Source organism: Phocaeicola faecicola, from assembly GCF_013618865.1.
In the GTDB taxonomy this organism is placed as follows: Bacteria; Bacteroidota; Bacteroidia; order Bacteroidales; family Bacteroidaceae; genus Phocaeicola; species Phocaeicola faecicola.
Genome location: NZ_JABSOE010000024.1, coordinates 1 through 57,671, shown reverse-complemented (window position 1 = coordinate 57,671; position 57,671 = coordinate 1). Strand labels below are relative to the sequence as shown.

At 48.7% G+C, this 57,671-nt stretch carries 42 protein-coding genes; 22 read left to right on the top strand and 20 right to left on the bottom strand.

Annotated elements, in window-relative coordinates:
* Positions 1 to 37: 37 nt before the first annotated feature.
* Positions 38 to 3,589 (bottom strand): pyruvate:ferredoxin (flavodoxin) oxidoreductase, encoded by a 3,552-nt coding sequence (gene nifJ, locus H3001_RS08435; RefSeq protein ID WP_181214685.1) that lies wholly within the window; start codon positions 3,587 to 3,589, stop codon positions 38 to 40.
* Between the two features lie 64 nt (positions 3,590 to 3,653).
* Entirely contained in the window at positions 3,654 to 4,832 is a 1,179-nt protein-coding gene (locus H3001_RS08430; protein WP_178244634.1) for an ATP-binding protein, read from the bottom strand.
* Between the two features lie 190 nt (positions 4,833 to 5,022).
* On the opposite strand from H3001_RS08430, the gene H3001_RS08425 reads away from it, so the two are divergent.
* Positions 5,023 to 6,222 carry a hypothetical protein gene (locus H3001_RS08425; RefSeq protein WP_181214684.1) on the top strand — a complete coding sequence of 400 codons (1,200 nt, stop codon included), beginning with the start codon at positions 5,023 to 5,025 and terminating at the stop codon, positions 6,220 to 6,222.
* Between the two features lie 336 nt (positions 6,223 to 6,558).
* Here the strand turns inward: H3001_RS08425 and H3001_RS08420 are convergent, their stop codons facing one another.
* From H3001_RS08420 to H3001_RS08395, 6 genes are all read right to left on the bottom strand, one after another.
* A complete protein-coding gene (locus H3001_RS08420; RefSeq protein ID WP_181214683.1) occupies positions 6,559 to 8,694 on the bottom strand; it encodes a peptidylprolyl isomerase in 2,136 nt (711 codons plus the stop codon).
* A 127-nt stretch (positions 8,695 to 8,821) separates the two neighbouring features.
* A complete protein-coding gene (locus tag H3001_RS08415) occupies positions 8,822 to 10,078 on the bottom strand; it encodes a hemolysin family protein (protein ID WP_178244637.1) in 1,257 nt (418 codons plus the stop codon).
* Positions 10,079 to 10,098: 20 nt separating this feature from the next.
* The gene (gene lptC / locus H3001_RS08410) at positions 10,099 to 10,710 is read right to left on the bottom strand and encodes an LPS export ABC transporter periplasmic protein LptC (RefSeq protein ID WP_178244638.1); all 612 of its coding nucleotides are present in this window, start codon (positions 10,708 to 10,710) and stop codon (positions 10,099 to 10,101) included.
* Between the two features lie 8 nt (positions 10,711 to 10,718).
* Positions 10,719 to 12,080, bottom strand: a complete 1,362-nt coding sequence (locus tag H3001_RS08405; RefSeq protein ID WP_178244639.1) for a tetratricopeptide repeat protein — start codon at positions 12,078 to 12,080, stop codon at positions 10,719 to 10,721.
* Between the two features lie 32 nt (positions 12,081 to 12,112).
* On the bottom strand, positions 12,113 to 13,372 hold the full coding sequence (locus tag H3001_RS08400) for a hypothetical protein (protein WP_178244640.1): 1,260 nt from the start codon (positions 13,370 to 13,372) through the stop codon (positions 12,113 to 12,115).
* On the bottom strand, positions 13,362 to 14,090 hold the full coding sequence (locus H3001_RS08395) for a type III pantothenate kinase (protein WP_178244641.1): 729 nt from the start codon (positions 14,088 to 14,090) through the stop codon (positions 13,362 to 13,364). Before H3001_RS08395 ends, H3001_RS08400 begins: the two co-directional genes overlap by 11 nt.
* Before the next feature lie 201 nt (positions 14,091 to 14,291).
* Here H3001_RS08395 and lnb point away from each other — a divergent pair, with 201 nt between their 5' ends.
* The 6 genes from lnb to H3001_RS08365 all read left to right on the top strand — a co-directional run bounded on the left by lnb (position 14,292) and on the right by H3001_RS08365 (position 23,345).
* Positions 14,292 to 15,467, top strand: coding sequence for a lipoprotein N-acyltransferase Lnb (gene lnb, locus H3001_RS08390; RefSeq protein WP_394367799.1), 1,176 nt, complete (start codon positions 14,292 to 14,294; stop codon positions 15,465 to 15,467).
* Positions 15,464 to 17,047, top strand: coding sequence for an alkaline phosphatase family protein (locus tag H3001_RS08385; protein ID WP_181214682.1), 1,584 nt, complete (start codon positions 15,464 to 15,466; stop codon positions 17,045 to 17,047). Before lnb ends, H3001_RS08385 begins: the two co-directional genes overlap by 4 nt.
* Before the next feature lie 170 nt (positions 17,048 to 17,217).
* Entirely contained in the window at positions 17,218 to 20,517 is a 3,300-nt protein-coding gene (secA, locus tag H3001_RS08380; protein ID WP_181214681.1) for a preprotein translocase subunit SecA, read from the top strand.
* A 229-nt stretch (positions 20,518 to 20,746) separates the two neighbouring features.
* Entirely contained in the window at positions 20,747 to 21,730 is a 984-nt protein-coding gene (locus H3001_RS08375; protein WP_181214680.1) for a DUF6340 family protein, read from the top strand.
* Positions 21,731 to 21,794: 64 nt separating this feature from the next.
* Positions 21,795 to 22,247, top strand: a complete 453-nt coding sequence (locus H3001_RS08370) for a hypothetical protein (RefSeq protein ID WP_181214689.1) — start codon at positions 21,795 to 21,797, stop codon at positions 22,245 to 22,247.
* Between the two features lie 99 nt (positions 22,248 to 22,346).
* Positions 22,347 to 23,345, top strand: coding sequence for an MBL fold metallo-hydrolase (locus tag H3001_RS08365; RefSeq protein WP_181214679.1), 999 nt, complete (start codon positions 22,347 to 22,349; stop codon positions 23,343 to 23,345).
* Between the two features lie 130 nt (positions 23,346 to 23,475).
* Here the strand turns inward: H3001_RS08365 and H3001_RS08360 are convergent, their stop codons facing one another.
* Positions 23,476 to 26,121, bottom strand: a complete 2,646-nt coding sequence (locus H3001_RS08360; protein WP_178244646.1) for a valine--tRNA ligase — start codon at positions 26,119 to 26,121, stop codon at positions 23,476 to 23,478.
* A 243-nt stretch (positions 26,122 to 26,364) separates the two neighbouring features.
* Here H3001_RS08360 and H3001_RS08355 point away from each other — a divergent pair, with 243 nt between their 5' ends.
* From H3001_RS08355 to H3001_RS08340, 4 genes are all read left to right on the top strand, one after another.
* Positions 26,365 to 26,949, top strand: a complete 585-nt coding sequence (locus H3001_RS08355) for a tetratricopeptide repeat protein (RefSeq protein WP_181214678.1) — start codon at positions 26,365 to 26,367, stop codon at positions 26,947 to 26,949.
* 105 nt (positions 26,950 to 27,054) lie between these two features.
* Positions 27,055 to 28,284 carry an ATP-binding protein gene (locus H3001_RS08350; protein WP_181214677.1) on the top strand — a complete coding sequence of 410 codons (1,230 nt, stop codon included), beginning with the start codon at positions 27,055 to 27,057 and terminating at the stop codon, positions 28,282 to 28,284.
* A gap of 131 nt (positions 28,285 to 28,415) precedes the next feature.
* A complete protein-coding gene (locus H3001_RS08345; protein ID WP_178244648.1) occupies positions 28,416 to 29,066 on the top strand; it encodes a response regulator in 651 nt (216 codons plus the stop codon).
* A 138-nt stretch (positions 29,067 to 29,204) separates the two neighbouring features.
* Complete coding sequence (locus tag H3001_RS08340; protein WP_181214676.1) at positions 29,205 to 30,035, top strand: hypothetical protein; 831 nt, start codon at positions 29,205 to 29,207, stop codon at positions 30,033 to 30,035.
* A gap of 183 nt (positions 30,036 to 30,218) precedes the next feature.
* Here H3001_RS08340 and H3001_RS08335 read toward each other — a convergent pair whose 3' ends face one another.
* The gene (locus H3001_RS08335; RefSeq protein ID WP_178244650.1) at positions 30,219 to 31,181 is read right to left on the bottom strand and encodes a DUF4476 domain-containing protein; all 963 of its coding nucleotides are present in this window, start codon (positions 31,179 to 31,181) and stop codon (positions 30,219 to 30,221) included.
* A gap of 394 nt (positions 31,182 to 31,575) precedes the next feature.
* Here H3001_RS08335 and H3001_RS08330 point away from each other — a divergent pair, with 394 nt between their 5' ends.
* Both H3001_RS08330 and lepA read left to right on the top strand, forming a co-directional pair.
* The gene (locus H3001_RS08330) at positions 31,576 to 34,194 is read left to right on the top strand and encodes an FN3 associated domain-containing protein (protein ID WP_181214675.1); all 2,619 of its coding nucleotides are present in this window, start codon (positions 31,576 to 31,578) and stop codon (positions 34,192 to 34,194) included.
* A 303-nt stretch (positions 34,195 to 34,497) separates the two neighbouring features.
* On the top strand, positions 34,498 to 36,279 hold the full coding sequence (gene lepA, locus H3001_RS08325) for a translation elongation factor 4 (protein ID WP_181214674.1): 1,782 nt from the start codon (positions 34,498 to 34,500) through the stop codon (positions 36,277 to 36,279).
* A gap of 217 nt (positions 36,280 to 36,496) precedes the next feature.
* Here lepA and H3001_RS08320 read toward each other — a convergent pair whose 3' ends face one another.
* The 8 genes from H3001_RS08320 to tamL form a co-directional block, all read right to left on the bottom strand.
* Positions 36,497 to 37,657 carry a sodium ion-translocating decarboxylase subunit beta gene (locus tag H3001_RS08320; protein ID WP_178244653.1) on the bottom strand — a complete coding sequence of 387 codons (1,161 nt, stop codon included), beginning with the start codon at positions 37,655 to 37,657 and terminating at the stop codon, positions 36,497 to 36,499.
* Positions 37,658 to 37,659: 2 nt separating this feature from the next.
* The gene (locus H3001_RS08315; RefSeq protein ID WP_178244654.1) at positions 37,660 to 38,091 is read right to left on the bottom strand and encodes a biotin/lipoyl-containing protein; all 432 of its coding nucleotides are present in this window, start codon (positions 38,089 to 38,091) and stop codon (positions 37,660 to 37,662) included.
* A 22-nt stretch (positions 38,092 to 38,113) separates the two neighbouring features.
* The gene (locus H3001_RS08310; RefSeq protein ID WP_181214673.1) at positions 38,114 to 39,043 is read right to left on the bottom strand and encodes an OadG family transporter subunit; all 930 of its coding nucleotides are present in this window, start codon (positions 39,041 to 39,043) and stop codon (positions 38,114 to 38,116) included.
* 26 nt (positions 39,044 to 39,069) lie between these two features.
* A complete protein-coding gene (locus H3001_RS08305) occupies positions 39,070 to 40,623 on the bottom strand; it encodes an acyl-CoA carboxylase subunit beta (protein WP_178244656.1) in 1,554 nt (517 codons plus the stop codon).
* A 97-nt stretch (positions 40,624 to 40,720) separates the two neighbouring features.
* Entirely contained in the window at positions 40,721 to 41,125 is a 405-nt protein-coding gene (gene mce, locus H3001_RS08300) for a methylmalonyl-CoA epimerase (RefSeq protein ID WP_178244657.1), read from the bottom strand.
* 127 nt (positions 41,126 to 41,252) lie between these two features.
* Positions 41,253 to 42,263, bottom strand: coding sequence for an aldo/keto reductase (locus tag H3001_RS08295; RefSeq protein WP_178244658.1), 1,011 nt, complete (start codon positions 42,261 to 42,263; stop codon positions 41,253 to 41,255).
* 43 nt (positions 42,264 to 42,306) lie between these two features.
* Positions 42,307 to 43,281, bottom strand: a complete 975-nt coding sequence (locus H3001_RS08290) for a GNAT family N-acetyltransferase (protein ID WP_181214672.1) — start codon at positions 43,279 to 43,281, stop codon at positions 42,307 to 42,309.
* 167 nt (positions 43,282 to 43,448) lie between these two features.
* Positions 43,449 to 45,761, bottom strand: a complete 2,313-nt coding sequence (gene tamL, locus H3001_RS08285; protein ID WP_181214671.1) for a translocation and assembly module lipoprotein TamL — start codon at positions 45,759 to 45,761, stop codon at positions 43,449 to 43,451.
* A gap of 110 nt (positions 45,762 to 45,871) precedes the next feature.
* Here tamL and H3001_RS08280 point away from each other — a divergent pair, with 110 nt between their 5' ends.
* A complete protein-coding gene (locus tag H3001_RS08280) occupies positions 45,872 to 46,636 on the top strand; it encodes a TrmH family RNA methyltransferase (RefSeq protein ID WP_178244661.1) in 765 nt (254 codons plus the stop codon).
* A 117-nt stretch (positions 46,637 to 46,753) separates the two neighbouring features.
* On the opposite strand, the gene H3001_RS08275 is transcribed toward H3001_RS08280, so the two are convergent.
* On the bottom strand, positions 46,754 to 48,973 hold the full coding sequence (locus tag H3001_RS08275; protein ID WP_246368528.1) for a beta-N-acetylhexosaminidase: 2,220 nt from the start codon (positions 48,971 to 48,973) through the stop codon (positions 46,754 to 46,756).
* Positions 48,974 to 49,493: 520 nt separating this feature from the next.
* Here H3001_RS08275 and H3001_RS08270 point away from each other — a divergent pair.
* The 5 genes from H3001_RS08270 to H3001_RS08250 all read left to right on the top strand — a co-directional run bounded on the left by H3001_RS08270 (position 49,494) and on the right by H3001_RS08250 (position 52,443).
* Complete coding sequence (locus H3001_RS08270) at positions 49,494 to 50,033, top strand: nitroreductase family protein (RefSeq protein WP_181214670.1); 540 nt, start codon at positions 49,494 to 49,496, stop codon at positions 50,031 to 50,033.
* Positions 50,034 to 50,047: 14 nt separating this feature from the next.
* Positions 50,048 to 50,371: a hypothetical protein gene (locus H3001_RS08265; RefSeq protein ID WP_178244663.1), complete on the top strand. Its 324-nt coding sequence runs from the start codon at positions 50,048 to 50,050 to the stop codon at positions 50,369 to 50,371.
* A 60-nt stretch (positions 50,372 to 50,431) separates the two neighbouring features.
* Positions 50,432 to 51,220: a Rossmann-like and DUF2520 domain-containing protein gene (locus tag H3001_RS08260; RefSeq protein WP_178244664.1), complete on the top strand. Its 789-nt coding sequence runs from the start codon at positions 50,432 to 50,434 to the stop codon at positions 51,218 to 51,220.
* Between the two features lie 27 nt (positions 51,221 to 51,247).
* A complete protein-coding gene (locus tag H3001_RS08255; RefSeq protein WP_178244665.1) occupies positions 51,248 to 51,766 on the top strand; it encodes a KdsC family phosphatase in 519 nt (172 codons plus the stop codon).
* A 92-nt stretch (positions 51,767 to 51,858) separates the two neighbouring features.
* Positions 51,859 to 52,443, top strand: coding sequence for a Maf-like protein (locus H3001_RS08250; RefSeq protein WP_178244666.1), 585 nt, complete (start codon positions 51,859 to 51,861; stop codon positions 52,441 to 52,443).
* A gap of 82 nt (positions 52,444 to 52,525) precedes the next feature.
* On the opposite strand, the gene H3001_RS08245 is transcribed toward H3001_RS08250, so the two are convergent.
* A complete protein-coding gene (locus H3001_RS08245; protein WP_178244667.1) occupies positions 52,526 to 53,329 on the bottom strand; it encodes a helix-turn-helix transcriptional regulator in 804 nt (267 codons plus the stop codon).
* A 198-nt stretch (positions 53,330 to 53,527) separates the two neighbouring features.
* Here H3001_RS08245 and H3001_RS08240 point away from each other — a divergent pair, with 198 nt between their 5' ends.
* Genes H3001_RS08240 through H3001_RS08230 form a run of 3 tightly spaced genes read left to right on the top strand, consistent with a single transcriptional unit; the run spans position 53,528 to position 57,408 of the window.
* Positions 53,528 to 54,832 (top strand): TolC family protein, encoded by a 1,305-nt coding sequence (locus H3001_RS08240; protein ID WP_181214669.1) that lies wholly within the window; start codon positions 53,528 to 53,530, stop codon positions 54,830 to 54,832.
* Positions 54,833 to 54,844: 12 nt separating this feature from the next.
* Complete coding sequence (locus H3001_RS08235; RefSeq protein WP_181214668.1) at positions 54,845 to 55,885, top strand: HlyD family secretion protein; 1,041 nt, start codon at positions 54,845 to 54,847, stop codon at positions 55,883 to 55,885.
* Positions 55,885 to 57,408, top strand: coding sequence for a hypothetical protein (locus H3001_RS08230; RefSeq protein ID WP_181214667.1), 1,524 nt, complete (start codon positions 55,885 to 55,887; stop codon positions 57,406 to 57,408). Before H3001_RS08235 ends, H3001_RS08230 begins: the two co-directional genes overlap by 1 nt.
* Positions 57,409 to 57,671 lie beyond the last annotated feature (263 nt).

Here is a 57,671-nt window from a genome sequence, read left to right as displayed (position 1 = left end):
TCGTTATTTATCAGGATAATTTTCTATGCGTAGGAAATTATTCTTCGTTGCTCCAATCCATTGCAGCCATACGCTTGTAAGAAGCATAACGTTTCTTAGCCATGTCTTCGCAAGCAGCAAACAGGTCAGCAGCTTCAGCAGGATACTGTTTCATTACAGAAGCGAAACGAACTTCGCCCTTCAGATAATCCTGGAAACCTTCCCAGTTCGGTTCCTTAGAGTCGAGTGAGAACGGATTCTTACCTTCTTCTTCCAGAGCCGGGTTGAAGCGCCACAAGTGCCAGTAACCGCATTCTACAGCCTTAGCCTCTTCAGCCTGAGATTTACCCATACCGGCTTTCAGACCGTGGTTGATACATGGAGCGTAAGCGATTACCAATGACGGACCTGGATAAGCTTCAGCTTCGCGGATAGCCTTCAAAGTCTGAGCCTGGTCAGCACCCATTGCAATCTGAGCTACGTATACATAACCGTAAGTAGTGGCAATCATACCCAGGTCTTTCTTGCGTACGCGCTTACCAGAAGCGGCAAACTTAGCGATAGCACCCAGAGGAGTAGCCTTAGAAGACTGACCACCTGTGTTAGAGTAAACCTCAGTATCCAGTACCAGGATGTTAACGTCTTCGCCAGAAGCAATTACGTGATCCAGACCACCGTAACCGATATCGTAAGAAGCACCGTCACCACCGATAATCCACTGTGAGCGTTTTACCAGATAGTCTTTGAATTCAGCGATAGTAGCGCAGTAAGAGCATTTGTCTTTTGCAGCTTCTACCAGCGGAATGATCTTTTCAGCAGCAGCCTTGCTCTTGTCAGCATCGTTGCGGCCTTCGATCCATTCCTGGAATGCTTCTTTGTATTCTGCTGGAGTACCTTCTGCAGCGATAGCAGCCTTCATAGCTTCTTCCAGACGGTTGCGCAGTTTCTTGTTAGCCAATTCCATACCCAGACCGAATTCGCAGAAGTCTTCGAACAATGAGTTAGCCCAAGCCGGACCCTGACCCTTTTCGTTAGTAGTATAAGGAGTTGAAGGAACTGAACCAGAGTAGATAGAAGAACATCCGGTAGCGTTAGCAACCATTTCACGGTCACCGAACAACTGAGAAATCAGTTTTACGTACGGAGTTTCACCACAACCAGAGCAAGCTCCAGAGAACTCGAACAACGGAGTAGCGAACTGAGAGTTCTTCACGTTAGCCTTGATGTCTACCAGGTGCTGTTTTGACTTCACGTTGTCAGCGCAGTAAGTCCAGTTAGCAGCTTCACCCAACTGAGTTTCAAGCGGCTTCATAGTCAGCGCCTTGCCACCCTTCTTCGGGTTGCCCGGACATACGTCAGCACAGTTACCGCAACCCAGACAGTCGAGAACGTCTACCTGTACACGGAATGTCATGCCGTCGAACTGCTTACCTACAGCCTTCAGAGTAGTGAAGTTAGCGCCAGCCTGTTCGTTAGCGTCGAGTACGAACGGACGGATAGCAGCGTGAGGACAAACGTAAGCACACTTGTTACACTGGATACAAGTTTCAGGATTCCATTCCGGAACGAATGCAGCAACACCACGTTTTTCGTATTTAGCTGTACCCTGATGCCAAGTACCGTCTTCGATGCCCTTGAATGCAGAAACCGGCAGCAAGTCACCGTCCTGAGCATTGATCGGACGAACTACTTCGTTGATGAATGCAGGATCGTTGTTGGCAGCAGCAGCTTCTACTTCCAGAGTAGCCCATGCCGGATCTACAGTCAGCTGTTTGTATTCACCACCACGGTCAACAGCTGCGTAGTTCTTGTTGACTACGTCTTCACCCTTCTTGCCGTAAGACTTCACAATGAACTTCTTCATCTGTTCTACAGCCAGATCAACAGGAATTACGCCTGTGATACGGAAGAATGCAGACTGCAGGATAGTATTGGTACGGTTACCCAGACCGATTTCCTGAGCAATCTTAGTTGCGTTGATATAGTAAACAGTAATGTTGTTTTCAGCGAAATACTTCTTCACTTTGTTCGGCAGGTTCTTAGCCAGTTCTTCACCTTCCCAGATAGTGTTCAGCAAGAAAGTACCGTTCTTACGCAAACCGCGAGTTACGTCGTACATGTGCAGGTAAGCCTGTACGTGGCAAGCTACGAAGTTCGGAGTATTTACCAGGTAAGTAGAGCGGATCGGATGATCACCGAAACGCAGGTGAGAACAAGTGAAACCACCTGACTTCTTAGAGTCGTATGCGAAGTAAGCCTGGCAATACTTGTTAGTGTTGTCACCGATGATTTTTACTGAGTTCTTGTTGGCACCTACTGTACCGTCAGCACCCAGACCGTAGAACTTAGCTTCGAACATACCTTCGCCGCCCAGTGCGATTTCTTCTTTCTGAGGCAGAGAAGTGAAGGTTACGTCGTCTACGATACCTACAGTGAAGTGATCTTTCGGCATCGGCAATGCCAGGTTTTCAAATACAGCCAGAATCTGAGCCGGAGTAGTATCCTTAGAACCCAGACCGTAACGTCCACCTACGATAAGCGGAGCATTTTCCTGTCCGTAGAAGCATTCTTTTACATCGAGGAACAAAGGTTCGCCGGTTGCACCCGGTTCCTTAGTACGGTCGAGTACTGCAATACGCTTAGCAGTAGCAGGAACAGCAGCCAGGAAGTGCTTAGCAGAGAACGGACGGTACAAGTGTACAGATACCAGACCTACCTTTTCACCGTTAGCTACCAGGTGGTCGATTGCTTCACGGGCAGCTTCTGTTACAGAACCCATAGCGATGATTACGCGTTCAGCGTCTTCAGCACCGTAGTAGTTGAACAGACCGTAGTTACGTCCTGTAATCTTGTTGATTTCGTTCATGTATTCTTCTACGATAGCAGGAACTGCATCATAGAACGGATTGCAAGATTCTCTGTGCTGGAAGAAGTGATCCGGGTTTTCAGCCATACCGCGAGCCACCGGTTTGTTAGGTGACAATGCACGTTCACGGAATTCAGCCAGAGCCTTCTGGTCTACCAGCGGAGCCAGGTCTTCGTTTTCCAGCATTTCAATCTTCTGGATTTCGTGAGAAGTACGGAAACCGTCGAAGAAGTTGATGAACGGAACGCGAGATTTAATTGTTGACAAGTGAGCCACACCGGCCAGGTCCATAACTTCCTGTACAGAACCTTCGCACAACATGGCAAAGCCAGTCTGGCGTGCAGACATCACATCCTGGTGATCACCGAAGATACACAGTGCATGAGAAGCCAGCGTACGAGCTGATACATGGAATACACATGGCAAGAACTCACCTGCAATTTTATACATGTTAGGGATCATCAGCAGAAGACCCTGAGAGGCAGTATAAGTAGTTGTCAATGCACCCGCCTGAAGAGAACCGTGTACTGCACCGGCAGCACCACCTTCAGATTGCATTTCCTGAACCAAGACAGTTTCGCCGAAGATGTTTTTACGACCTGCGGCTGCCCATTCGTCTACATATTCAGCCATTGTAGATGACGGGGTGATAGGGTAGATAGCTGCAACTTCTGAGAACATATATGAAATATGTGCTGCAGCCTGGTTACCATCACAAGTGATGAATTTTTTTTGTTTAGTCATACAATTACTAATTTTTTATTAGGTAATAAAGTCATTTTATTCTTTCAATCAGGCACACCGGGAATCAGTACAGGAAGCCGAAGAGCCAGAGCGGAATCTGGTTGCCGTGTCCAAGCTCTGTCTTGTGCATGGCGTAATAGACATTCGGATTGCTCTTGAACTTCGCCCCTTCCGTGCAGATCCTGAAATGGATGTTTCCGTCGACAAGGAAAGAAGTTCCCTTTTCCCCTTTGTTGACCTTATGGTCCTTCCACATGGTGTTCACGAAGAACGTTTCCAGTACGTCCTGTTCCTCCACCTTCACCGGGTAGATGCTGTACATCAGGTTGGTGTTGTGCATCATGATCTTCGACGGCTTCTTGGGGAATACCTCTCCCTGCGGATATACCATGTTGATCAGTCGTGCATCGGCCAGGTATTTGATGTAATTCATTACCGTTGCCCGGGAAGTCTGTATCTCTGCGGCCAGCTGACTCACGTTCGGAGCCACCGGACCGTCCACTGCCAACAAATATAATAATTTTTTGATTTTGGAAAGATATTTCAGCTCGATTTGTTTTATCAGCAGAATATCTACCTCAATCATCATGTTCATGGTTTTCAGCAGGTTTTCCGAAAAGTTCCGTTTTTCCAGGAAGAACGGATAGAAACCATGATGGATATAGTCCTGAAAGTAATTGAGCGGGTTGATGTGCGGCAATATGGTCTTGGCAATGTGCTCATGATTGTTCAGGATTTCTTCCAGACTGTATGCCGAGAAATGATTGCCGGTCTGCAGGTTCAGGAACTCGCGGAATGAGAATCCGCGCAGGTTGTACGAATGCACAATCCCGTTCAGTTCCGGGTTTTCGTCCTTCAGACGCATTACCGACGAACCGGTGAAGACAATTTTCAGGTTCGGATACCGTTCGTAGCAGGTACGCAGGTCGTGGCTCCAGTCGGGCAACTTGAATACCTGGTCAATGAGCAGCACTTTTCCGCCGCGCTTGACGAACTCCCCCGCAAAATCCACCAGACTATATTGTGAGAAATAGAAATTATTCATGTTCACAAACAGACAGGAGCGGTCGGTTCCATACTTTTCCTTTGCATATTGCAGCAAAAAGGTAGTTTTGCCTACGCCTCGTGTTCCCTTAATTCCTATCAGGCGGGCACTCCAGTCTATCTCGTCCATCAGGTCCCTGCGCACAGGGGCATTGGTGTGTTCAACCAAGTAGTTATGTGTTCGGTAAAATGCTTCCATGAATCTCTGTTTCTTGATGCAAAGATACGAATACTTCCTTAAATTGCAAACTGGAGTTGGCAAATTTTATGTTGTGTGTACGGTTTTTTTCTCCGGTTTCCCGAGGGACTTCCGCCTTGTGTAAACTGCTTCTGTGTGAGTGTTTTTCCTGAAATCTGTGTATCTTTGCACGAGGAAATGTAGGAGAATTATGACTGCTGAAATTTATTTGTTCAATCCGGAAAACGACATGGCGCTGGCCAATTTTACACCTTATTATAAGGTTTCGTCGGAAATTATGCGTATGAAGCACGACCTGGAAATGCTTCCGGCCTGGTTTGCACCGTCGGGGAGCCGGGTCCGGGTAGGCGAGGTTCCGGAAGCTGCGGAATATGCTGCCTGTCTGGCGGAGTGGGGAATCCGTCTGCCGGTGGGCTGGACCGGAGAGTGGGAGGATGCTCCTTATGTGCTGTGGGGATGGAACCCGGCACTGCTGCACACGCTTCGTACGGCAGGTGTTCCTGAGCATCGGCTGCTGACCGACGGGCAGATGCGTCTGCTGCGTGAACTCTCGGGCAGGGAGACGGGCCGCAAGGTACTGTACCGTCTGAAACCGTTGGAGGGAGTGTGCGGTGAGTCGTGGGTCTGCCGTTCTTCGGAGGAAGTCTGTTCTCACCTGGACCGTCTGGGACAAGTCATGCTGAAGGCACCCTGGTCGGGAAGCGGAAGGGGAGTGATGAAGGCAGGTCCGTCCGACTGGAATGCTTCCCTTCAGGGATGGGTGCAGCGGATTATCCGTACACAGGGAGGAATCATGGTCGAACCGCTTTATCAGAAATCCTGTGATTTTGCCATGGAGTTTTATGCGGATGGCAAAGGGCACGTGAACTTTGCCGGCTATTCTTTGTTTGATACTGACGAGCACGGTAATTACAAGGGCAACTTTCTGCTGCCGGATGCGGAAATTGTCCGTTCGCTGACGGCATGGGTGTCTCCGCATACGCTGGATACCGTCCGCGAGGCCTTGCTTGCCGAACTGTCTGCCCTGCTCGGTACGGCGTACCGGGGGTATCTGGGGGTGGATATGATGATTTGCCGGATAGGGGAGAACTGGCAGGTGCATCCCTGCGTGGAAATCAATCTCCGGATGAACATGGGGGTGGTTTCACGGCTGTTCTTCGACCGCTGGATGGATCCGCTGGTACGGGGAAAGTTTGTGGTGGAGCATTACTTTGCGGATGGTGAGGCACTGGAGGCTCATCACCGTTTCCTGGAATCCTGTCCGCTCAGTATACGGGACAACAGAATGACCGGGGGCTATCTTTCACTGACACCGGTAGCCCGTGAGACCCGTTATCAGATTTATGTGCAGGTATCTGCGCCGGCATCGCCGGAAACGGCCGAAGGCTGATTCCTTTTCCCTCTTTTTTTTGTTTCGTATTTTTAGATTATGCGGACGGCTTTTCCTGTCCGCTGATAGTATCACCCTCGTGCGGAAGTTGCCGGACCTCCGCACGAGGGTTTTCCGACTTCCGCATGCAAGTCGGCCGATCTGCATACGGAGGTCGGAGACTCCATACCGGTGGTGACCTGATCCTTACAATAAGTTTTCCGAATCCGAATACGGCAAGTACATAAAAAAACTTGCCCGAAGATACGTGGTCCGTATCCTCGGGCAAGCCCTTATCTTGTGAAGGAAAGCTTCAATTCACTCTCCTCTTTATTCACCTGTTTTCGTGACTCCTGATTAGAAGTACAGATAACGCTGGTCTACGATTTTTGCCTTGTCGCGCAAGTCATAGATGCACTGTCCTGCATAACGTGCTGCCATGTTAGACAGAGTAGCTTCTTCTGTTTTTGCGTCGAATTTCTCAGCACTGTTTTCCTTGTTGTAAACCTGAATCATGTACACACCGGCATTACCCTTGATCGGGGCTGAAACCTTGTTGACTTCAGTCTTGCTGGCGTATGCGCTGATAGCCGGTTCGCTGGCACGTGCTACAGAGATGTAGGCAGGAGCTGCGAAAGTAACGTGTTTTACGCTGTCGCTGACTGCATCCTTCAGACCTTTCACCTGATCCAGGCTAGTGAATCCGTTCATCTGAGCCATGATCTGTTCAGCCTTCTTGTCGCGGATGATTTCAGCTTTCAGCATGTCAGACACCTTGTTGATGCTGGTGTATCCGGCTTTGTTGATGCTCTGCAGTGCCACTACCATCATGTGGTCGTTCTCACCGCATTCGAAGAGCGGAGAAACCTGTCCTTCTTTTGCATCGAATACCCATTTCAGTGCTTCGCGAGTAGACTTCACACCACCTACGTAGTGTTCGTCGCTGCGGAAGTTAGCACGCGGCATCAGTGTATAACCGGCTTCTTCTACGTTCTTTTCCAGGTCGGCCAAAGTAGTGTTCTGTGCTACGAACTGACTGAAATCGTTGTATGCCTTGTTGTAAGTTTCCTTGCTGAATTCTACCTGACGTTTTACGACAGCCACTTTGTATTTGTCCTTGTTGGCTTTCTTGTTCATAACCTGCAGGATGACGTTAGCCTGTCCGATCTTCAGGTTAGCCAGTTCATTTACCGGCTGTGAGATGATGGCATTGATGAACTTCACGTATTCAGCATCCAGGCTGGCACCTTCCCAGCTCTGAGCGTTCACCCATGAAGCTTCTCCGGTCTGTCCGTATTTCTTAGCCAGTTCAGCGAAGTCTGCACCGCCCTTGATGGCATTGAAGATACTGTCAGCCAATGAAGCTGTCTTTTCTTCAGTGTCGGCGGCTACCTGAATCTGACGCAACTGGATAGAGTCAGGAGCGGTAGTCTTGGCAATCAGCTTGAATACGTTGTATGAATCATCGGCCTGGTTGTAGTAAGGACCGTAGATATCGTTTACAGAAGTAGAGTCCAGACGGCTGGCTACATCCGACGGCAATACGCTCTTGTTGACAGGGATGTCTGCATAAGCTACAGAAGAACCTGTAGAGCGGATGAAAGTCGCATAGTTGTCAGTAGTAGCTGCAAGCTGGCTGCTGAATTCAGTTACTTCGTCCTGAACAGCCTTTCTGTCGGCTTCCGACGGAGTGACACGAACGTCGATGTATTTGATGTCGCGTGTTTCAACCGGCTGCTTGAAGAGTTCTTTTCTTTCTTCGTACAGTTTCTTAATCTCATCGTTGGATACAGTCACTGTAGAGTCGCTGATAGAAGCGTAAGGAATACCTGCCAGCAGCAAGTCTGACTGTGCAGTACGGCCGTTGAAGGCATCTTCTGCAGCAACCGGATTTGAAATCAGTGATTTGGCAATCAGGCTCTGGTATTTCTCAGCCAATACAGACTGCTTCAGTGTCTTTTCGATGAAGTTCCAGAAATTGTTCATCTTTTCGTAGTATTCTACATACTGAGCCGGCATCTGAGTAGTGTTCAGGTTAGCGTAGTCTACCAGGAACTTCTTCAGCATATCTTTGTCGAATCTGCCGGTCTGCGGATTGCGGAACGGAGTCTGCATCAGCAACGGATTGGTTCCTTCGTCAATGATGGCCTGCAATTCCTTGTCTGTAACCTTCAGACCCAGTTTTTCTGCCTCGCTGGCAATGAGCTGGTTGGTTACATAAGTATTCCATACCTGATCCTTGATGTTGGTCAACTGATCTTCTGTCAGTGAATTCAGTCCGTTAGTCAGTTTGATTACCTCACTGAACTCGTCCACCATCTGTTGATAATCCTGGGCAGAAAGTGCTTGTCCGTTCACTTCTCCCACGTCTTGTCTGCCTTGGTGCGGCTGGAGGATTCTCCAGGCATCGCCTGCAATGAAGGCGAAGAGGGCAAGACCGATTACAATGACCAAAAGAGGTCCTTTGCTTCTAATAGTTTGTAAAGTTGCCATTTAAATTTTATTATTTTGTTTATTGTTTTTTTCTTTAGCGCACGAAGATACAAAAAATGTGTTTAGTAGGCTCCTTTTTTGATAAAAAAAATAGTTTCCTTATCCAAAAGGAGATTTTTGTCACGGTTTATTCTTTGATTTTCATTTTTACGAGTTCGATTTTCGTAGCCGTTACCTTGATGATGGTAAACTGGAGTTTCTGTACGGTAATGGTTTCGTGTGCCTTCGGAATGCTCTGATAGCTGTGCAGGATCAGTCCGCCGATGGTCTGGTATTCGTCGCTTTCCGGAATATCCAGATGAAATTCTTCGTTGGCCTTTTCAATCTCCAGTCGTCCGGAGAAGATGTATTCGTTCTCTTTGATCTTCTTGGCGATGGTGGAGTTGGTGTCGTGTTCGTCTTCGATGTCACCGAAGATTTCCTCCACCAGGTCTTCCATCGACACGATTCCCGAGGTACCTCCGAACTCGTCGACTACCACGGCCAGTGAGCGTTTCTGCTGCATGAGCCGTTTCATCAGCTTGTGGGCTCCCATGGTTTCCGGAACGATGGGCAGGGTACGGATGTTCTGCTGCCAGTCTTCCGAAGTCTGGAACATTTCCGAAGAATGTATGTATCCGATGATGTTGTCGATGTTTTCCTTGTACACGATGATCTTGCTGATACCGTTTTCGATGAAAGTCTCCTTCAGCGTCTCGAGCGGCGTATTCTGCTCCACCGCAATGATCTCGGTACGCGGCACCATACAGTCGCGGATTTTTATGTTGGAGAAATCGAGTGCATTCTTGAAAATCTCGATTTCGGGATTGATTTCCTCCTGGTTGTCCGATTCGTTGATGCTGCTCTGGATGAAATGATCCAGGTCCACTTTCGAAAATGCCTTGTCCGTTACTTCCTTGTTGATGCGTGTGCCTGTCAGCCACAGCAGACCGGTCGACAGCATGGAAGCGAATTTGCTGATAGGGTAGAGCACGACATAGCAGATGAACGTCGGTATGGCGAAAAAATACAAGGTCGCGTTAGGGTTGATCTTGAAAAGGGTTTTGGGAAGGAACTCACCCGTCACCAGGATGATGGCCGTAGACAGGATGGTCTGTATGAATACCAGTACGGCTTCATTCGAAAAGATTCCTCCCAGCAGGTAGTCTTCGATGAGATGGGCCATCCATATACCGTAAATAACCAGTGCGATGTTGTTCCCCACCAGCATGGTAGAGATAAAGTTGTTGGGGTTGCGGTAAAAGATGGACAGAATATGGGTCGACAGACTGTTGTTTCTCCCCATTTCAAAACGAAGTTTATTTGAAGAAACAAAGGCAATTTCCATTCCCGAGAAGAAAGCGGAAAAAGCCATTGAGATAAGCAGGTTTATAATGAGTCCCATAGATGATTGGTACGAATTTTCTATTGTTTGCCGGTAGTATCTGCCGGAGCGGTATCCTCTACTGTAAAGATACCTGTGTTGTTGAATATCTGGTATTCAGTCATTTGCTGGTTTGATTCAAAACCATATCCCGTCAGAATCTTGTCGGGCTGCTCGATCCGTATGAAACGGTCGGAGTAGATCTTCTCTTCTTTCTGGTCCCAGTACATCAGTTCCGTATCGAACTGGTCGCCCCGCTGGCTGCGGATATGTACGTTACTCAGCAATTTCCATAGTTTTTTCTGTTCGTAATAATAGGCGGTATCGGCCTTTATGCTGGCATCCAGATTGAACAAAGTATCGAACTTCTCGAGATAGATGCCTTTCTCGAAAGCCCAGTAGGGAGAGTCGACCTGACTGTAGATTTCCCATTCGGCAGTGATAATCTTATAACGTATCATTCCCGAGTCGGAAATATAGGTAGTTACTCCCTCTGTCAGCATGTCGGGGATAACCTGAGTGGTGTCAATGGCTGCCGCCAATTCTTTCTTCTTTCCGCATGCCGGTAACAAAAGAAACATAACAGTTGCCCAGATGGCAACTGTTATGCTTAAAGGAATCAAATTCTTTTTGTTTTTATGTGTATATGACATAAAAATGATTATCTGATTTTAGTCGTTTCTCCAATCCAGCCACCGATGTTGACAGTATCACCTTTCTTCAATCCCAGGAAGAACAGGTCTTCGTCTTTAGGAGTATATCCTGAATAGATACCGATCAGTTTGTTGGCTTCTTCTTCTACGCTCGGGTCTACACTCTTGGCACGTGCCAGTTTGTCGAGTACTGCAAAGTAAGTACACTTGTTCATTGCAGCTTCATCGCTCCATGACGGACTTGCCGCATACATCTGAGCAATCAGAATGTATGACTTACCGCTGTTGGCGTTGAATGAGATAGCCTTGTTGGCGTACTGTTTAGCTCTTGAATACTGCTTCTTGCTCATCAGAACTACTGCAGCGTTGTAGCAGTTGTTTGCCTTTTCTACAGGATCCTGTTCCAGTTCGATAGCCTGGTCGAAGTAGTTAAGACTCTTTTCGATATCACCTTTCTTATAGTACATGTAACCGCATCCGGCAGCTGTTGCTGCAGTCGGTTCCATTGCGTGAGCGGCTTCTGAAGCTTCGAAATATGCTTCTTCGTTAGTACATTTCAAGAGCTGCATGATAGAGATAACCTGCTTCAGGTATTCCAGGTTGCTCTTGTTCTGTGCTACTTTCGGGCCATAGATTGCCTGAAGGTTTTCACAAGTAGCTGTACCACTGTTGATGAAGTAAGCATCTACGTTGTCCTTCGCAATCTTCAGCATCTGCTGTTCGTTCTTCTTGGTTGCTGCCTTGAAAGCTGCATCTGCATATCCGGCTACAGCCAGGTAGTCCTGGATGAACTGTTCCTTGTGGTTAGGATCTACTTTCAGTTTTCTTGATGAAATATCCATCATATCCTGGAACATGAAGTAGTCAGAGTTTTCCTTCTCCATTTCCACTGCTTCCTTCACCATGTTGTAAGCCTGGTTAACGTCTACGTTCTGTCCTGAGAAGATGATGTAGTCGTGAGCCTTCATACCCAGGATAGCACCTTTGGTAGTTTTGGCTTTCACCAGTTTGTTCAGCTGGTCAAGGTATTTGATACGCTGGTCGTGAACGGCCATCAGTTCGTCCAGATATGCTTTCTGCTGCTTACCGTCTTTTGAACTTGCAATCAGTGCACGGAGAATCTTGGCACCGTTGGTATATGTACCTACCTGTGCAAACGGAGCTTCAGTGAAAACTGCTTTCCACGGAGTATATGCGTCCTTGAAGTTTTCCGTTTTTACATATTCAGTATAAATACTGATATTTTGCAGACAACGGATACTGTCCTGACCGTGTCCAAAACGAGAACCATCTTCTACTCCTTTCTGAGCAAAAGTTGCTGTTGCACCTACTGACAAAGCAAACAGCATTGTAAACATTTTCATTTTCATTGTATATCAATTTAGTTGTTCTTATGTGATAATTAGTTAACTTTCCATTTCATGAACCAGCGTTCATTGAATGTGAGTCCTATTTTAAGGACAAAACGGTTTTCAGACAACATGCCGGCCACCGAAGGGTTGACTTTGATGTACTGTCCGGTGATGTTCAATACGCTGTTTCGCTGGAACAGATACAACGGAAGTCCGAAACCGGCACTGATTCCGTATTCCGACGGTCCCTCATACTGTGGCAGTTTCAGGTAGGCCGTTGAATAATATCCTCCCACGCGGTATCTGATTCTCTTGAAGTAGTTTCTTCCTATCGGGTTCGGAGTAAATTCAGCTCCCGCTGCTATCTTTGAACGGTCCTTGTACAGTCCGGTCTGATTGTCGTATTTTACATCCGACCATTTCTGGAACGAATAATCCACTCCGGCAGTCAGGTTCTTTCCCCGGTTATAGGCTACACCCACTCCCAGTTTATGCGGTATTCCGTACGAATCCTCTATTGTCGTTTCGTTGCTGGCCGAATAGTTCTGGTTGTCGGTTACCTGTATGCCCTTTGTCTCCGTAGAGTTCAGGTTGTGTCCCAGTCCGTAAGTCACACCGAAGGTCAACTGGTCGGTCTTGCTCAGCGGCTGTGTATACTGGATACCGAAATCGGCTACGTAACTTCTTACATTAATCTTGTTGTAAATGTTCGTCTGGTCGCTGCTGGTGTTGAACCCGATGGCATTCTGATAACTGATGTTGCCATAGAGATAACCCGCATTGACACCGACTGACAGGTTCTTCAGTACCTTTACTCCCAGTCCGGCCGTAATCTGCTGCAGGCCTCCGTCGCCGTAAAAGACGCTGGTTGCCGTTACGTCCTCACGTCCTGCAACCGCTCTCGACTGGCTGAAGTTATAACCCACCGTAGAGAAGGGGGTAAAACTGATGGCCATACCTATTCTCGGATGCAGTCTGAACTGCATGGCAAGGTAGTCGAAACTGGAATTCTGGGCGCTGCTCTTTATCCCGTTTTCCTGAAAGTTCGAACGCTTCAGGCTCATGCCCGCATCGAACATGAAAGACAGCGAATCGACAGAAGTGAATGAAGCCGGGTTCATCACATTGATATGTCCGCTGTTCCGTATTCCGTATCCGATACCGCCCATTGCGGCATTGTATGCGAATCCCTGATCCGACAATTCGCCCAGACCGTATCTTGTATAAGGAGAGTTAGAGCTTGATTGTGCAGCTGCCGTGGCAGATACCGCTATCATCAGTGCGCTCACAAGTACTTTGTTACTTAACATTATAATCCAATATTCTGTTTAAACCTTTCAATACTAAAAATCTGTCTGCAAATATGATACTTTTTAAGTTTGTATCAAAAGAAAATTTGTCTCCGCCAGTTAAAAAAACCAAAAGGTCCGGATATTTCTTCTTCATAAGGGTAATATAGCCGGTTATTTCGAATTCCATTCCTTTGATGACTCCGGCGCGGATAGCCGTTTCCGTACTGTATCCGAAGTCCGGAAGGTCTCCTCCTTTCTCAATCAGCGGAAGCTTGTCGCAGCAGGCGTTCAGGGCCTTGAAGCGGGTATATATTCCGGGGGAAATGTTGCCGCCCCAGTAATTCCCTTCTGCATCCAGGAATTCGTAGGTGAGGGCAGTCCCGGCATCAATCACCAGCAGGTTCTTGTGGGGGCATATGCTGTGGGCACCTACCACCGCAGCCAGGCGGTCCATTCCTAATGTCTCGGGTGTCTTGTATCTGTTCTGTATCGGAATCGGAGTCTTATGGGTCAGTTCCATGATGGGAATGTCAAGCGCCGAAAGCTGTTTGCGTATCGTATTGCTCAAGGTGATGACGGTTGCAATGATTCCCTGCGTGATGGGGTATTTGTGGCAAAGTATCTTCAGGCAATCCAGCGAGTGGTTCGAGCCTCGCAAAACCTCCATTACTTCTCCCTTATCATTGAATACGGCAAGTTTGGCCACCGTATTTCCTATGTCGATTATTAAGTTCACTTTCTTGTTTTTGTTTTTCTGGTTGCAAAGTAACGCAAAAAATAAATAGAAACAAATCATAATGTGGGATTTTATTAGATGGTGTCAATAATTCGCACTATTTTTGTGCCCGGATTAATGACAAATGGGTTTTGGAAAAAACGGCATGCCCTGCACTTTTTGCAGAAGTATGCGGATGTAAATAATCAAGTATATATATTTATGTGGAAAAATAAGCTTTTGGTGTGCATGCTCTCCCTGCTGCTGGGGTGGAATCTGCCGGCAACCGGACAGGACAGTATCCGTTTCAGTCTGCTGACCTGCGCTCCCGGACCGGAGATTTATGCGTTGTTCGGACATACGGCCATCCGTTATGAGAATTTCGACCGCAAGATTGACCTGGTGTTCAACTATGGCATGTTCAGTTTCAATACTCCGAACTTCATCATGCGGTTTGTGAAGGGAGAGACCGATTATCAGCTGGGCATTGTTCCTTTCAGGTATTTCGAGGCGGAATATGCCTTGCGCGGCTCCGACGTGTATCAGCAGGAGCTGAACCTGACACAGACGGAGAAGGAGGACTTGCTGCACAGACTCGAAAGAAACTATTTGCCGGAAAACCGGACCTACCGTTATAATTACTTCTATGACAACTGTACGACACGTGCCCGCGACCGCATCGAACAGAGCATTGCAGGGCAGGTGGTCTATGGAGACAGTCTGAACGGACGTACGTACCGGAGTGTGGTGCACGAGTTCACTTCCGGAGCGGAGTGGAGCGAATTCGGCATCGACCTCTGTCTGGGAAAGGAAGCCGATGAGGAGATTACCCAGCGTCAGCAGATGTTCTCTCCGTTTTACATGAAGCATTATGCGTCTCAGGCGCGTATTGTCGATGCCGAAGGGAAGACCCGTCCGCTGGTGCTTGCCGAAACAAAGATTGTACAGGGAGAGCCGGTAGAGGAGGTTCCTGAGTTTCCGCTTTCACCGATGGCATGCGCTTCCCTGTTTCTGTTGCTCTGTGTGCTGATGGCATGGGGCCAGTGGAAGACGGCAAAGGCCTACTGGGGGTGGACGGCCTTCCTGCTCCTGTCGCAGGGGGTGGCAGGCTGCATCATTGCCTTCCTGTTTTTCTTCTCCATACACCCCACTGTGGGTTCGAACTGGATGCTGATGTGGCTCAATCCGCTGCCATTATGCTATCTTCCGGTCCTGGTGTATCGGGAGATAAAGGGGAAAAAAGATTACTATCACTGGGTAAATCTGGTATATTTAACACTTTTTATAGCTATTGTCCCGCTTTGTGGGCAAAAAATTAATTTAACAGTATTACCTTTGGCCCTCGGTTTGCTGGTTAACTCGGCGGCCTATGTATTAGTTTGGAAAAAGAAACAATGAAAGAACGCATACTCACATCCCTGATTACCGCTTTTGTGCTCGCCAATCTGCAGGCACAAAACGCGTCGCCTGTGCCTAAATTGGTGGTGGGGCTGACCATTGACCAGTTGCGCGCCGACTACATCGAGGCATTTACGGCTTTGTATGGGGAGAGAGGCTTCAAGCGTCTGTTCAAGGAAGGCCGCGTGTACTGCAATGCGGAATACGATTTCAATCATCTGGACCATTCTTCTTCCGTGGCTTCCATCTATACCGGAACCACTCCCTATTACAACGGGGTAGTGGGTAATTACTGGATGGACCGCAATACGCTGCGCCTGGTGAAGGCTGTGGATGACCCTGCCTATATGGGTATCTATACCACGGAGAGTACTTCTCCGCAGCACCTGCTGGTGTCTACCTTGTCGGACGAGCTGATGGCAGCCAGTCAGGGTACGGCACATGTATATTCCATCGCTCCGATGCGTGAGATGGCGGTGTTTGCGGCCGGACATGTGGCTAAAGGAGTATTCTGGCTGAATGATGCGACCGGCAAGTGGGCGGGTTCGACCTATTACGGGGATTTTCCGGAATGGGTGACTTCCTACAATGACCGTGACGGACTGGATTTCCGTATTTCGGATATGACATGGGAACCGTATCTGCCGGTATCTTCGTACCGTTACATCACTTCGGCTGTCAAGCAGCTGACCTTCAAGCATCATTTCTTTGATGAACGTGCAGAGAAATACAAGAAATTCAAGACCAGTCCGTATGTGAACGACGAGGTCAACCGCCTGGTGGCCGAATGTCTGAACCGTACCGATATCGGACGTGACTGGACTCCGGATATGCTGGCATTGTCGTATTATGCCGGAAACTACGACCATAAGTCGACCGGCGAGTATGCCATGGAAATCCAGGACATGTATGTCCGTCTGGACAACAGCATCGGCGACCTGCTGGACCTTATCGACCGTAAGGTGGGGCTCGGAAATACGCTCTTCTTCATTACTTCAACCGGATTTCATGATCCGGAGCCTAAGGATGCGGATGTGTACAAGATTCCGGGCGGAGAGTTTCATATCAAGCGGTGCGGGGCCTTGCTGAATATGTACCTGATGGCCATCTACGGTCCGGGACAGTACGTGGAAAACTACTATGACCGTCATATCTACCTGAATCACAAGCTGATTGAGGAAAAGAAAATCAATCTTACGGAAATATTGAACCGCTCTTCCGACTTTATCGTTCAGATGAGCGGAGTGCGTTCTGTCTATTCTTCCCAGCGGTTGCTCCTGGGAGCCTGGACCCCTCGTATCGATAAAATCCGTAATTCTTTCAGTCCAAGCCGTTCGGGCGACATCTATGTAGAGGTCATGCCGGGATGGACGGTGGTGGACGAATATTCACAGACTGCAAAAGTGGTACGCGACAATTACGTATCCACTCCTCTCATATTCTTCGGCTTTAACGTGAAGCCGGAAACACTGTATGTGCCCGTAAAAATATCTACCGTGGCTCCTACAGTCGCTCATTTTATGCGTATCCGGGCGCCCAATGCGGCGAGTACAGCCCCTCTTATCGGAATTCGCAAGTAATTTACAGGTAAGTTTTAAGAGATAATCGGTAAACTTGGTTATCTTTGCAACAGTTTGGCAAGGCAAGAAGTGTCCGTTGCCGGCTGAGGACATGCAGCATGTGGAAGATTCCGTCATACTGCAGGTCGGGATTATAGTAACATGAATAATAATAAAAACAACAATATACAATGGGATTTAATGAATTTATAAGCAAACTTTTCGGGAACAAGGCTTCACGCGATATGAAGGAAATTCAGCCGTGGGTGAACAAGGTAAAAGAAGTGTATCCTGAAATTGCAAAGCTGAGTCACGATGAACTGCGTGCGAAAACGGAAGAACTGAAGAAATACATCCGTGAGTCGGCAGTAGAAGAGAACCGTAAAATTGAGGAACTGAAAGCGACCATCGAGTCTACGGATCTGGAAAAGCGTGAACCGATTTTCGCTCAGATCGATAAACTCGAAAAAGAGGTGCTGGACAAGTATGAAAAGGCATTGAACTATGTACTGCCTACTGCCTTTGCGATTGTAAAGGATACCGGCCGGCGCTTTGCAGAGAACGAGGAACTGGAGGTAACGGCAACGGATATGGACCGTCAGCTGGCTGCCATGGGAAAGGACTTCGTACGGATTGAAGGTGACAAGGCTATCTGGAAAAACCATTGGGTAGCGGGTGGCAACGACATGAAGTGGAGCATGGTACACTATGATGTACAGTTGTTCGGTGGTGTCGTTCTGCACCAGGGTAAGATTGCGGAAATGGCAACCGGTGAAGGTAAGACTTTGGTGGCTACCTTGCCTGTGTTCCTGAACGCACTTACTGGAAACGGTGTGCACGTGGTAACCGTGAACGATTACCTGGCTAAGCGTGACTCGGAATGGATGGGCCCGCTTTATATGTTCCATGGCTTGAGTGTAGACTGTATCGATAAGCATCAGCCGAACTCTGAAGCTCGTCGCCGGGCTTATATGGCCGATATTACTTTCGGTACCAACAACGAATTCGGTTTCGACTACTTGCGTGACAACATGGCCATCAGTCCGAAAGACCTGGTACAGCGCAAGCATAACTATGCGATTGTCGATGAGGTCGACTCTGTATTGATTGACGATGCCCGTACTCCGCTGATCATTTCAGGTCCGGTGCCAAAGGGCGACCAGCAGTTGTTCGAAGTACTCCGTCCGCTGGTAGAACGTCTGGTAGAAGCACAGCGCCGTCTGGCTACTCAGTACCTGACCGATGCCAAGCGTCTGATTGCTTCGGATAAGAAGGAAGATGTGGAAGCCGGATTCCTGGCCCTGTTCCGCAGCCACAAGGCACTGCCGAAGAACAAGCCGCTGATCAAGTTCCTGAGTGAACCGGGTATCAAGGCAGGTATGCTCAAGACGGAGGAAATCTACATGGAGCAGAACAACAAGCGTATGCCTGAGGCAGTAGAACCGCTGTATTTCGTGATCGATGAAAAACTGAAGAGCGTAGACCTGACCGACAAGGGTGTGGACCTGATTACGGGTAACTCACAGGATCCGACATTGTTTGTGTTGCCGGATATCGCTTCTCAGCTTTCTGCACTGGAAAATGAAACCGGATTGAGCGACGAAGAGAAACTGGCCAAGAAGGATGAACTGATGACCAACTATGCAGTGAAGTCGGAACGTGTACACACCATCAACCAGTTGCTGAAGGCATATACGATGTTTGAAAAAGATACCGACTATGTGGTAATGGACGGTCAGGTGAAGATCGTGGACGAACAGACCGGTCGTATCATGGACGGACGCCGCTGGAGCGACGGCTTGCACCAGGCAGTAGAAGCGAAGGAAGGTGTGAAGGTAGAGGCTGCGACACAGACTTTCGCAACCATTACGCTTCAGAATTACTTCCGTATGTACCACAAGCTTTCGGGTATGACAGGTACGGCTGAGACAGAAGCCGGTGAATTCTGGGACATCTACAAACTGGATGTAGTAGTGATTCCGACCAACCGTCCGATTGCACGTATCGATATGAACGACCGTGTGTACAAGACCAAGCGTGAAAAATATAAGGCAGTCATCGAAGAAGTTGAAAAGATGGTTGCTGCCGGACGTCCGGTACTGGTAGGTACAACTTCGGTTGAAATCTCTGAAACTTTGAGTAAGATGCTTACCTTGCGTAAGATCCAGCATAATGTACTGAATGCCAAACTGCACCAGAAAGAAGCTGACATCGTGGCTAAGGCCGGTCAGAGCAGTACGGTAACCATTGCTACCAACATGGCAGGTCGTGGTACCGATATCAAACTGAGTGATGAGGTGAAGGCTGCAGGTGGTCTGGCTATCATCGGTACGGAACGTCACGAATCTCGCCGTGTAGACCGTCAGTTGCGTGGTCGTGCCGGTCGTCAGGGTGACCCGGGTTCTTCTGTATTCTTCGTGTCTCTGGAAGACGACCTGATGCGTCTGTTTGCTTCCGACCGTATCGCCAACTATATGGACAAACTGGGATTCAAGGAAGGTGAGATGATTGAACACAGCATGATTTCCAAGTCCATCGAGCGTGCTCAGAAGAAGGTGGAAGAAAACAACTTCGGTATCCGTAAGCGTCTGTTGGAATACGATGACGTGATGAACAAGCAGCGTACGGTAGTTTACACGAAACGTCGTCATGCGCTGATGGGAGAACGTATCGGTATGGATATCGCAGATATGATCTGGGACCGTTGTGCCAATGCAGTTGAGCAGCCGACTTACGAAGATGCCAAGATGGAAGTACTTCAGACACTGGCAATGGAAATTCCGTTTAATGAAGACGATTTCCGCAACAAGAAGCGTGAGACTCTGGCAGAAATGACTTTCGAATCGGCTATGGCTCTCTTCAAGCGCAAGACTGAACGTATGGCTCAGATTGCCAATCCGGTGATTAAGCAGGTTTACGAGGCACAGGGACATATGTATGAAAATATCATGATTCCGATTACAGACGGCAAGCGTATGTACAACATCTCAGTCAACCTGAAGGAGGCATACGAAACTGAGTCCAAGGCTATCGTGAAGGCCTTCGAAAAAGCTATCCTGCTGCATACGATTGACGATGCATGGAAAGAAAACCTGCGTGAGCTGGATGAACTGAAACACTCTGTACAGAATGCCAGCTACGAGCAGAAAGATCCGCTGTTGATCTTTAAGCTGGAATCGGTGAACCTGTTCGACAACATGGTCAACAAGATCAACAACAGTACCATCTCTGTACTGATGCGCGGACAGATCCCGGTACAGGAACCGGAACAGGTACGCGAGGCAGCTCCCGAACCGGCAGCTCCCCGTCAGCAGTACCGCGAAGAGAAAGCCGATCTGAACGATCCTTCTCAGCAGCAGGCTGCAGGCCGTGATACGCGTGAAGCAAAGCAGGAACCGTATCGTGCGGAAAAGACTGTAGGACGCAATGATCCTTGTCCTTGCGGCAGCGGCTTGAAATACAAGAACTGTCACGGTCGCGACAAAGAATAAGTCGGCGACTGAATTTCTTATCAATCTCCTTCCAGATCCTTCAAGAGGGTTTGGAGGGAGATTTTTCTTTTAGGGGAGAGGGGAAATAAGTCAGTATCGGGCTGTCCGGTAATTTTCCATAATTTATCTGATATTTGGTTAGCTTTCTTGAAAATATATGGCGCTGTAAGTAAAACGGGACTGATATTTCACAAAAATCATTACCTTTGTTGGTAATCAAAGAAGAGTTATGAAAGCATATGTATTTTGTTTTGCGGTATGGATGGGGGTACTGACCTCCTGCACTTCGCTGGAAGTTCTTTCATTCGACCAGCTGAATCCGACTAAGATTAGTTATCCGGAATCCATCAGTCATGTAGCGGTAGTCAATAATATGCCGGAGACTCCGGAGTACAGAAAACCGGGAATCATTACACTGGGTGACCTGGACGCTCCGGGTAAGAAATCGGCGGAAATGCTGGCAGGGGCCCTGGCAGACTCCAAGTATTTCGATCAGGTGATGATTTGTGATTCGGTGGTGCATCCGGCAAACGGGGCTGCATCGTTCTCACAGCCGGAGGTCGCGCGACTGGCGGAAGGGCTGGATGCCGATCTGATTTTTTCGCTTGACCGGGTGTCGGTGCATACCCGTAAGGAGGAAGTCTATTATCCGGGCCTGGCTGCTCCCTGGCCGGTGCTGCGCATGCAGGTAAAGTCGGTGGCCAGTGTGTATGTGCCTTCCCGTATGGCTCCGGTACAGGTCTTGTCAGTGGCCGACAGTGCCGACTATGACATTCAGATGCTTTCATCGGACAAACAACTGCTGGAAGAAGGAACCCGGATGGCTGTAGCCGGTCTGTGCCGTCAGATGGTTCCATATTGGACTACGGCTGACCGTCTTTATTATAACGGAGGTACGGTGGAGATGCGTGATGCGGGTGTGTATGTGAAGGAGCACAACTGGGAACAGGCCTGTGAGCAGTGGAAGTTGTTGTACGACCGGTCAAAAGCCAAGGGCATGAAATTCCGTGCAGCCTTCAACCTGGCTTTGGGAAATGAGATGCTGGGAGACTTGCAGGAGGCACTGAACTGGTTGAAAAAATCCCGGGCCCTGATTGACACAGGCAGTGACGAAGAGCGCATCGTAAAGTTTTATGAATCTCAGCTGGAACAGCGGACCAGGGACTTGATGTATCTGAACACGCAAATGGGCCGTTTTCAAAACAAATTTTAGGATTATAGCTTGTAGGAATGATTTTTTTTGTACATTTGAAGTAACAAAAAAATAAAATAGCATGATGAATATAAGTGAAAATTCACGCTCTTCCATTCAGACGGCATTGAGAGAAGCTCTTTGCGGATTCGTGTCAGGAGATGAACGTTCCGTAGTGACTGATATTCACTTGCTGCCTAAGTCAGACAGTGGTGAACTCATTATCTTTGATGACGATGACCAGGAATTGGCGCGTACGATTATTGATGAATGGGTAAATTATGAGAGTGATGAATTCTATACCGAAGTGGAAGGGGTTCTCCGTTCTGAAATTGAAACGTTGAGAGAAGGAGGAATGTTGGACAAGGTATGTCTGCTGAAGCCTTACTCTTTTGTATTGGTGGATGACGACAAGGAGACGGTGTCAGAACTGATGTTGGTAGACGATGAGGATACATTGCTGCTGGACGGAGAACTTCTGAAAGGTTTGGATCAGGAATTGGATGATTTCCTGAAAAATCTGTTGGAAAAGGAATAATCGGCTATTGGGAGATTAAGATAAAGCGGAAGTCTATAAGCATCTTGGGAGGTGTTTATAGACTTCTGTTGTTTTCAGATAAATTATTGCAGCAGAATTATGGGTGAGCGAATAGTTTTCCGTAAAAACGACCGTTTGCATACGGTCAATCCGCGTTGGAGGGGGAATCCGACTGCCGGCGGGCGTTTCTTTAACCGTCAGCATCGCTGGAAGCCGGGGGTAGGCAGTGTGCTGAAATGGCGTTTTTCTCCGAATCCCCAGCGGAAGGAGAAAAAAATGATCAAATGGAATCCGCAGGTGCATTTCCTGCATTCGCTGGATCATGTGGTAGGAAATTCACTGATCTGGCTGGGACATAATTCTTTTTTCCTTCAGTTGGGAGGAAAGCGTTTCATGATCGATCCGGTTTTCGACAGTATTCCTTTTGTCCGCCGGCGCAGCCGTTTTCCGGCCAATGTCTCGGCGTTTCAGCAGATTGACTACCTGCTGATCAGTCACGATCATTTTGACCATCTGGACAAACCGAGTGTGGCACGTCTGGTGGAAATGAATCCTCAGATGAAACTCTTCTGTGGAATCGGAACCGGGGCACTGATCAAGGGCTGGTTCCCGTCGATGGAGGTGATTGAGGCTGCGTGGTACCAGCAGTGGAAGGACGAGGGACTGTCGCTGACTTTTCTTCCTGCCCAGCATTGGAGCAAGCGCGGGGTGAGCGACGGAGGAGAGCGTCTGTGGGGAGCGTTCATGATTGAGGCCGATGGAATAACCATCTATAACAGTGGGGATACGGGCTATGCGCATCATTTCTCGGAGTTGCCGGAGATGTTTCCGCACATCGACTATTGCATGGTGGGAATCGGTGCCTACAAACCCCGCTGGTTCATGAAGCCGAATCACATTTCTCCGTATGATGCGCTGACGGCTTCGGCAGACATGCATGCGCATGTAACGATTCCGATGCATTATGGAACTTTTGACTTGTCGGATGAACCCTTGTTCGATCCGCCGCATGTATTTGCCGCTGAGGCGAAGAAGCGGGGAATGGAGATACTGATGCCCGAATTGGGAGAAATCGTCAAACTGAAGCACCAGCGTTGAGTAATGCCGGCCGGAAGATGTGACAAATGAATGATTTTTCTTGTGTCCCTGTCCGGGAAATATACAGAAAACAAAAGAGCTGCAATCGTAAGATACGGTTGCAGCTCTTAATGTTATTGGATGTGATTGCTTATTTCTTCAAGGCAGCAATACTTTCTTTCAGGGCAGCGATCTTAGTCTCTGCATCCGATTGTTTCTTGCGTTCCATCTCGATGACGTTGGCCGGAGCCTTGCTGACGAATTTCTCGTTGCTGAGTTTTTTCAATACGCTCTGCAAGAATCCTTCCTGATATTTCAGGTCGGCTTCCAGTTTCTTCAGCTCTTCTTCTACGTCAATCAGGTTGCCCAACGGAATGAAATATTCTGTGGTTCTGACCATGAAGGAAGCGGCTCCTTCCGGTTTGCTGGTTACCACAGTTACATTCGACAGGTTGCCCATTTTCTTGATGATTTCCGCATAAGCCATCAGACTGGTGTCTTCACCCAGGACGAACATTTCCAGCACTTCTTTCTGTGCGATGTTCTTCTGCAGGCGGATGTTACGGATACCTGAGATGACTTCCTTCAGCTGTTCGAATACATTGCACAGTTCAGTAGCAGCTGCCAGATCGCAGTCGTCGTACTTCTCAATCTGTGCTGTCATGATGCTCTCACCTTCCTTGCGGTCGTAAATGTGCTGCCACAACTCTTCTGTAATGAACGGCATGAACGGATGCAGCTGACGCAGCAGTACATCGAAGAAATGCAGGGTAGCTTCGTAAGTCTTCCGGTCGATAGGCTGTCCGTAAGCCGGTTTCACCATTTCCAGGTACCAGCTTGAGAATTCATCCCAGAACAACTTGTAAACCAGCATCAGGGCTTCGCTCAGACGGTATTTGCTGAACAGGTCGCTGATTTCGGCAGATACTTTAACCAGCAGGCTTTCGAACCATTTGACAGCCATTTCGGCATAAGCCGGCTGTTCGATATCGGCTACCTGCCATCCTTTCACCAGACGGAAAGCATTCCAGATCTTGTTGTTGAAGTTTCTTCCCTGTTCGCACAGCGCGTCGTCAAACAGGATGTCGTTTCCGGCAGGAGCGGCCAGCATCATACCCATACGTACACCGTCGGCTCCGTACTGGTCGATCAGATCCAGCGGGTCAGGTGAGTTACCGAGTGACTTGGACATCTTGCGTCCGATCTTGTCGCGTACGATACCTGTGAAGTATACGTTCTTGAACGGCATGTCGCCCATGTATTCGTATCCGGCCATGATCATGCGGGCTACCCAGAAGAAGATGATATCCGGTCCGGTTACCAGGTCGGCAGTCGGATAGTAATACTTCAGTTCTTCATTGTTTTCCGGATGGTTGATACCGTCGAACAGTGAGATAGGCCACAGCCATGAAGAGAACCAGGTATCCAGACAGTCGTCGTCCTGACGCAGGTCGCTTACCTTCAGGTCCTTGTTTCCGGTCTTTTCCTGAGCCAGTTTCAGGGCTTCTTCTGCAGTTTCGGCAACTACAAATCCGCCTTCCGGAAGGAAGTATGCCGGAATACGGTGTCCCCACCACAACTGACGGCTGATACACCAGTCCTTGATGTTCTCCATCCAGTGACGGTAGGTGTTCTTGTATTTGGCCGGATAGAACTTCAGTTCATCGTTCATTACCGGAGGAAGAGCCATGTCGGCAAAATGCTGCATGCGCAGGAACCACTGCATAGACAGTTTCGGTTCGATGGCTACGTTGGTACGTTCTGAGAATCCTACCTTGTTGGTATAGGCTTCTACTTTTTCAAGCAGGCCGGCTGCAGCCAGGTCCTTTTCAATCTGTTCACGTACATCAAAACGGTCCATTCCTACGTACATGCCGGCAGCCTCACTGATGGTACCGTTGTCGTTGAAGATATCAATGCTTTGCAGGTTGTATTTTTCTCCCAGCATATAGTCGTTTACATCGTGGGCCGGAGTCACCTTCAGACAGCCGGTACCGAATTCGATGTCTACATATTCGTCTTCAATTACCGGGATGACACGGTTTACCAGCGGAACAATGACCTTCTTGCCCTTCAGCCATTCGTTCTTCGGGTCGTTCGGGTTGATACACATGGCAGTATCTCCCATGATGGTTTCCGGACGGGTAGTGGCAACTACAGCGTAGCGTCCTTCGGCATCTCCCTCTACTTTATAGCGCAGGTAATACAACTTGCTGTGCTCTTCCTTGTAAATTACTTCTTCGTCACTCAGCGCTGTCAGGGCTTTCGGGTCCCAGTTTACCATACGTACGCCACGGTAGATGAGACCTTTGTTGTACAGGTCAACAAACACCTTGATAACGCTCTTGCTGCGTGTCTCGTCCATGGTAAACGCTGTACGGTCCCAGTCGCACGATGCTCCCAGACGACGCAACTGCTTCAGAATGATGCCTCCGTGTTCTTCTGTCCATGCCCAGGCATGTTTCAGGAATTCTTCGCGGGTCAGGTCGGTTTTCTTGATGCCCTGTTGAGCCAGTTTGTTGACAACCTTAGCTTCGGTTGCGATAGATGCATGGTCTGTACCCGGTACCCAGCAGGCATTTTTTCCTGTCATACGGGCACGACGTACCAGAATATCCTGAATGGTATTGTTTAGCATGTGTCCCATGTGGAGCACTCCGGTCACGTTTGGCGGCGGAATGACGACGGTGTAAGGTTCACGTCCGTCAGGTTTAGAACTGAAAAGTTTGTTGTCCAGCCAATACTGGTACCATTTTCCCTCCACGTCAGCGGGGTTATACTTACTTGCTAATTCCATTTTATTATAACTTGTTTAAATATGATTCTTTAATGAAATATTGGATGCAAAAATATAGAAAAACGGTGGAATAACCGAATAAAAAGTAGATAATGAGCACAGTCTGAATCGAAAATTAGTATTTTGTGCAAATCTGCCTCGTTTTTTGACTGCCTTTTCGTATATTTGGATGGGAAAAATAAAGACAAAAATCCGGCTTTTATAGGGGAAGCCGTTAACATTATCTACATAATCTACATATCCATGAAAACGAAATCGATTTTTTTAGCGGGCGCTTTGTGTCTGGCAGCTCTTTCCGTACAGGCTGATGTCTCCGAAATAGACAGCCTGAAGCTTGAACTGTCTTCTCTTCGGCAGAAAGGGGGAGACTCGCGTAAAATGCTGGAGATATATCAGAATCTCAGCAGTATTTATGAAACCTTGAACTGGGACTCATCTTCTTATTATCTGGAAAAGGGAATGGAATTGTATCCGGAACCCGATTTTACGGATAAGGCCTATCTTTATCTGTTCAATACTGCGGCTACTCATGACTATGTAACCGGAGATTTTGACAAGGCCAAATCGAAATATTTTCAGCTGTTGTGTCATCTTCCGCGACTTGAGGAGCGGGATTACGAGTTTGAAGCGGCCGTACATATGGGACTTGGGGTGGTTTACAGGAAACTGGGAATGGGGGATTCAACCTTATACTATTATAACCTGGCTACAGATCTGGCGAAGAAAGCAGGTGACTTGAGCACGTTGTCTTCCATTTATTATAATATAGGTGCGATGTTTCATGCAGACGGCAGATACGAAGAGTCGCTTACGAACGGTAAGCTGTAGGCTCAGTATGCAGCCGAGGCGAACGACTGGTCTACCGAACAGTATGCACGGATTCTGATTGGTTCGGCATATGCCCGGCTGAAGAAGTTTCCGGAATCGGCTGCGGTGTTGAGGGAGAACGTGGAGAATGCCATTGCCGAAAACCAGCCTTTGCTGGCCATGAGTTCACTGAGTCCGCTGCTGAGTACATATCAGTTGTGGGGCAAGAAGGATTCGGCACGTCTCTACTTGCAGAAGGGAGAACAGTTGTATGCCAGTATTCCTCCCGGAAGTCCTACGGCACTGGAGTTTATGGGGGTTCAGGCCAGTCTGCTCAACTGGATGGGAGATTACCGGAAAAGCCTGGAGTTGCTGCTGACACATAAGGAAATGGTGGCACAGATATCTTATGAGCCGTACCATATTCTTCTGGCCCGGAATTATGAGGGTTTGCAGAATTACAAGGAGGCCTTCCGTCATCTTCAGGATGCATATGCGTACAGGGATTCTGTCAGGAACGTGGAGCGGAATCAGGAAATGTCGGAACTGAGTGCCAAACTGGATTTGAGTGCCAAGGAACTGAAGATTTCTCGGCTTGAAAAAGAACAGGTTGAACAGAATGCGCAGAAACTGAGGCTGACGATTTATCTGGGACTCTCTGTCTTTCTCCTGCTGGCGGGATTCTTTGTCTGGCAGCACAAGCGCAGGTTATGGAAAAAGGAGTCGGAACTGGTATCTGTCAGGCGGTATATCGAAGGACTGGAGAACGAGCGAAAACGCATTGCGAAAGACTTGCACGACGGGGTGTGCAGTGATTTGCTGGGGGCCAGTATGCAACTGGAAAGAAGTGGCCTGGACGCTTCGGTAAAGCAGAAGATTATCGGCATGCTGGATGAAATCCGTAACGGGGTAAGGACGTTGTCGCACGAAATGATGCCCCCAGATTTTCAGTTGACTGACCTGGATGAAATGTTGTCTTATTATTTTGCCAAGATAGAAAAACAGGCAGGACTGCAGGTGCATTATCTGTCACAGACCCAGCACGGATGGCATACGATAGCGGAGGAAGTGAGTTATGAGATTTACCGTATCGTACAGGAGTTGTGCAGCAATGCCCTGAAGCATGGAACTGCTTCTGAAATTTTTGTGGAAATGAGCGAAGGAGACCGGATGCTGAAGTTGACATTCTCTTATGCCGGGGAATGGAAGAACGCAGGATCGGAAGTTTCCGGGGGCATCGGTCTGCGCACGATGGAAGACCGCCTGAAAATGATTCATGGACGATATGAACTGAATACTGAAAAAGAAATATCTGTCAGTGTGTGGGTAGATTTGTGTGCATCGGAGAAAAAATAGGAGAAAATCACGGTTTTCGGTGAAGGTGCTTTCATTAAAACTGTTTTCCTTTGTAAAAACTAAAAGAGACTGACAGGTTGAGAGAAGGATTTTTATTCCGGAGTAGATGTCTGACTAAACAAGAAGATTGAATGGGTGATAAAAAGGCTACAGTTTTATTGACTGATAATCATGCCTTGATTTTGCAAGGTCTTCAATCTGTCATTGCAAAAATGCCAGAGATAGGAAAGGTATGTATTGCTTCGTCTGGAAATGAAGTGCTTTCAATGCATGGACTGCAAAGTTTTGATTTATATTTTTTGGATGTTGAACTTCCAGAGATGGAGAATCTTACCCTATTGAGGCAAATTCGCCGGTCATATCCGTCAGCACGTATTATTGTGAGTATGATGCATGGAGAACCTTGGGTAATTAAGGAAGCTTTGCAGTTGGATTTGAATGGAGTTGTTCTTAAATCTGGTGATGTTTCTGAACTGACGAAAGCAGTGAGAGTAGTGTTACAGGGAGGCAGATACTTTTCTCAGAAGTTTGAGGAATTTGAATTGCGGTTGAGTAAAAGAAAGAAGGGTATGACCGAGTGCAGTACGTGGCTAACGCAGCGGGAGAAAGACGTACTGAGGGAAATAGCGGCTGGCATGCAGACTCGGGAAATTGCGGAGCGTTTGCACGTGTCGGTTAATACAGTCGAGTCGCACCGGAAGAGTCTTATGTTGAAGCTTGAAGCTCGAAATGCCGTAGAGCTGGTTGTGAAAGCAATTCGGATGAGGTTGGTTCAAGTTTGAAGTGTAATGTGTACTTCTTCGGCAAAAACGGAGGAAGGCAATAAAACTTGTATGGGTAATCTTATGGGAATTTTTGTTCCCTGAAATTGATGATGACTGTTTGGCTCGAGAATAAAAAACATTTTTGCATATTGTACGATGATGAATATAAGAACGATTCTATTAGTATTAGTTTCCATCCTTCTTTCATGCAAGGCAGATATGGATCCTGTATCTTCTCCGGATACATCTTCTTCTGGTGGCTCTTATCAATCCGGCAATTTACCGGATAATATTTATTGGTATTCAACTGATAATATAGTTCCTTTGCTAACCGGAAGTCTTCATGATTTTAAAAATGGTAATGTTCAGAGTTCATGTTTAGTAGAAGATACTGTCTATTATATTTTTGACTTTAAGCCAGCATGTCATATTTCTAAAATTATCGGAGGTGCCAATCGTAAGGCGTTTCAAAAAGCAACTGCTGAGGCTTTTCAGTCTGTTGAGTTTCAAGAAAGGAACAAAGATGGAGTACTTTTCACTTATTATGCTTTCGGACAATATAATGTGACAGATTCCTCCGCAACAGAGTATATTCGTTCTTTCTACGAGAAGAACAAAAGTTCATATCCGTATAAAACGATATTTTTTGCAGAGTATTATATATCTCCTTTCTGTTCGTATATTCCTCAAAAATACTTTCCGGAAAACCAGTCAGATAGGCGAGTGTATGTACAGACTATTTATTGGGGAAGATGGGCTCAACTTATTATAGAATCTGATTTGCCTCCTCTGTCAGTCACTGAGGCTTATCTGGAGAGACTGATGAAGGAGGATTCGGAAAAGTGGAATGAAGTAATTGTCAATGGTAATTTCTTTGTAAACGGCATCAGTCTTAGTCATCATGAAAAGGCTTTAGATGCGTTTTTCAGCCAAATGAATGCGTCCGACCGCATACTTCCAATATTTTTCTCTGTCGATTATTATTGAAAGCAGAAAAGTAATCTGAAGGAAAATCCTTTTCACAGGAGTATTTTTCAGAAGGCTCTATAGGTAGAAAAGCCGTCAACCGATTTGTGCTGTGTTCTGCAAAATCGGTTGATGGCTTTTCTTAAGGATAATTTTCACCAGTTAAGTGTAATGGGGTGAGTACTGATAAATCCGTAGCTGCACTTATAGCGGAACAACCCGGTACTCATCCAGCATTCTGCGTACTTTCGGCTTTTCAAATGACGATTCAAAACATTTCACAATCTGTTCATCGTTCTGACGGTCAGCAATTACAGGAACCAGTATCCGGAGCATTGCCCACCGGTCATCATCCCAGTCGAATAAGTGCAACAGACGGGTACATTGGGCACAAGTGAAACTGACAAGTTTTACCTTCTTCCTCACCAATGACAATTGTTCATCCTTGAACATCTTGCCCTTTACCTGCGCATAGAAACGTTCAAAACTGCCGGAGTCCATTACCGGGAGCAACGGGTCCGAATCAGCGGCCTGTTCCAATAATCTTCTTGCTTCTTTCTTTGCACTGTCAAAGGTCATCTGTTTCGTAAGCAAATCTCCATTGTATTTATCAACGATTGTGGGAGCCAGTATCCTTAAAAACTCCAGTTTTTCATCATCCCACTGCAGCAGGGCTAACAACCGGGCACATTGGGCACAGGTAAATCTTCCGTAGACCGCCTCGCGCCTCAATCGTTCCAGTTGCTCGTCCTTAAAAGGAGCGTTTTTAATGTCTCTGTACAAGTCCTCAAAACGACGGTCAGCTTCCGATACGGAAGGAGGACATATGGCGATGAACGGTGGTGTGGGGCGACCGCCAACCATCACATCCTGCCGGCGCTCCGATTCCGGAAACGAATCGTATGCCACAACCCGCTTGCCTGAAAAATCAATCACGACCGTCACCGGAGAGTTTTGCCAATAATAAGCATTACGGTATTCCCATTGCTCGACTCCAGACTCCGATCGTTTAAAATCAGGCGTGCCAAGTAAGGCAGTTACCTGTTCCGGAGTCATTCCTTCCTTAATCTTTGAAGCAGCTTCCTGCTTGCTTCCATACGACAACAAACTACAACTATTCATTGAAAGGAATAATATTGTCATCGCCAGCATCATTTTCTTTTTCATAATCTGTCTGTCCTTTTCGTTCACATACTTCGTTGCAAATGTCTTGCGGCTGCAATCCTGCCCGCCATATTCAAATGCTAAACAAAGGTAGCGTAAAAAACAGCTATTTTCCTCATAAATCAACTATTTCTGAGAAGGGGTTTCCCTAAATGTAATAGGGATTTCCGCAACTGTAAGGGGCTGCGTGATCTATCTCCCACTTCTTTCTTTTTCGCTTGGGCAATGTCAGTTAACATTAACCCTGTAAAAATCTCGTATAAAATAATGCATCTTCTGCTCTTTATCTCTTTTATTTTTTCTAACTTTGTTCAGACAAAGAATGGAAGAACCTGCAATTCTTCCGTTCTTCACAATAGGCATTTATTGTAAACTTAATTAATCGATCAATTACACCATGAAAAACAACCGTTATCGCTTCTCACTGCTGGCAGGAGCCCTCCTGTCATTGTCGGCTGCCATACTTCCGGCCGCTGCGGCAGACATCAAGGTCAATTCCAGGATGAGTTATTATACCTCGGAAAAAGAGGCTGAAATCATGATTTATCTGCCCGAAGGAACCGGAAAGGCACTTTTAGACCAGACAAGCTATCCTTTGCACCAGGGAGTCAATCTGCTGAGTGTGAATATGCAACACCTGCAACCCGGTAACAACGAACGGTCGGTAACCGTGGATTACCAGGGGAAAAGCCAGGAATATAAAGTCAACCTGCTCCGGCTGGCTCCATCAGACAACGAAGTAAAGATTGATTACTCTACCGGAGGACTTCAGGTAGACGGTTATCCTTTCTTGCCGACAGGATTTTACTCCAGTCTGCAGGGGCACAACTATCCCTTTCTGAAAAGTGAGGTCACCCAATGTATCAACCTGTATTCTCCATATCACAATATTGAACCCGAGAACCACGATGCCCGGATGAAATACCTGGATCTCTGTGCCCAGCTCGGCATCAAGGTAAACTACAATGTGTCCGGACTGTCTGCAATCAAGGGAGGCAGCAATACCCACAGTACGGCCAGCGAAGAAGAACGCTTCCGCCTGCTTCGTGAAGAAATCATGCGGGTAAAAGACCATCCGGCCATCCTGTCGTATTACATTGCGGATGAACCCGACGGACAGGGAGTCAGTCCCGAGAGTCTGGAAAGGGCTTACAACCTGATTCACGAGGTCGATCCGTATCACCCGATATCTGTGGTCATCATCAGTTCCCTTCCTGCAAGGCGCTATGAGCATACATACGATATTCTTATGGCCGACCCATATCCTATACCTAACGCACCTGCGGCCGAAGCACCACGGATGATTCAGGAGATTTACGATCAGATGCGTTATGAGAAAGCCGTCTGGCTCGTTCCTCAAGTTTTTGGAGGAGGAGAAATCTGGACCCGCGAACCCAGTGCCCGTGAAGTACGTGCCATGTGTTACGGCAGTATCCTGGCAGGTGCCAGAGGCATTCAGGGTTTCCATCGTATGCCCGATTCCGGTTCTCCGCTGTTATGGAACGGATTCAAGGAGGTCGCAGTAGAACTTCAGCAGATTGCGCCCTACCTGTATGACGCTCAGTCTTGTGAGATTCCGACCGGCAGCGAGCAGGTGAAGGCACGCGTATACCGTCATAACGGCAAACTGCTGGTGGTGGCTCAGAACATGGAAAACCGTCCTTGCAATGTTCAGCTGACCCTTCCTGAAGCGGCTCCTCAATCCTGTACGGCACGTGTTATTTTTGAGAACCGTGAACTGACAGCCGATGGAAGACTGCTCAAGGATATGCTCCCAGCCTTCGGTACCGGAGTGTATAAAATTACCCTGGAAGAGCCAGTTTCCAAAGTGGTTCGTGGCAACCTGATGGTGAATCCAAGCTTTGAGGAATCTGCCGAAGCTGGAGAAGTTACCGGAGGATCTGGCGGTGCCGGGGGAAATGGAGCGACTTTGCTTCCGGATATCCGGATGGCTTTTGACGGGGAAACCTCTCTGCGCCTGACCAATCCTTATCCGAATGCCGGAGCCAGCCGGGGACTTTTCCCGATTGACAATGAGTCTGACCGGACTTATATCCTTTCTGTATGGGCAAAGGCCGATCGCCGTTCGCTGAAGCAACATCAGGAAAAAGGAGAGAAAATGCAGTTCAGACTGGCTTTAGGTTCTTTGGGAGAGCAGACCTTCGAACTGACCGATGAATGGAAACGCTACGAACTGGTGTGCAAGCCGAAAGAATACAAGCGTACCCATCATGGAGGAGCTGCCGGCTCCATTACCTTGCTCAGTGCCGGTACTGCATGGTTCGACCTTGTGCAGATTACTCCGGAAATTCATATACAGGCCGACCGGACTCCGGACAGACATGGCTTCAATGTATCGATGGACTGCTACCTGCAGGGTGGGGAAATCCATTATACAACTGACGGCAGTGAACCGACTCTTTCTTCTACCAAATACGAGAAACCTTTTGAAGTGCGCAGCGTGCAGGAAATCAAGGCTCGGGTATTTGTTGCAGAAAAGGCTTATCCGGTTCTCACTAAAAAAATTGCCGCACATAAGGCCCTTGATGCCAAGGTGATTTACCAGCAGCCTTATCATCCAAAATACAACGCCGGAGGAGACGGTGCAATGACCGACGGTATCTTTGCTCCGATGAATGCGCAGGCCCCTCTCTGGCACGGATACTTCAAAAATGACATGGATGTAATTGTCGACCTGAAGGAAGAGCAGAAAATACGTAAGGTGGAATTGGGATTCATGCAGTCACTGACGGCCTGGGTCATGCCACCGAAAATGCTGGAAGTCTGGATTTCTTCTGATGGAGAAAATTACCGCAAGGCCGGAAAAATCAATTACGGAGAAGCCAGAAAAGGTGCCGGAGAATACGATTATATCCGTATCCCGTTTGTCATTGACAAAATCAACAAGAAGGCACGGTACATACGTATCAAGGCAACTCATCCGCAAACACTTCCGTCCTGGCATCATGTCATGGGAGAATCGTGGATGTTTATTGATGAAATTGTAGTGGAATAAGATTGCTGAAGAGAACCCATAAGAATTCCTCCTGCCTCTCGCCGAGTTGTCAGAATACTGTAAGGCGAGGCAGGAGGATTTTTTTTGGTTATGCCGCTGACTTTCATCTTTCGTCTTCGAGTCTCATCCTTCCAAAGAACTCCTTGTGATTTTTAACAGACAGTAAGGATATCTCATTTTTTATATCTATCTTTGCATCAAATTAGGCGACATGTGACTAGTCCGTAATGTGTTATATGCATTAACGTGGTCCCAGAGAGATTCTTTGAACGAATTTAAAATTAGAATTACATATATTTTAGAATGAAAAATATCCGAAATTTCTGTATTATAGCCCATATCGACCATGGTAAGTCTACTTTGGCGGACCGTTTGCTGGAGTATACTCAGACGGTGAAAGTGACCGAAGGACAGATGCTTGATGATATGGATCTGGAACGTGAGCGCGGTATTACGATTAAGAGCCATGCCATCCAGATGGAATATAATTATAAGGGAGAAAAATACATCCTGAACTTGATTGACACTCCGGGGCACGTGGACTTTTCTTATGAAGTATCCCGCTCCATTGCGGCCTGCGAAGGCGCATTGCTGGTGGTGGATGCGTCTCAGGGAGTACAGGCTCAGACCATATCCAACCTTTATATGGCATTGGAACACGATCTGGAAATCATTCCGGTCATGAACAAATGTGATATGGCCAGTGCAATGCCCGAAGAAGTGGAGGATGAAATCATCAATCTGCTGGGCTGCAAGCGGGAAGACATTATCCGTGCTTCGGGAAAGACCGGCATGGGTGTGGAAGATATTCTGCAGGCGGTAGTAGAGCGCATTCCGCATCCCGTTGGGGATGAGTCGGCTCCATTGCAGGCGCTGATTTTCGACTCGGTATTCAACTCCTTCCGCGGAATCATTGCTTATTTCAAGGTAGTAAACGGAGTCATTCGGAAAGGAGACAAGGTGAAGTTCTTCAATACCGGTAAGGAATACGATGCCGATGAAGTCGGAGTATTGAAGATGGATATGATTCCTCGTGACGAGTTGCGTACGGGTGACGTAGGATATATTATTTCGGGCATCAAGACCTCGAAGGAAGTGAAGGTGGGAGATACCATTACGCACATTGCCCGTCCTTGCGACAAGGCAATCGAAGGATTCGAAGAAGTGAAGCCGATGGTCTTTGCGGGAGTTTATCCGATAGAGGCCGAGGATTATGAGAACCTGCGTGCTTCGTTGGAAAAACTGCAGTTGAACGATGCCTCGTTGACTTTCCAGCCGGAGTCGTCTTTGGCTTTGGGATTCGGTTTCCGCTGCGGCTTCCTTGGGTTGCTCCATATGGAAATCGTGCAGGAACGTCTCGACCGCGAGTTTGACATGAACGTCATTACCACTGTGCCCAACGTATCGTATATGATTTACGACAAGCAGGGTGGGGTACAGGAAGTGCATAACCCGGGCGGAATGCCTGATCCTACGCTGATTGACCATATCGAAGAGCCGTTCATTGATGCGTCCATCATTACCACTACCGATTATATCGGTCCGATCATGACACTGTGTCTGGGTAAGCGTGGAGAACTGGTACGCCAGGATTATATTTCGGGAAACCGTGTGGAACTGCATTACAAGATGCCGCTTGGGGAAATCGTAATAGATTTCTATGATAAGCTGAAGAGTATTTCAAAAGGATATGCTTCATTCGACTATCATCAGTCGGGCTTCCGTCCGTCGAAGTTGGTGAAACTCGATATTCTGCTGAACGGTGAATCGGTCGATGCCTTGTCTACACTGACACATTTCGATAATGCCTATGACCTGGGACGCCGGATGTGTGAGAAGTTGAAGGAACTGATTCCGCGCCAGCAGTTTGAAATTGCCATTCAGGCGGCCATCGGAGCAAAGATTATTGCCCGTGAGACCATCAAGGCTGTCCGTAAGGATGTGACTGCAAAATGTTACGGTGGTGACGTAAGCCGTAAGCGTAAGTTGCTCGAAAAGCAGAAGAAAGGAAAGAAACGTATGAAACAGATCGGTACGGTAGAAGTTCCTCAGAAGGCTTTCCTTGCAGTATTGAAACTGGATTAATGAAGATTGAGGAAGGAAGAATCCTTCGGAATACATATGAAAAGGAGCTATTGCGGTGTGCAGTAGCTCCTTTTTCTGTAGGTGATGCTCAGTGTCTTTCCCAGGCAGATAACCTCATAAAATAAGGAGAGTCATATACAATTCCCGAAGAAATTTGATATGACTCTCCAATCTACATTATTTTACTACAGTTTAACAGGCGATAAAGAAGCGGGACTTATACAAGGAATCCCAGCAAAATACCTGCAGCCACAGCCGATCCGATTACACCGGCTACGTTAGGACCCATTGCATGCATCAGCAGGTAGTTGCTCGGGTCATATTCCAGACCGATTATCTGTGAGATTCGTGCCGAGTCAGGAACTGCAGATACACCGGCATTTCCGATAAGCGGGTTGATCTTGTTCTCTTTCTTCAATACCAGGTTGAAAATCTTCACGAAAATGACACCTGATGCGGTTGCAATGACAAATGACAATGCTCCCAAAGCGAAAATCTTGATAGAGTCCCAGGTAAGGAATTCAGATGCCTGAGTAGAGGCACCTACCGTGAGTCCCAGCAGGATGGTGATGGTATCAATCAGCGGACCGCGGGCAGTCTCTGCCAGACGACGTGTAACGCCACTTTCCTTCAGCAGGTTACCGAAGAACAGCATACCCAGCAAAGGAAGACCGGAAGGTACCAGGAAACAGGTCAGCAGCAGTCCCACAATCGGGAACATCACTTTCTCTGTATGCGATACGGCGCGTGGAGCCTTCATGCGGATCAGTCTTTCCTTCTTGGTAGTCAGCAAGCGCATGATAGGCGGCTGGATGACCGGTACAAGGGCCATGTAGGAGTAGGCTGATACGGCAATGGCTCCCATCAGGTTAGGGGCTAATTTGGAAGAAAGGAAGATGGCTGTCGGACCGTCTGCACCACCGATGATACCGATGGCAGCTGCCTGCATCGGGTCGAATCCCATTTCAAGAGCAATCATGTAGGCTCCGAAAATACCGAACTGTGCAGCCGCACCAATCAGCATCAGTTTAGGATTGGATATCAGTGCGGAGAAGTCCGTCATGGCTCCGATGCCCAGGAAGATGAGCGGCGGATACCATCCCGAGGTAACCCCCTGATACAAGATATTAAGAACTGATCCTTCTTCATACAGCCCGACTTTCAGTCCGGCCTCCATGTTGAAAGGAATGTTTCCGATCAGAATACCGAAACCGATGGGAATAAGCAGCATCGGTTCAAACTCTTTTGCTACGGCCAGATAAATGAATCCGATACCGATCAGGATCATGATGAGATGTCCTGGAGTGGCATTGTAGAAGCCGGTATAGGTCCAGAAATCGGCCAGGTTATTTTGTAGAAAGCTAAAAAATTCTCCCATAATTATTCAATGATTATAAGGTCTGTACCTTCAAGAATAGATTCTCCCTTGCTCACACGGATTGAAGTGACCTTTCCGTCACGGTCTGACTTGATGTCGTTTTCCATTTTCATGGCTTCCAGTATCATCAGGGTCTGTCCGCGTTTTACCATATCTCCTTCCTTGACTTTGATTTCAAGGATTACGCCAGGAAGCGGAGACTTGACTCCCGACTTGCCTCCTGCAGGGGCCGGACGGGTAATGGTAGCAGCCGGTGGAGCAGCCGGAGTTGTAGCCGCTGTACGCACTACGGGTTTGATTTTTGGCTTGTTCTGCTTTTCCAGTTCTACAGTATATGCCGTACCGTTTACTTCTACATGTACGTTATTGTCTTCGATGTCACCCACAACAACCTTGTACAAGTTGCCGTTTATTTTATATTTATATTCTTTCATGGTTATTTGTTCATTAAGGAGATTATTTCTTATGAGGGGTTTCACGCAGCGTGTAAATCTTCGAGCTCCACGGAGAGTAGCTTCGTTTTACGCGGCTGATGGTCAGGATCGTTTCTTCCACATCGTGGTCGGCTCCCTGTGCTTCGTGGAGGGCCATGGAGATGGCTGCAATCACTTCGCCCGGAGCTTCTCCCAGTCCTTTTTCCTTGGCTTCTGCCTTGTCGGTAATGTTATGTACCTTCATGGCATTCCGCTTGCGCAATGCGATGGCTGCCTTACCGATAAACTTAAAGCAAAGATACAACAGAATCAGTCCGCAGAATACGACGCTCATTGCCGAGATGGCCATACCGATACCGGCAGGGTCGTGCTGTTCGAACTTGTCCATCTTCGGATTGCTCTCAATGGTCTTGTTGTTGGTACTTGGAGTCACGTATTTTTCAGCACTGTCGTCTTTCACTTCCCATTCTGCCGAAGCGTCACTGATGCGTGCATACGACTGGTTGGCCTTCAGTACACCGGCCGGAACCACTACCTCATCCAGCAGTTTCTTGCCCGAATCATAAAGTCCGATCCAGTTGGCTTCGGTCTTGCTGAGTACGAAGTTGGTGTGGAACGTTCCGCGCCGCGGAGTTCCGTCCGCCCAGAAAAGCGTATGCTGACGCGGTTTGATGCTGGTCAGTACGTCTCCTTTCGGAATGAAATAAGTGATGGTGTCACCCGGCTGGCTGCTCACTTTCAGCAGGCATCCTGCCAGGTCGGCACTGCTGTATGCCCGGTTGAATATTTCAATCCATCCGCTGTGTACCCCGTAATCATCCTGGAAGTTGCTCCGGTTGTCCACCAGCACTTCGTTGATCACCAGTTTGTTGTTCGATTTCTGTTCTGTACACGAACTGAACCCGATCAAAAGCATCAGTGAAAGAAATATTCCAATTTTATATCTAGTCATAATTAATCAGATTTTGAAAGGTTAGATTACAAAGGAATATTACCGTGCTTCTTGGCCGGATTGCTCAGCTTCTTGGTCTGCAACTGCTGCAATGCGCGGATGATGCGGAAACGGGTATTACGCGGTTCAATCACATCATCGATATAGCCGTACTTGGCTGCATTGTACGGGTTGGCGAAGAGCTTGGTGTATTCGGCTTCTTTCTCAGCCATGAATGCCTTCGGATCGGCGGCTTCCTTCGCTTCCTTGGCATACAATACCTCAACTGCACCGGCACCTCCCATTACTGCGATTTCAGCGGTCGGCCATGCGTAGTTCATGTCACCTCTCAACTGCTTGCAGCTCATCACGATGTGTGAACCACCGTAAGACTTGCGCAGGGTGATGGTAACCTTAGGAACGGTAGCTTCACCGTAAGCATAAAGCAGTTTGGCTCCGTGCAGGATGACTGCATTGTATTCCTGACCCGTACCCGGAAGGAATCCCGGAACGTCTACCAGTGATACGATTGGAATGTTGAAGGCGTCGCAGAAACGGACGAAGCGGGCACCTTTGCGGGATGCATTGCAGTCGAGCACACCTGCCAGGAACTTAGGCTGGTTGGCTACGATACCCACCGACTGGCCGTTGAAGCGGGCAAAACCGATAATGATATTCTTTGCATAGTCGCGCTGTACTTCCAGGAATTCGCCGTTGTCAACAATGGCGCCGATGACTTCGTACATATCGTACGGCTTGTTCGGACTGTCAGGAATGATTTCGTTCAGTGAGTCTTCCAGACGGTCGATCGGGTCAGTACAGTCTACATAAGGCGGCTCTTCCAGGTTGTTCTGCGGAATGTAGCTCAACAGCTTGCGGATGAGTGCCAGTCCTTCTTCTTCAGTAGAGGCAGTAAAGTGCGTTACTCCCGAGCGGGTAGAGTGTACGCTGGCACCTCCCAGGTCTTCCTGAGAAACGTCTTCTCCCGTAACGGTCTTGACTACTTTCGGACCGGTAAGGAACATATATGAAGTACCTTCCATCATCAGCGTAAAGTCGGTCAGTGCCGGAGAATATACGGCGCCGCCTGCGCAGGGACCGAAGATACCTGAAATCTGCGGAATAACACCAGATGCCAGGATGTTGCGCTGGAAAATTTCTGCATAACCGGCCAGTGCATTGATACCTTCCTGAATACGGGCACCACCCGAGTCATTGATACCGATGCAAGGAGCCCCCATTTTCATGGCCATATCCATGACCTTGCAGATCTTGAGTGACATGGTTTCGGACAGTGATCCGGCCGAAACGGTGAAATCCTGTGCGAAGACATACACCAGACGTCCTTCGATGGTTCCGTATCCGGTAACGACACCGTCGCCCAGATAATGTTTCTTGTCCATTCCGAAGTTGGTACAGCGGTGCTTTACAAACATGTCCATTTCCTCGAAACTGCCTTCATCCAATAACATGGCGATGCGTTCGCGGGCTGTATATTTACCTTTGGCGTGTTGTTTTTCGATGGCCTTTTCCCCACCGCCCAAGCGAGCCTGGGCGCGCAGTTCAATCAGTTCCTTTACTTTTTCGAGTTGGTTACTCATGGTATTAGAATTTTAATAAATTAATGAATAATAGAATGATGAACCTGGCAGATTATCTTGTCATCAGGATCAGTCTTGTCAGGTTCATCATCTGTATTTATTTTTCACAAAGTTCGGTCAGTACCCCCATCGTTGATTTCGGGTGAAGGAAGGCAATCTGCAATCCTTCCGCCCCTTTCCGGGGTGCCTTGTCGATCAGACGGATACCGTTAGACTCTGCTTCTGCCAGTGCGTTGGCTACGCCGTCTTCTACGGCAAAGGCTACATGGTGCACGCCCATGCCGCGGTTCTCGATGAATTTGGCGATGGTGCTTTCTTCACAGGTAGGCTCCAGCAGTTCGATTTTGGTGTCTCCGCACTTCAGGAAGGCTGTTCTTACTTTCTGGTCTTCTACGGTTTCTATGTTATAGCATTTCAATCCAAGTACGTTTTCGTAATAAGGAAGGGCTTCTTCGATACTTTTTACCGCAATGCCCAAATGTTCAATGTGGGAAATTTTCATGGTTGTTTGTTGTTTTTTTATTGGTATTAAAATCTAAAGTAAGTGTTTTCATTTGCACAAAGAAAAGAAAAATGTGTCGAATAATGAAATCTTTCTTTAATTAATTTTCTTCCGATAACGCTTTTTTTCATTCCTGCAATTCCGTAATTTGCCGTATTTCCTGCAGCTCTTCGGGAGCGAAGTTCGTGTTCGATAAGGCATTCAGGTTGTCTTTCAGCTGTTCAACTGAACTGGCTCCGATAATGACGGAGGTCACCCGGTTGTCCTGCAGCAACCAGGCCAGAGACATTTCTGCGAGTGTCTGGTTCCGGCGGAGAGCCACCTGGTTCAGGGCCTTAATCTGCGAGAGTACCTTGTCGGTCAGGGCCTCCTTTTTCAGGTATCCTCCCCGGGCAATGCGGGAGTCTTCCGGAATGCCGTTCAGGTAACGGTCGCTGAGGAGTCCCTGTGCCAGCGGAGAGAATGCGATAAATCCGCTTCCCTGTGCGGCCGATTCCTCCAGGATGCCTTCTTTTTCCACTGCCTGGTCGAGCAGACTGTACCGTCCCTGATACAGCAGGCAAGGGGTACGGTTCTCTTTCAGGAACCGGTATGCGATTTCCAGCTGTTCCTTCGGATATTTGGACAGTCCCACGTACAGTGCCTTTCCTTGTCGTACGATATCGGTCAGTGCCTGCAGGGTTTCTTCCAGCGGTGTTTCCGGATCGTACCGGTGGCTGTAGAAGATGTCTACATAATCCAGTCTCATCCGTTTCAGGCTCTGGTCGAGGCTGGCCATAAGGTGCTTGCGGGAGTTCCAGATTCCGTAAGGACCTTCCCACATGTCGTGGCCGGCCTTGGTAGAGATGAACAGTTCATCTCGGTAAGGTGCCATCGAGCGCTGCATGATGCTGCCGAAGGTTTCCTCGGCCGATCCGTAAGAAGGGCCGTAGTTGTTGGCAAGGTCAAAATGAGTCACTCCGTGGTCGAAGGCATAATGGATTTTCTTCTGACTCAGTGACAGGGTGTCTACGTCACCGAAATTATGCCACAGTCCCAGTGAGACGGCCGGCAGCAGGATTCCGCTTTTTCCGGCACGCCGATATTGCATACCGCAGTCATACCGGTTTCCGGCAGCTGCATAAACAGGTTCTTTCATAGTGGTATTCTTTATTAATATAAGTTTGAATGGATGTCGTTTCTTAAATGTAAAGCCGTATCAGCAGGCGGTTGAGCCAGTTCCATTTCACCTTGAACCACCTGCGGCTGCTCAACTGTTTTCCTCCGAACCGCAGGATGAAGTCGCGGTAGCCGAACTTCCGGAAGGGCAGGCCGGCGTCCATGAATTCGAAATGCTTGAATCCGAGCTGACGGGCGTGAATCATGGCCTTCCATACCGCCAGCACACCGGGATATTGCGGGGCATAGCTCTTTCTCATTCCGCCGGAGAAAATCAGGTAGGCCGTATCTCCGGAGTACAGGCAGACTGCACCTCCGATGATTTTATGTTTGTAGCGGATCAGGAAAATATTGCCGTAATGCTGCTGTTCCGGGTGTGCCTGCAGGTGAAGGAAAAAATTAAGGTCGGGCAGGTACCGGTAAATCTTGTGTGAGTAATATTTTTTCAGCATCTTGAAGAATTCGGTCACTTCTTCAGTCGATTTTGCGGTTTCCATAGTGGCTCCGTTCTGGAGGCCGCGCGCAATCTGGCGCTTCCGGGAGGGACTCATCCACTTGTCGATGGTTGCGTGGTGGATGGAGTTCCGGACCCTCAGCCATTTTACCGGGAAATAATGGTTCTTTCTGAAATACTTGTATCCGAAGAGCGGTTCCTCCAGGTTGCGGAACTCTATCAGGAAAGAGTCGTTTCCCAGACGGGAGGTAAAATAACTCAGCATTTCATTGAAGATTTCCTCCCTCTTGTAACGGGAACTGAAGTATTCTCCGGTGCCATATACATACGTTTTGCGGATGAAGTGGAACATCCGGAAATTATACCGGGTGATGCACAGCAGTTTTCCAATGGGTTTTCCTGCTTCCGAAGCGACGAGCAGGATCGGATGGTATCCCGGTGTCTGTTCCAATACCCGGAAAAGTGCCGTAGAGTGAAAGATATTGGTACCGGGCAAATCGGGTATGTTTCTGGAGTCTTCGTATGTCGTTAGTCGGATGGCCATATTCTTAGCATCTAATCTGCATTATCTGTCATGGGGTAAATATAGAAAAATCTGTATAGACGACCAAACCGATTCTGCATTTTCTGACTGTACGGGAAGATTCTTGTCGGACACCGGTGGAATCCGGGGCGGGGAATACCCCCGTGGACTGCTTCGCTGACGGACTCCTAGAACGGATATCCCACCGCAAAATGGAAGGCAAAATCCCGCTTGAAATTAGGAGAGATTACCGGGAAACGGTTGCGTCCGCTTTCCATCGGGTTGATGGCCTTCATACCTCCGTCGAAACGCAGGATCAGGAAGTCGAGGTCGAAGCGTATACCCAGTCCGTAGGATACGGCCAGCTGCTTGTAGAAGCGGTCGAACCGGAACACACCCTCCGAATAGATTCCCTGCGAACGGATGTTCCAGATGTTTCCGGCATCGATGAACAGGGCACCGTTCAGTTTCCAGAACAGCAAGGTCCGGTATTCAAGGTTCAGGTCGATCTTGATGTCTCCCGTATGATTGACATAATCGATGCTGTTGGCATCTCCCTGGTAGGTACCCGGTCCGAGGGTACGGATGCCCCATCCGCGGACACTGTTGGCTCCTCCCGAGAAATAGAGTTTTTCGAAAGGCAGACTCTTGGAGTTGCCGTAAGGTACGGCCACACCGATTCCGGTATGGAAGACCAGGGCATTGCGCTCGTCGATCATGAAATTCTTCGCATAGTCGAAATCGAGTTTCACGTATTGGGCAAAGTTGATATTGGCCAGCTGATAGATGCCGTCATCACTCTTTTTCCGCTGAGTCAGTCTGGAGATTCCGTACATCAGGTTTCCGGCTTCTTCAATGTTCAGACGGATGGAGTAAGAGTTTCGCTTGGCCGTTTGCATCGTACTGGCTCCGGCACTGTTATACGTATAGGTATAGCCCAGGCGCACGATGAACAGGTCTTCGTAGCTGTGTCTCAGCAACGGATTCACTTCGTCCATCCGGTCCAGATACTCCTCGAACGTCGGAGAGGTATAGGGCATGTAGATGTAGTTGATGTCCAGCAGGTCGAACCGGTGTGTAGCCTTTCCCCTCCGTGTCCAGTGATAGCTCCAGGCTGCCGATGCCAGGGTACGCTCAAACTCCGGACGGATCTGCCAGTTGTACTTCACACTGACCTCTGAGGTTGCCCTGATTTTCCGCTTGAAGTCGGAAGAAAGAAAAGGGAACATGAATTCCGGGAAGTTGAGGCTGCTTTCCACCCCGTATTCCATGTAGTTGCTGTTGGCATAGCCCTCCAGTCCGGTAATGGCCTCATAAGCCCCTCTGAGCTTGAGCGAGAAGGACTCCGACCCCTTGAACAGGTTGCGGTGGTTGAAGGTGACCGAGGCAGCGGCTCCCAGGTCGCCGGCAGAGTTGGTACCCTCAATCTCAAATTCCATGGACTTGTTCTTGTTGCGTGAAAGGGTCACATAGGCATCCAGAAAGGCACTGTCGTTCTGCAATACCTCCCGGAAACGGATGTTGGAGTATTTCAGTATGTGAAGCCGGCTCAAGGAAGCATAGGTATTCTGTACGTCCCGGCTCTGGTACAACTGCCCTTTGGTGATGAAATTGCTTTCTTCCAGTACCTTCGGGCGCAGGAACATCTTGTTGTTATAATAGATCTGTATGTGGTCGGTCGAGAATCTGTGGAGCTGGCCGAAACTTTCTTCCGAGAGGGAAGTGGGGTCGGTATCCAGCAGGTAGTTGACCTCCCTGACGGTGTATTGCTGGTGGGTGGAAGGAGAGTCTTCCTTGAGCCTTTGGAAAGGAGCAATCTGCATGGTCAGGTCAATCTTGTGGGTGTTCAGGATGGTATCGGCCTGGAAGGTGATGAAATCTTTGTTGAACCGGTAGTATCCTCTGTCCTGCAGGTACTGGGTGATGCGCTGGCGTTCGGCATCCAGCTGGTTGACGTCGAAGCGCATGCCTTTCTGCAGGTTGATACGGATGGAGTCGTCGCGGAACAGGGCGTTGATCCGTGCATCGTCAATGTCGTATCCGATGTAGTCAATCACGTAGGGCTCGCCCGAGGTAATCTGGTAGCAGACTTTCATGCGGTTGCCTTTTGGGGTTTCCCGTACGGTGACGGATGCTCCCATATAACCGATGTTTTGTACGGCTTTCTGTATCTCCTGACGGGTTTCCTGAGCCAGTTCCCTGTCGTAAATGACAGGGGCATCTCCCAGTCGTCTCCACAGGCGGTTAATCCACCGGGTAGAGTCCTGTCCGGAGGCACTGTAAATGTACATCGGTATCTTTACCAGACTGAACCACTTGGCGTTAGGGTTCTGGCGCACGTAGGCCGTCATGTAGGAAGGCTTGATTTCTTTGTTGTCGGATTCTATCTTGACATCGTCCAGCAGATAACTGTCCTGAGGGATAAATTTATTGACTGAGCATCCGGATAACACCAGAAGCAGGTACATACAACAGATATATAAATAGACTTTTATCTTCATGCCGGAATATCGAATCTTAATGCAAAATTATGTGCAAAGATACCAATTTATTAAAAATATCTTCTTAGCTTTGTACGTGAATAATTGTTATTTTTATCAACTTGTTAGTCATGCTCAGTAAAAATAAAATCAAATATATACGCTCGTTGGAACTGAAGAAAAACCGGAAACAGGAACAGGCTTTCCTTGCCGAAGGGAATAAGCTGGTCGGTGATTTGTTGGGGATTTTTCCTTGTCGTCTGGTGGTGGCCACCGGTCAGTGGCTGGAAGAGCATGCCGGTATTCAGGCCGATGAGGTGTATGAGGTGAGCCGGGAGGAACTGTCGAAGGTGAGTCTGCTGAAGACGCCGCAGGAGGTGCTGGCGGTTTTCGGACAGCCGGAATGGAAGTGGACGCCCGAAGAGGTGTCCGGATCGTTGTGCCTGGCCCTCGATGATGTGCAGGACCCGGGAAACCTGGGAACCATTGTGCGCATTGCCGACTGGTTTGGTATTGAGCATGTATTCTGCTCCACGGGTACAGTGGATATTTACAATCCGAAAGCGATTCAGGCTACGATGGGGGCAGTGGCCCGCGTGAAACTGCATTACGTGGATCTGGAGGCGTTTATCCGGAAGGTCTCAGAACGGGATGTGCCGGTATACGGCACCTTCCTCGACGGGGAGAATCTGTATGAGCACGACCTGCAGAACCGGGGGGTGATTGTGATGGGCAATGAAGGAAATGGCATCAGCCGTGAGATTGCAGCTCTGGTCAACCGCAAGGTGCTGATTCCGAATTATCCGCAGGGCAGGGAGACGAGTGAGTCCTTGAACGTGGCGGTGGCTACGGCTGTGGTCTGCTCGGAATTCCGCCGCAGGGCGACTGTGAAATAAAAAGAAGTCTGTTAGGGAAACTACTGGCAGCAGACACAGATATTCTAGAAGTAAGTTTGGTTAGTAAAAAGAAAAAGCATCCTTGACGGCCCAGCGGCGCTGTCAAGGATGCTTGGTTTATTTTTTACGGATGAAAATCAGTCCCGAAGGGTAAGTACCGTTTTCTCCGCTCCACTCCAGCTGGAGGAGGAAAGGTGTTCCGGCCTCAAACTGGTCTACCGAGAAGCTGTAGGTAGCTACGGAAGCCTGTGGACCGACCTGTTTTTCTTCTTTCGATCCGGCGAGTTTCTCGTCCCGTTTCAGCAGGCTGAACGAATGAATGGTCAGTTTCTCGTTGCCTTTGGTGTGAATGAACGACAGCTCGTAGTCACCGTTGCCGGAAATCTTTCCGGTACACTCAATCTTCAGCGGACTGGGCAGATTGGGGTTGCCGGCAGGATTCCAGTTGTATACAAATTCACCGTACTCCTTATAGGCCGAGTAATCGGGGGCGAAATACAGCGGCAATGAGTAGTGGTGGTTGTCGACTACGGTAATGGCATGGAAGTCATTCTTGTCGGCCACCCGCACCGGTCCGTTGTATTCGGCAGAATGAATGCTCGGGTACCGTCCGTTGGTGGTATACAGGATCCGGGCTCCTTCTACGTTTGATTTCAGAGTAATCTCCGTTTCTCCGTTACTGTTTTCCTTCATGTCCGTAACCTCCGGTTCGGGCACGCGGTAATGGCAGCCCTTATGGTCCAGTTTGGCATAATGATAGCGGATACGCGACTGGAAGTCGGCATAGTTGCGGTCGGCCATCTTACCCCAGGCTACTTCCGAGAGAGCAAGCAGACGGGGGAAGGTCAGGTATTCGGCATAGTTCTCCGAACGGTTCTCATTCAGCAGGGGAAGTTCCTGCAGTACGGTGCCGTGAATGAACTGGTCGGACCAGAGGCAGCCCTGTACCCCGATGACGGTGGAAGTGGGCGAGTAATCATTGATTTCCATCGAATAGCATTTCTCAAGAGAGATAGGGGGCATCCATCCCGCTGCCTTGATCTCGCCGGGTGTCTTGCTCTCGGCAAAATCGAAGTACATGTGGGTAGCAGGAGTCAGAATGGCCTTGTGTCCCGTACGGGTAGCCTGAATACTGTCGCCTACGTTGTGCCACATCAGTGCCACTACCGGATTCTTAACCTCTCCCCGTTGTATGATTTCTTCCCAACCGATGACGGTGCGGTCCTTTTCCTTCATCATGTCCGAAACGACGTTGGTCAGATAGCCCTGCAGTTCCGAAGCCTTTGTCAGTCCCTCGCGTTTCATGACCTCCTGACAGCGCGGACATTCTTCCCAGCGGGTATATACGGCCTCGTCTCCTCCGATGTTGATGTAGTGTGAGGGGAAGAGGGCCACGGTTTCGTCGAGTACGTCTTTCAGGAACTGATAGGAACTTTCCTTTCCTACGCACAGCAGGTCACGGCTGATGAAATGCTGGACGGGCACTTCATGCTGTTCGCCGGTACAGCACAGCCACGGATAGGCCGCTACGGCCGAAAGCATGTGTGCCGGGAACTCAATTTCGGGAATGATCTCCACGTTGCGCAGTCTTCCGTATTCGATGATCTCCTTGATGTCTTCCTGGGTATAGTAGCCGCCCAGCCGTTTGCTGTCGGGACCGGCCCATGCTCCGATTTCGGTCAGCAGCGGGTATTTCTTGATTTCCAGTCGCCATCCGGAGTCGTCAATCAAGTGGAACTGCAGCTTGTTCAGCTTGTACATGGCCATCATGTCGATGTATTTCTTGACGAAATCCTTGTCGTAGAAGTAGCGGGCTACGTCGAGCATCATGCCTCTCCAGGGACGTTCCGGAGCGTCGTAGACAGAAACGGCGGGAACCGTCCAGCTGACATTGCGCTGGCGTTCGCGGCTGTATACCTCCGAGGGGAAGAGCTGCAGCAGGGTCTGTATGCCGTAGAATACACCGGCTTCATCGGCTCCGCAGATGGTGACTCCTTTCGGATTGGTTTCCAGCCGGTAGCCTTCGCTGTCCTTAATCTGTGAGGGGGAAAGGCTGAGGCGGATATCGGCTTTCCTGGTACCTTCCTGAACGGTCAGGTCCCAGCCGGTCGAGCGGCTGAGGAGGTCTTGCAGGTATTCGGCCTGTTCCTGGAGGCCTTTTTCATAACCGATGACAGTCTGGGCTGTCAGCGTGAAATTTCCTTCGTTCTGAGTAACCTGGACAGGCTGGGGAATGATGGAAACGGGTTGTGCGTCTGCAACAGAGAGACTGCATGCGAGCAGGCAACTTATGATTCCTTTGCCTATGAGTCGGGGGGTGGATGGGTGAATCATCATGATTTTAAGTTTAACAATAGTGAATGTATCAGATAAATGCAACAACAATTGCATGGTTACACTTGCAAATATACGAAAAGGTGAGGCAGAGACAAAAGGAAGCATTGTTTTATTATTCTGGCTTTGCCGGACCGTATCCTATTATTTGCGTGAAATGCAAATATAGTGAAATTCCTTGATTCTTTAAAATTTGTGTGGCGATAAAGGAAGAAACCTGGATGTCTGTAAATGCAAAAAGCGTGTGGCTTACTTCTGTAATTTGTTTGCCGGCGTGGTTTGGATAATCAGCGTCGGCAACTGATAAATCGGCGCCGTAGCGTATTGGATTGGCGGGGAAAGTTAGGGTATGTATCTTCTTTCACCGAAATAAATCCGGTGTAACGGGAAAGAATATGTGGCGGCCGGATTAATTTGGCAGCAAGGCGACCGGGGCATTTTACGAAAAGCAAATTGGCCGACTTATTAGATTATTCCACCGAAAATACGTAAGTTTGCGTCATTAATACAGAAAAATACGAAAATGGAAAACTTCAGTGATTTGATCCGGCTGCGGCGCAGCATGCGCAAGTTTACTTCCGAGGAACTGGCTCCGGAAGAAGTGGTAACCTTGCTGAAGGCGGCATTGATGTCGCCTACCTCCAAGCGTTCAAACAGTTGGCAGTTCATTGCTGTCGACGACAAGGAGACGCTCGATAAACTGTCACGGTGCAAAGAACACGGGGCGGCTTTCCTGGCCGATGCCGCACTGGCCATTGTGGTGATGGCCGATCCGCTGGCCAGCGATGTCTGGATAGAGGATGCCTCGGTGGCTTCCATCCTGATTCAGCTTCAGGCAGAAGACATGGGACTGGGCAGCTGCTGGATACAGGTGCGTGAGCGGTTTACTGCTGCTACCGGCATGTCTTCGGATGAGTATGTACACGGAATACTCGACATTCCGTTGCAGTTGCAGGTGCTTTCCATCATTGCCATCGGACACAAGGGAATGGAACGCAAGCCCTTCGACGAGGAGCATCTGCAGTGGGAGAAGGTACATATCAATAAGTACGGAGGAAAATAAACGTGTCGGCGAAAATGGCAAATCAACACGATACCTACCGGGCCCTGGCGGTCTTTCTGGGACTGACGGGGCTGCTCCATCTGGTTAACGGGTGGATTTCTTTTGCATCCATGGGACTGCCGTGGGTAATGGAGAAGGATACGGTGCTGCTCTGTGCGGCGGTGGTCTTTCTCTGGTTCAAGGCCGACAAGTCGGTGGGCCTGATTCTGCTGACAGTGTGGCTGATACAGAACATTGCGCTGGTCATCCGCTGGCTGGGACAGATGTCGGGCTACCTGCTTCCGGTGACGCTGCTGGCGGTAGGGGGCTTGCTGTACTGGTTCTCTTCGCGTAAATGACTGCAGGGAGAGGTATCTGAAGCATATTTGTAATCACTTTAACAGGAAGGAATCTGGAAAATGAGTTTGAATCGGATTGTTTTGATAGGGGCCGGAAATGTGGCTACGCACCTGGGAGAGGCCTTGTCGCGGGCAGGGTACTCCATTGTGCAGGTATACAGTCGTACGGAGGCGTCGGCTTCGGAACTTGCCGGAAAGTTGCATTGCAGCTATACGGTTGCCATGGAGGATGTTACCGCTGAGGCGGATCTGTATGTGGTTTCGGTGAAAGACGACGCTTTGCCTGTGCTGGCAGCGCAACTGGGGAAGGTGAACCGGGAAGCCTTGTTTGTACATACGGCGGGCAGTGTGCCGATGGATGTCTGGAAAGGAAAAGCCGACCGTTACGGTGTGCTGTATCCGATGCAGACGTTCAGCAAGCAGCGGCCGGTCGATTTTACCACGGTGTCTTTTTTTGTGGAGGCACTTCGCAAGGAAGACAGTGAGGCATTGATGGAACTGGCGGTCGGATTGGGAGGAAAGGCTTACGAGGCTTCTTCCGAACAGCGGCGTTTTCTGCACATCGCGGCGGTGTTTGCCTGCAATTTCTCGAACCACATGTATGCGGTGGCCAAGCATCTGCTGGATGCACACGGACTGCCTTTTGAGGCAATGTATCCCCTTATCGACGAGACGGCACGGAAGGTACATGAGATGGCTCCGGTGGCGGGGCAGACGGGACCGGCTCAGCGGAACGATGTCCAGGTAATGGACGGGCATCTGAACATGCTGGCAGACGAACCGGAACTGGCGGAGATTTACCGGCTGGTGAGTCGCAATATTTATAAGTATTCATCTGAAAAAGAGTAAGAAATCATAAAGAAGAAGGACTAAAGTATGATAGATTATGACTTGACGAAAATAAAGGCGCTGATTTTTGATGTGGACGGCGTACTGAGTGCGGAGACTATTGTGCTGCATCCGAACGGGGAACCGATGCGGACGGTGAACATCAAGGATGGCTATGCCTTGCAACTGGCTGTGAAATGCGGACTGCATGTGGCGATTATTACCGGCGGACGGACGGAGGCGGTCCGGAAACGCTACGAGGGTCTGGGTATACAGGATGTGTACCTGGGGGCATCGGTGAAGACGCGGGAGTATGCCGAACTGATGAAGAAGTACGACCTGAAGCCGGAGGAGGTGCTTTATATGGGTGATGACATTCCGGATTATGAGGTGCTGAAACTGGTGGGACTGCCTTGCTGTCCGGCGGATGCGGCTCCTGAAATCAAGTCGGTATGCCGTTATATCTCGCACCGGAACGGTGGATATGGCTGTGGCCGTGATGTGGTGGAACAGGTGTTGCGGGCACAGGGAAAGTGGATGGAAGAAGAAAAGGCTTTCGGCTGGTAAGTGCTGCAATCGTAGAACAAGTGTCTGTTGCAGCGGAACGCCGGAACGGCTGAATGTCTGTTGCAGCGGGATATTCAAAAATAAACAAGAAAATGGTACTGGATAATTTAAGGAAATATCGGATTATATTGGCTTCCAACTCTCCAAGGCGGAAGGAACTGCTGGGGGGACTGGGAATCGATTATGAGGTGAAGGTGCTTCCGGGCATCGACGAGAGCTATCCCGATTCCCTGAAAGGGGAGGAGATTCCGGTGTACATTGCATCGGAAAAGGCAGCTGCCTACCGGGCGGTGATGCAGGAGGACGACCTGATCATTACGGCAGATACGATTGTGTATCTCGACGGTGAGGTGCTGGGCAAGCCTCGTGATGCGGCTGATGCTGCCCGGATGTTGCGTCTGCTCTCAGGAAAGACGCATCAGGTCATTACGGGAGTCTGCATTACGACGCAGGCCTTCCAGAAGTCGTTCGCTGCCGTAACGGAGGTTACGTTTGATACCTTGTCGGAAGAGGAAATCGACTATTATGTCAGCAAGTATGCGCCGATGGACAAGGCGGGTTCGTACGGCATTCAGGAGTGGATCGGTTTCATCGGTGTCACGGGAATGAAGGGCTCGTACTTCAATGTGATGGGACTTCCGGTGCAGCGTCTGTACAGGGAACTGAAGGGACTGTAAGCCGGTGCGGCGATTCAGGGCAGAAGCGGTATATCGACAGAAAGATTGTCGGTATACCGCTTCTGTGTGTTTAAGGGGCTGCTTATTTTTTCAGAAATTCGCTGGGAGACATTCCGGTTACCTGTTTGAAGACCCGGTTGAAGTTAGTGGGGATGTTGAAGCCGACCTCATAGGCTACCTGCTTCATGTTTTTCTCTCCGTCGGAGGCCAGTTCGATGGCACGGATGATGCGCTGGCGGTTCAGGTAGTTGCAGAAATGGATGCCGGATGCATTGAACAGCCGGCTGAGGTTGCGGACAGACAGTCCGAACTGTGCAGCCACGTCTCCTATCTTGAGTTCCTCCTGCAGGTGGTCGGTCATGTATTCCAGTATGGCAGGAAGACGGGAGTCGTTCGACAGTACAACATTCTTGAAGAGTCTCTTCGTATGCGGGCAGATGCTTGCCTGCATGCGGAAGAAACTGATGGAGTACTGGTAGATGTCGGGGTGCTGCAACTGACTGATGGAGGGAACGAAGGTGGCCAGGAACTTCAGGTTTTCCGAAATCAGCGGGTTGACCGGATAGATGGCAAACTGCGACTGGGCCTCTGAGGGCAGGGGCAGCGGGAGACTGGCATAGAAAATGACCAGTGAGGCCTGACGGTTGTTGCTGGTAAGCCGGTGGGCGGTGTGGGCCGGAATCCAGGCAATGTGCTTTTCGGGTACGAAGTAGCTGGTGCTTCCGATGTATACGTGAAGGGTACCCGAGAGGGTATAGATGATTTGGAATTTTTGATGGATGTGTTCGGTGATGTGGATGTCTTCCCATCCGGTTTTCTTGACCAGAATTTCGTGGACTTCGGATTCTCTGATAATGCCAAGGTAGTTTATCTGTTCGTGGTTCATGAGTGGTGATATGGCTTAAATGGATAATATTATTGCTTAATATGCAAATCCGGTACAAATTTAATGGATTAATTTTGCGCATCAAAAATCTGAAGGCTCGTTCTTAGGTGTAAGGGCAGTCTTTCAGTGGCTTACTGTCAGGATGAATGTGCAGACCGGAGGGAAAAGAATAAAGGATAATGGATAAATATATTTGCAATGATTAAGCGGAATGTAATAGGTATTGGTTTATTGGGACTGTCAATGGCCCTGCAGGCGCAGGAAAAACTGCTGACGATTGAGGAGATGTTCCGGATTGCGGACAGCAACAGCACGGAACTTCAGCTGCGCCGGTTGAGGATGAGTGAGGCGGAACAGGGAATACGGATTGCGAAAAACGACCGTTTGCCTTCGGTGGGAGCGCAGGTGGAACTGAATTATATCGGTGACGGGGTCATGACGGAACGTGATTTTTCCGGAGGAATTCATGCGGACATGCCGCACTGGGGAAACACCTTCGTTGTCAAGGCTTCTCAGGTGATATATGCAGGTGGAGAAATATCCCGGGGCATTGAACGTAGTCGGCTGGAGGCAGAGGCAGCCGGACATGAGTACTGTATTACACAACAGGATCTTCGTTTTCTGCTTCTGGGATATTATCTCGACCTGTTTCAGTTGAACAACCAGCGGACGGTTTACGAACGGAATGTGGAGCAGACGCAGATTCTGGTGAAGGATATGAAGGCGGCTTACCGGCAGGGAACGGCACTGAAGAGTGACATTACCCGCTATGAGCTGCAGCTGCAGAACATTCAGCTCCGGCTGACGGCTACCGAGAATGAAATCAATAAGATCAATTACCGGTTGCTGACGGCACTGGGCCTCGATCAGGGATTGCAGATTGTGCCTGATAAAAACTCACTGCTGGTGGCCGAGGTGGATTCGCTCAGTGAGCAGGACTGGAGATGGGCGTCGAAGGAGGCTCCAAGGTTGCAACTGGCGGATACGGAAATCGCGCTTTCCAGAAACCGGGAGCGCCTGATCCGGGCCGAACGTCTGCCTCGGGTGCATGTCTCGCTGACCAGTGAACTGAACGGACCGATTCTGGTGGAGGTTCCTCCGCTGAACAATAATTTTGCATATTGGTTTGCGGGGGTCAGTGTGTCGTACAGCTTTGATTCGCTCTTCAAAAGTCACAAGAAACTGAAGCAGGCTAAAATTGCCATCATGCGCTCTGAGATGGCAAAAGAACAGGTGGCCGAGGAAGTCGACAATTCGATTCATGCAGCTTATGTGGACTTGAATGAGGCGTATATCCGTTTGCGGACGCAGCAGAAAAGCGTGCAGCTGGCTCATGAGAATTATGGGATCGTGCGGCACCGTTACCTGAACGGACTGGCACTGATTACTGACATGCTGGACGCAAGCAATACGCAGCTGGATATGGAACTGCAGCTGGCTAATTATCAGATTGGAATATTGTATCAGTATTATTTACTTAAAAAGTTAACAGGAACCCTTTAATGTAAGACGACTATGATTCAGAATAAGAAAAGAGTAATTCCTAATTTCATCATATCATTAATCATTGTAGCTGGAATCGGATGGGTATGTGCCAAGTTTGTACATCTTGGAAATGTGGAGTTTACAGACAATGCACAGGTCAAACAGCACTTGTCTCCGGTGAGTACGAGGGTGCAGGGATTCATCAAGAAAATCTGCTTTGAGGAGTATCAGCAGGTCCGCAAGGGGGATACGCTGGTAATCATAGAGGATACGGAATACCGGCTGAAGCTGGCGCAGGCCATTGCGGACTATAAGAATGTACTGGCCGGAAAGAGTGCGATGCATACTACGATCAATACGACGCAGAACAATATTTGGGTGACGGATGCGGCGATTGAGGAGCAGCGTATCCGGCTGCAGAATGCGGAGACGGATTACAAGCGTTATCAGCAACTGGTGAAGGAGGAGGCAGTGACCCCCCAGCAGTTTGACCGGGTAGAGACGGATTATGCGGCTACCAAGGCTCGTTATGAGCAGCTGCTCAGGCAGAAGGAGTCTACGAATCTCTTGAAGCAGGAGCAGATACAGCGTCTGGACCAGAACGAGGCGGCCATCAAACTGGCTGAGGCTGCATTGGAACTGGCCCGGCTGAATTTGTCTTATACGATTATCGTGGCTACTACCGACGGGGTAACGGGACGGAAGAACATTCACGAAGGGGAACTGGTGCAGCAGGGAGAAACGCTGGTGACGCTGGTGGACGGTACCGACAAGTGGGTGATAGCGAATTATAAGGAGACACAGACTACGGATATGAGAACGGGGCAGCCGGTGGAGGTTCGGGTGGATGCCATTCCGGGAATTGTCTTTGAGGGAAGGATTGCTTCCATTTCGGATGCAACGGGAGCGGCGTATTCGCTGATTCCTCAGGATAATGCGGCAGGCAACTTTGTGAAGGTGGAACAGCGGATTCCGGTGCGCATTGAGTTTACGGAGAATAACCGTCCGGAGGACTTGAATCGTCTTTGGGCGGGAATGAATGTGGAGTGTACCGTTAAAGTGAACCGCTGATGCGCTGGCTTGTATTTTCCAACCGTCCCAAGGTCCTGTATTTTAAGGACAGTGTACCGACGGGGGCATGTATTGTCTTATCGTTGTTCTTTGCAATGGTATTTCAGTTCAATGGCGGTGTCTTTCTTCCTGCGGCACTCCAGATGTCGAGTGCACTGGGATGCATCCAGGAGGATGTGACAATGGCCGGATATGCTTCCTTTATCGGGATGACGGTGATTTTTCCGATTTTGTTCCGCTTGAAAAGCCGGTTTACGACGCGGATGATTTTCATGGTGGTCTGTCCGGTACTGATTGCGTGCAACCTGATGATGTTGCATGTCGAGAATATCTATGTGATGATTGGGGTATGTTTTGTCTCCGGATTTTTCCGGATGTGGGGAACCTTCGAATGTTTTTCCAATATTCGCCTGAGTGTGACTCCGTCCGGAAATTTCTCGGTCTTTTATCCGGTCATCTATATCGTGGTGCTGGAGAGTATCCAGCTTTCGGGACTGGTGACGATACAGATAAGCGACTGGGCGAACTGGCGCTATATGCATTGGTTTGTAATTGGAATGCTGGCGTGTGTGTGGCTTTGTGTGTTTTTCCTGACCAAGCATGTCCGGATGCAGCGGAAAACGCCTCTTTACGGAATCGACTGGCTGGGAGGGGTGCTTTGGGGAGTGGTGCTGTTCTGTGTGGTGTTTGTCTGTATCTATGGGGATTATTACGATTGGCTGGACAGTGCGAGGATACGTGCGGCTTTGGTGACTGCCGTGGTACTGATACTGGTCAGCATCAACCGGATGCACCGGGTGTCCCGCCCTTATATTTCTCCAGAGGTGTTCGGATACCGTCATTTCCCTACTATTCTGGTCTTGTTTCTGGCACTGTGTCTGTTCCTGACTACCGCTTCGGTATTGCAGGAACGTTTCATGAGATCGATCCTGAACTTTGACATGCTGAATGCGGTATCGTTGAACTGGTATGTCTTTGTGGGCATTCTGGTAGGGGATGGGGTGGTATTTTATCGGCAGGTGGTGCTGCGGAAGGGATTTAAGTTCCTGATATCATTAGGATTTATTCTGATTGTCGTCTATCAGTACTGCATGTATTTTCTGATTGATCCGAATTTGAATATCGAGAGTCTGTATTTCCCGAATTTTCTGAAAGGGGTCGGCCACGGGATTCTGTATATCTCACTGACAATTTATGTGGCGAAAAGTGTTCCGTTCAAGCATTTCTTTCAGGGACTGTGTGTATTGAGCTTTATCCGTACGAGCATCGCTACTCCCTTGGGAACGGCCATCTTGAACCGCTGGCTGCGGATTCTTCAGGGGGAGAATATCGGATTGCTGGCACGGACCATCGACAAGGTGCAGAATGTTCCGGTACAGGAATTGTATGGGGAGGTGGTCCGGCAGACCGTGCTGACCAGTATCAAGGGACTGTTCGGCTATGTATGTGTATTGGGAACTGTCTTTCTGGCCGTGCTGCTGAGTTATCGGCTTTGGCGGAAAATACGTTTTCACGAGGAGTGAGATGATGGATGCCTCGGCTATGGTTTTTTCTTGAATTTGGAAGGGTATCGTGCTGTTGCTCCGAGGCTGAAGCTTTAGAACCGGATTCATATATGGGTTAAAATAATAGTAGTGGAGCAGGATGCTCAAATGTAACGAGGCTGTCTCAAAATACTTTGAGATGGCCTTTTTTGTGTCTGCAAAAAAAATCGGGCAAGCCCTAACTTCACTAAGTCAGAACTTGCCCGTTTCCCTAATTTTTTGTATCTTAGGGAATCAAACTA

Coding starts and splice junctions, on each gene's coding strand:
- nifJ (WP_181214685.1), bottom strand. CDS start 3,589: ATGACTAAACAAAAAAAATTCATCACTTGTGATGGTAACCAGGCTGCA.
- H3001_RS08430 (WP_178244634.1), bottom strand. CDS start 4,832: ATGGAAGCATTTTACCGAACACATAACTACTTGGTTGAACACACCAAT.
- H3001_RS08425 (WP_181214684.1), top strand. CDS start 5,023: ATGACTGCTGAAATTTATTTGTTCAATCCGGAAAACGACATGGCGCTG.
- H3001_RS08420 (WP_181214683.1), bottom strand. CDS start 8,694: ATGGCAACTTTACAAACTATTAGAAGCAAAGGACCTCTTTTGGTCATT.
- H3001_RS08415 (WP_178244637.1), bottom strand. CDS start 10,078: ATGGGACTCATTATAAACCTGCTTATCTCAATGGCTTTTTCCGCTTTC.
- lptC (WP_178244638.1), bottom strand. CDS start 10,710: ATGTCATATACACATAAAAACAAAAAGAATTTGATTCCTTTAAGCATA.
- H3001_RS08405 (WP_178244639.1), bottom strand. CDS start 12,080: ATGAAAATGAAAATGTTTACAATGCTGTTTGCTTTGTCAGTAGGTGCA.
- H3001_RS08400 (WP_178244640.1), bottom strand. CDS start 13,372: ATGTTAAGTAACAAAGTACTTGTGAGCGCACTGATGATAGCGGTATCT.
- lnb (WP_394367799.1), top strand. CDS start 14,292: ATGTGGAAAAATAAGCTTTTGGTGTGCATGCTCTCCCTGCTGCTGGGG.
- H3001_RS08385 (WP_181214682.1), top strand. CDS start 15,464: ATGAAAGAACGCATACTCACATCCCTGATTACCGCTTTTGTGCTCGCC.
- secA (WP_181214681.1), top strand. CDS start 17,218: ATGGGATTTAATGAATTTATAAGCAAACTTTTCGGGAACAAGGCTTCA.
- H3001_RS08375 (WP_181214680.1), top strand. CDS start 20,747: ATGAAAGCATATGTATTTTGTTTTGCGGTATGGATGGGGGTACTGACC.
- H3001_RS08370 (WP_181214689.1), top strand. CDS start 21,795: ATGAATATAAGTGAAAATTCACGCTCTTCCATTCAGACGGCATTGAGA.
- H3001_RS08365 (WP_181214679.1), top strand. CDS start 22,347: ATGGGTGAGCGAATAGTTTTCCGTAAAAACGACCGTTTGCATACGGTC.
- H3001_RS08360 (WP_178244646.1), bottom strand. CDS start 26,121: ATGGAATTAGCAAGTAAGTATAACCCCGCTGACGTGGAGGGAAAATGG.
- H3001_RS08355 (WP_181214678.1), top strand. CDS start 26,365: ATGAAAACGAAATCGATTTTTTTAGCGGGCGCTTTGTGTCTGGCAGCT.
- H3001_RS08345 (WP_178244648.1), top strand. CDS start 28,416: ATGGGTGATAAAAAGGCTACAGTTTTATTGACTGATAATCATGCCTTG.
- H3001_RS08340 (WP_181214676.1), top strand. CDS start 29,205: ATGATGAATATAAGAACGATTCTATTAGTATTAGTTTCCATCCTTCTT.
- H3001_RS08335 (WP_178244650.1), bottom strand. CDS start 31,181: ATGAAAAAGAAAATGATGCTGGCGATGACAATATTATTCCTTTCAATG.
- H3001_RS08330 (WP_181214675.1), top strand. CDS start 31,576: ATGAAAAACAACCGTTATCGCTTCTCACTGCTGGCAGGAGCCCTCCTG.
- lepA (WP_181214674.1), top strand. CDS start 34,498: ATGAAAAATATCCGAAATTTCTGTATTATAGCCCATATCGACCATGGT.
- H3001_RS08320 (WP_178244653.1), bottom strand. CDS start 37,657: ATGGGAGAATTTTTTAGCTTTCTACAAAATAACCTGGCCGATTTCTGG.
- H3001_RS08315 (WP_178244654.1), bottom strand. CDS start 38,091: ATGAAAGAATATAAATATAAAATAAACGGCAACTTGTACAAGGTTGTT.
- H3001_RS08310 (WP_181214673.1), bottom strand. CDS start 39,043: ATGACTAGATATAAAATTGGAATATTTCTTTCACTGATGCTTTTGATC.
- H3001_RS08305 (WP_178244656.1), bottom strand. CDS start 40,623: ATGAGTAACCAACTCGAAAAAGTAAAGGAACTGATTGAACTGCGCGCC.
- mce (WP_178244657.1), bottom strand. CDS start 41,125: ATGAAAATTTCCCACATTGAACATTTGGGCATTGCGGTAAAAAGTATC.
- H3001_RS08295 (WP_178244658.1), bottom strand. CDS start 42,263: ATGAAAGAACCTGTTTATGCAGCTGCCGGAAACCGGTATGACTGCGGT.
- H3001_RS08290 (WP_181214672.1), bottom strand. CDS start 43,281: ATGGCCATCCGACTAACGACATACGAAGACTCCAGAAACATACCCGAT.
- tamL (WP_181214671.1), bottom strand. CDS start 45,761: ATGAAGATAAAAGTCTATTTATATATCTGTTGTATGTACCTGCTTCTG.
- H3001_RS08280 (WP_178244661.1), top strand. CDS start 45,872: ATGCTCAGTAAAAATAAAATCAAATATATACGCTCGTTGGAACTGAAG.
- H3001_RS08275 (WP_246368528.1), bottom strand. CDS start 48,973: ATGATGATTCACCCATCCACCCCCCGACTCATAGGCAAAGGAATCATA.
- H3001_RS08270 (WP_181214670.1), top strand. CDS start 49,494: ATGGAAAACTTCAGTGATTTGATCCGGCTGCGGCGCAGCATGCGCAAG.
- H3001_RS08265 (WP_178244663.1), top strand. CDS start 50,048: ATGGCAAATCAACACGATACCTACCGGGCCCTGGCGGTCTTTCTGGGA.
- H3001_RS08260 (WP_178244664.1), top strand. CDS start 50,432: ATGAGTTTGAATCGGATTGTTTTGATAGGGGCCGGAAATGTGGCTACG.
- H3001_RS08255 (WP_178244665.1), top strand. CDS start 51,248: ATGATAGATTATGACTTGACGAAAATAAAGGCGCTGATTTTTGATGTG.
- H3001_RS08250 (WP_178244666.1), top strand. CDS start 51,859: ATGGTACTGGATAATTTAAGGAAATATCGGATTATATTGGCTTCCAAC.
- H3001_RS08245 (WP_178244667.1), bottom strand. CDS start 53,329: ATGAACCACGAACAGATAAACTACCTTGGCATTATCAGAGAATCCGAA.
- H3001_RS08240 (WP_181214669.1), top strand. CDS start 53,528: ATGATTAAGCGGAATGTAATAGGTATTGGTTTATTGGGACTGTCAATG.
- H3001_RS08235 (WP_181214668.1), top strand. CDS start 54,845: ATGATTCAGAATAAGAAAAGAGTAATTCCTAATTTCATCATATCATTA.
- H3001_RS08230 (WP_181214667.1), top strand. CDS start 55,885: ATGCGCTGGCTTGTATTTTCCAACCGTCCCAAGGTCCTGTATTTTAAG.